At 41.3% G+C, this 57,671-nt stretch carries 63 protein-coding genes, 6 pseudogenes and 1 other annotated feature (1 of these 70 running past the window's edge); of the genes and pseudogenes, 65 read left to right on the plus strand and 4 right to left on the minus strand.

Annotated elements, in window-relative coordinates; genetic code table 11:
* Positions 1-263: 263 nt before the first annotated feature.
* The 29 genes and pseudogenes from PROCOU_RS08160 (at position 264) to tuf (ending at position 32,435) form a co-directional block, all read left to right on the plus strand.
* Entirely contained in the window at positions 264-1,337 is a 1,074-nt protein-coding gene (locus tag PROCOU_RS08160; RefSeq protein WP_036071348.1) for a PIN/TRAM domain-containing protein, read from the plus strand.
* A 25-nt stretch (positions 1,338-1,362) separates the two neighbouring features.
* Positions 1,363-2,058 (plus strand): 2-C-methyl-D-erythritol 4-phosphate cytidylyltransferase, encoded by a 696-nt coding sequence (gene ispD, locus PROCOU_RS08165; protein WP_036071351.1) that lies wholly within the window; start codon positions 1,363-1,365, stop codon positions 2,056-2,058.
* Positions 2,055-2,528, plus strand: coding sequence for a 2-C-methyl-D-erythritol 2,4-cyclodiphosphate synthase (gene ispF, locus PROCOU_RS08170; protein ID WP_036071354.1), 474 nt, complete (start codon positions 2,055-2,057; stop codon positions 2,526-2,528). Before ispD ends, ispF begins: the two co-directional genes overlap by 4 nt.
* Before the next feature lie 13 nt (positions 2,529-2,541).
* Complete coding sequence (gene gltX, locus PROCOU_RS08175) at positions 2,542-4,014, plus strand: glutamate--tRNA ligase (protein ID WP_036071357.1); 1,473 nt, start codon at positions 2,542-2,544, stop codon at positions 4,012-4,014.
* Positions 4,015-4,124: 110 nt separating this feature from the next.
* Positions 4,125-4,607: a GNAT family N-acetyltransferase gene (locus tag PROCOU_RS08180; protein WP_036071359.1), complete on the plus strand. Its 483-nt coding sequence runs from the start codon at positions 4,125-4,127 to the stop codon at positions 4,605-4,607.
* Positions 4,608-5,152: 545 nt separating this feature from the next.
* A pseudogene (gene cysE / locus PROCOU_RS08185) lies at positions 5,153-5,786 on the plus strand (serine O-acetyltransferase).
* Positions 5,783-7,201 carry a cysteine--tRNA ligase gene (gene cysS / locus PROCOU_RS08190; RefSeq protein ID WP_036071361.1) on the plus strand — a complete coding sequence of 473 codons (1,419 nt, stop codon included), beginning with the start codon at positions 5,783-5,785 and terminating at the stop codon, positions 7,199-7,201. Before cysE ends, cysS begins: the two are co-directional and overlap by 4 nt.
* A gap of 3 nt (positions 7,202-7,204) precedes the next feature.
* Positions 7,205-7,603 carry a Mini-ribonuclease 3 gene (locus PROCOU_RS08195; RefSeq protein ID WP_036071362.1) on the plus strand — a complete coding sequence of 133 codons (399 nt, stop codon included), beginning with the start codon at positions 7,205-7,207 and terminating at the stop codon, positions 7,601-7,603.
* A 15-nt stretch (positions 7,604-7,618) separates the two neighbouring features.
* Positions 7,619-8,368: a 23S rRNA (guanosine(2251)-2'-O)-methyltransferase RlmB gene (rlmB, locus tag PROCOU_RS08200; RefSeq protein WP_036071363.1), complete on the plus strand. Its 750-nt coding sequence runs from the start codon at positions 7,619-7,621 to the stop codon at positions 8,366-8,368.
* A 2-nt stretch (positions 8,369-8,370) separates the two neighbouring features.
* A complete protein-coding gene (locus PROCOU_RS08205; RefSeq protein WP_036071364.1) occupies positions 8,371-8,883 on the plus strand; it encodes an NYN domain-containing protein in 513 nt (170 codons plus the stop codon).
* A gap of 89 nt (positions 8,884-8,972) precedes the next feature.
* Positions 8,973-9,593 (plus strand): RNA polymerase factor sigma-70, encoded by a 621-nt coding sequence (locus tag PROCOU_RS08210; RefSeq protein WP_260444076.1) that lies wholly within the window; start codon positions 8,973-8,975, stop codon positions 9,591-9,593.
* Positions 9,594-9,911: 318 nt separating this feature from the next.
* Positions 9,912-10,061: a 50S ribosomal protein L33 gene (rpmG, locus tag PROCOU_RS17145; RefSeq protein WP_077912489.1), complete on the plus strand. Its 150-nt coding sequence runs from the start codon at positions 9,912-9,914 to the stop codon at positions 10,059-10,061.
* 20 nt (positions 10,062-10,081) lie between these two features.
* The gene (secE, locus tag PROCOU_RS08215; protein ID WP_036071365.1) at positions 10,082-10,261 is read left to right on the plus strand and encodes a preprotein translocase subunit SecE; all 180 of its coding nucleotides are present in this window, start codon (positions 10,082-10,084) and stop codon (positions 10,259-10,261) included.
* 152 nt (positions 10,262-10,413) lie between these two features.
* Complete coding sequence (gene nusG, locus PROCOU_RS08220; protein WP_036060216.1) at positions 10,414-10,947, plus strand: transcription termination/antitermination protein NusG; 534 nt, start codon at positions 10,414-10,416, stop codon at positions 10,945-10,947.
* A 177-nt stretch (positions 10,948-11,124) separates the two neighbouring features.
* On the plus strand, positions 11,125-11,613 hold the full coding sequence (locus tag PROCOU_RS08225; RefSeq protein ID WP_036071366.1) for an Imm63 family immunity protein: 489 nt from the start codon (positions 11,125-11,127) through the stop codon (positions 11,611-11,613).
* Between the two features lie 132 nt (positions 11,614-11,745).
* Entirely contained in the window at positions 11,746-12,171 is a 426-nt protein-coding gene (gene rplK / locus PROCOU_RS08230) for a 50S ribosomal protein L11 (protein ID WP_036071367.1), read from the plus strand.
* Positions 12,172-12,347: 176 nt separating this feature from the next.
* The gene (gene rplA / locus PROCOU_RS08235; protein WP_036071368.1) at positions 12,348-13,037 is read left to right on the plus strand and encodes a 50S ribosomal protein L1; all 690 of its coding nucleotides are present in this window, start codon (positions 12,348-12,350) and stop codon (positions 13,035-13,037) included.
* A 61-nt stretch (positions 13,038-13,098) separates the two neighbouring features.
* Positions 13,099-13,242 (plus strand) — a sequence feature (ribosomal protein L10 leader region).
* Between the two features lie 51 nt (positions 13,243-13,293).
* Positions 13,294-13,794 (plus strand): 50S ribosomal protein L10, encoded by a 501-nt coding sequence (gene rplJ, locus PROCOU_RS08240; RefSeq protein WP_036071369.1) that lies wholly within the window; start codon positions 13,294-13,296, stop codon positions 13,792-13,794.
* Between the two features lie 77 nt (positions 13,795-13,871).
* On the plus strand, positions 13,872-14,240 hold the full coding sequence (gene rplL / locus PROCOU_RS08245; RefSeq protein WP_036071370.1) for a 50S ribosomal protein L7/L12: 369 nt from the start codon (positions 13,872-13,874) through the stop codon (positions 14,238-14,240).
* A 313-nt stretch (positions 14,241-14,553) separates the two neighbouring features.
* Positions 14,554-15,163 (plus strand): annotated as a pseudogene (locus PROCOU_RS08250) (class I SAM-dependent methyltransferase).
* 266 nt (positions 15,164-15,429) lie between these two features.
* Positions 15,430-18,987 carry a DNA-directed RNA polymerase subunit beta gene (gene rpoB / locus PROCOU_RS08255; protein ID WP_036071371.1) on the plus strand — a complete coding sequence of 1,186 codons (3,558 nt, stop codon included), beginning with the start codon at positions 15,430-15,432 and terminating at the stop codon, positions 18,985-18,987.
* Between the two features lie 577 nt (positions 18,988-19,564).
* Positions 19,565-23,180, plus strand: a pseudogene (gene rpoC / locus PROCOU_RS18845) (DNA-directed RNA polymerase subunit beta').
* Between the two features lie 440 nt (positions 23,181-23,620).
* The gene (locus tag PROCOU_RS08265; protein ID WP_036071372.1) at positions 23,621-24,607 is read left to right on the plus strand and encodes an aromatic acid exporter family protein; all 987 of its coding nucleotides are present in this window, start codon (positions 23,621-23,623) and stop codon (positions 24,605-24,607) included.
* Positions 24,608-24,665: 58 nt separating this feature from the next.
* The gene (pbp4, locus tag PROCOU_RS08270) at positions 24,666-26,696 is read left to right on the plus strand and encodes a penicillin-binding protein PBP4(5) (protein WP_036071373.1); all 2,031 of its coding nucleotides are present in this window, start codon (positions 24,666-24,668) and stop codon (positions 26,694-26,696) included.
* 136 nt (positions 26,697-26,832) lie between these two features.
* On the plus strand, positions 26,833-27,612 hold the full coding sequence (locus PROCOU_RS08275; RefSeq protein WP_051994291.1) for a gamma-glutamyl-gamma-aminobutyrate hydrolase family protein: 780 nt from the start codon (positions 26,833-26,835) through the stop codon (positions 27,610-27,612).
* Between the two features lie 271 nt (positions 27,613-27,883).
* On the plus strand, positions 27,884-28,291 hold the full coding sequence (gene rpsL / locus PROCOU_RS08280; protein WP_036071374.1) for a 30S ribosomal protein S12: 408 nt from the start codon (positions 27,884-27,886) through the stop codon (positions 28,289-28,291).
* Positions 28,292-28,327: 36 nt separating this feature from the next.
* Entirely contained in the window at positions 28,328-28,798 is a 471-nt protein-coding gene (rpsG, locus tag PROCOU_RS08285; RefSeq protein WP_036065477.1) for a 30S ribosomal protein S7, read from the plus strand.
* 75 nt (positions 28,799-28,873) lie between these two features.
* Positions 28,874-30,964 (plus strand): elongation factor G, encoded by a 2,091-nt coding sequence (gene fusA / locus PROCOU_RS08290; protein ID WP_036071375.1) that lies wholly within the window; start codon positions 28,874-28,876, stop codon positions 30,962-30,964.
* A gap of 283 nt (positions 30,965-31,247) precedes the next feature.
* Positions 31,248-32,435 carry an elongation factor Tu gene (gene tuf / locus PROCOU_RS08295; RefSeq protein WP_036071376.1) on the plus strand — a complete coding sequence of 396 codons (1,188 nt, stop codon included), beginning with the start codon at positions 31,248-31,250 and terminating at the stop codon, positions 32,433-32,435.
* Positions 32,436-32,530: 95 nt separating this feature from the next.
* Here tuf and PROCOU_RS08300 read toward each other — a convergent pair whose 3' ends face one another.
* The 4 genes from PROCOU_RS08300 to PROCOU_RS08315 form a co-directional block, all read right to left on the minus strand.
* A complete protein-coding gene (locus PROCOU_RS08300) occupies positions 32,531-33,511 on the minus strand; it encodes a polyprenyl synthetase family protein (protein WP_036071377.1) in 981 nt (326 codons plus the stop codon).
* Positions 33,512-33,529: 18 nt separating this feature from the next.
* Entirely contained in the window at positions 33,530-34,066 is a 537-nt protein-coding gene (gene eetB / locus PROCOU_RS08305) for a flavinylation system FAD exporter subunit EetB (protein WP_036071378.1), read from the minus strand.
* Positions 34,067-34,095: 29 nt separating this feature from the next.
* Positions 34,096-34,533 carry a NusG domain II-containing protein gene (locus tag PROCOU_RS08310; RefSeq protein ID WP_036071379.1) on the minus strand — a complete coding sequence of 146 codons (438 nt, stop codon included), beginning with the start codon at positions 34,531-34,533 and terminating at the stop codon, positions 34,096-34,098.
* 112 nt (positions 34,534-34,645) lie between these two features.
* A complete protein-coding gene (locus PROCOU_RS08315; protein ID WP_036071380.1) occupies positions 34,646-36,529 on the minus strand; it encodes an FAD-dependent oxidoreductase in 1,884 nt (627 codons plus the stop codon).
* A 396-nt stretch (positions 36,530-36,925) separates the two neighbouring features.
* Here PROCOU_RS08315 and pplA point away from each other — a divergent pair, with 396 nt between their 5' ends.
* From pplA to aroD, 36 genes and pseudogenes are all read left to right on the plus strand, one after another.
* A complete protein-coding gene (pplA, locus tag PROCOU_RS08320) occupies positions 36,926-37,822 on the plus strand; it encodes an extracellular electron transfer flavoprotein PplA (protein ID WP_036071483.1) in 897 nt (298 codons plus the stop codon).
* A 159-nt stretch (positions 37,823-37,981) separates the two neighbouring features.
* Positions 37,982-39,059 (plus strand): annotated as a pseudogene (locus PROCOU_RS08325) (FAD:protein FMN transferase).
* 15 nt (positions 39,060-39,074) lie between these two features.
* Positions 39,075-40,034 carry a 1,4-dihydroxy-2-naphthoate polyprenyltransferase gene (menA, locus tag PROCOU_RS08330; protein WP_036071381.1) on the plus strand — a complete coding sequence of 320 codons (960 nt, stop codon included), beginning with the start codon at positions 39,075-39,077 and terminating at the stop codon, positions 40,032-40,034.
* Positions 40,035-40,054: 20 nt separating this feature from the next.
* Positions 40,055-40,856 (plus strand): annotated as a pseudogene (fmnA, locus tag PROCOU_RS08335) (FAD export ECF transporter transmembrane subunit FmnA).
* 299 nt (positions 40,857-41,155) lie between these two features.
* Positions 41,156-41,464 (plus strand): 30S ribosomal protein S10, encoded by a 309-nt coding sequence (gene rpsJ, locus PROCOU_RS08340; RefSeq protein ID WP_025729837.1) that lies wholly within the window; start codon positions 41,156-41,158, stop codon positions 41,462-41,464.
* Positions 41,465-41,497: 33 nt separating this feature from the next.
* Positions 41,498-42,127, plus strand: coding sequence for a 50S ribosomal protein L3 (gene rplC / locus PROCOU_RS08345; protein ID WP_036071382.1), 630 nt, complete (start codon positions 41,498-41,500; stop codon positions 42,125-42,127).
* A gap of 26 nt (positions 42,128-42,153) precedes the next feature.
* Positions 42,154-42,777, plus strand: a complete 624-nt coding sequence (gene rplD / locus PROCOU_RS08350) for a 50S ribosomal protein L4 (RefSeq protein ID WP_036071383.1) — start codon at positions 42,154-42,156, stop codon at positions 42,775-42,777.
* A pseudogene (gene rplW, locus PROCOU_RS08355) lies at positions 42,777-43,062 on the plus strand (50S ribosomal protein L23). The gene rplD and the pseudogene rplW overlap by 1 nt, the downstream one beginning before the upstream one ends.
* A gap of 36 nt (positions 43,063-43,098) precedes the next feature.
* Complete coding sequence (gene rplB, locus PROCOU_RS08360) at positions 43,099-43,932, plus strand: 50S ribosomal protein L2 (RefSeq protein WP_036060259.1); 834 nt, start codon at positions 43,099-43,101, stop codon at positions 43,930-43,932.
* Between the two features lie 90 nt (positions 43,933-44,022).
* Complete coding sequence (gene rpsS / locus PROCOU_RS08365; protein WP_036065502.1) at positions 44,023-44,301, plus strand: 30S ribosomal protein S19; 279 nt, start codon at positions 44,023-44,025, stop codon at positions 44,299-44,301.
* Between the two features lie 19 nt (positions 44,302-44,320).
* Positions 44,321-44,665, plus strand: a complete 345-nt coding sequence (gene rplV / locus PROCOU_RS08370) for a 50S ribosomal protein L22 (RefSeq protein ID WP_036071384.1) — start codon at positions 44,321-44,323, stop codon at positions 44,663-44,665.
* 3 nt (positions 44,666-44,668) lie between these two features.
* Positions 44,669-45,325, plus strand: a complete 657-nt coding sequence (gene rpsC / locus PROCOU_RS08375) for a 30S ribosomal protein S3 (protein WP_036071385.1) — start codon at positions 44,669-44,671, stop codon at positions 45,323-45,325.
* Between the two features lie 2 nt (positions 45,326-45,327).
* Positions 45,328-45,765 (plus strand): 50S ribosomal protein L16, encoded by a 438-nt coding sequence (gene rplP / locus PROCOU_RS08380; RefSeq protein WP_036071386.1) that lies wholly within the window; start codon positions 45,328-45,330, stop codon positions 45,763-45,765.
* Entirely contained in the window at positions 45,752-45,943 is a 192-nt protein-coding gene (rpmC, locus tag PROCOU_RS08385) for a 50S ribosomal protein L29 (protein WP_036060270.1), read from the plus strand. Before rplP ends, rpmC begins: the two co-directional genes overlap by 14 nt.
* 27 nt (positions 45,944-45,970) lie before the next feature.
* Positions 45,971-46,234 carry a 30S ribosomal protein S17 gene (gene rpsQ / locus PROCOU_RS08390; RefSeq protein WP_036071387.1) on the plus strand — a complete coding sequence of 88 codons (264 nt, stop codon included), beginning with the start codon at positions 45,971-45,973 and terminating at the stop codon, positions 46,232-46,234.
* Positions 46,235-46,311: 77 nt separating this feature from the next.
* Positions 46,312-46,680, plus strand: a complete 369-nt coding sequence (gene rplN / locus PROCOU_RS08395) for a 50S ribosomal protein L14 (RefSeq protein ID WP_036071388.1) — start codon at positions 46,312-46,314, stop codon at positions 46,678-46,680.
* Between the two features lie 38 nt (positions 46,681-46,718).
* A complete protein-coding gene (gene rplX, locus PROCOU_RS08400) occupies positions 46,719-47,039 on the plus strand; it encodes a 50S ribosomal protein L24 (protein ID WP_036071389.1) in 321 nt (106 codons plus the stop codon).
* A gap of 28 nt (positions 47,040-47,067) precedes the next feature.
* On the plus strand, positions 47,068-47,607 hold the full coding sequence (gene rplE, locus PROCOU_RS08405; protein WP_036065509.1) for a 50S ribosomal protein L5: 540 nt from the start codon (positions 47,068-47,070) through the stop codon (positions 47,605-47,607).
* A gap of 39 nt (positions 47,608-47,646) precedes the next feature.
* Complete coding sequence (locus tag PROCOU_RS17160) at positions 47,647-47,832, plus strand: type Z 30S ribosomal protein S14 (RefSeq protein ID WP_077912491.1); 186 nt, start codon at positions 47,647-47,649, stop codon at positions 47,830-47,832.
* Positions 47,833-47,864: 32 nt separating this feature from the next.
* Positions 47,865-48,263 (plus strand): 30S ribosomal protein S8, encoded by a 399-nt coding sequence (gene rpsH, locus PROCOU_RS08410; protein ID WP_036065514.1) that lies wholly within the window; start codon positions 47,865-47,867, stop codon positions 48,261-48,263.
* A 29-nt stretch (positions 48,264-48,292) separates the two neighbouring features.
* Positions 48,293-48,829 (plus strand): 50S ribosomal protein L6, encoded by a 537-nt coding sequence (gene rplF / locus PROCOU_RS08415; RefSeq protein WP_036071390.1) that lies wholly within the window; start codon positions 48,293-48,295, stop codon positions 48,827-48,829.
* A 33-nt stretch (positions 48,830-48,862) separates the two neighbouring features.
* Positions 48,863-49,222: a 50S ribosomal protein L18 gene (rplR, locus tag PROCOU_RS08420; protein ID WP_036071391.1), complete on the plus strand. Its 360-nt coding sequence runs from the start codon at positions 48,863-48,865 to the stop codon at positions 49,220-49,222.
* A gap of 21 nt (positions 49,223-49,243) precedes the next feature.
* The gene (gene rpsE / locus PROCOU_RS08425; protein ID WP_036071392.1) at positions 49,244-49,747 is read left to right on the plus strand and encodes a 30S ribosomal protein S5; all 504 of its coding nucleotides are present in this window, start codon (positions 49,244-49,246) and stop codon (positions 49,745-49,747) included.
* A gap of 16 nt (positions 49,748-49,763) precedes the next feature.
* Positions 49,764-49,943, plus strand: coding sequence for a 50S ribosomal protein L30 (gene rpmD / locus PROCOU_RS08430; protein ID WP_003720933.1), 180 nt, complete (start codon positions 49,764-49,766; stop codon positions 49,941-49,943).
* Positions 49,944-49,995: 52 nt separating this feature from the next.
* Entirely contained in the window at positions 49,996-50,436 is a 441-nt protein-coding gene (rplO, locus tag PROCOU_RS08435; RefSeq protein ID WP_036071394.1) for a 50S ribosomal protein L15, read from the plus strand.
* The gene (gene secY, locus PROCOU_RS08440) at positions 50,436-51,737 is read left to right on the plus strand and encodes a preprotein translocase subunit SecY (RefSeq protein ID WP_036071395.1); all 1,302 of its coding nucleotides are present in this window, start codon (positions 50,436-50,438) and stop codon (positions 51,735-51,737) included. Before rplO ends, secY begins: the two co-directional genes overlap by 1 nt.
* A 67-nt stretch (positions 51,738-51,804) precedes the next feature.
* On the plus strand, positions 51,805-52,452 hold the full coding sequence (locus PROCOU_RS08445; protein ID WP_036071396.1) for an adenylate kinase: 648 nt from the start codon (positions 51,805-51,807) through the stop codon (positions 52,450-52,452).
* Positions 52,453-52,834: 382 nt separating this feature from the next.
* Positions 52,835-53,053: a translation initiation factor IF-1 gene (infA, locus tag PROCOU_RS08450; RefSeq protein WP_036060296.1), complete on the plus strand. Its 219-nt coding sequence runs from the start codon at positions 52,835-52,837 to the stop codon at positions 53,051-53,053.
* Positions 53,054-53,154: 101 nt separating this feature from the next.
* Positions 53,155-53,268 carry a 50S ribosomal protein L36 gene (gene rpmJ, locus PROCOU_RS08455; RefSeq protein ID WP_003156543.1) on the plus strand — a complete coding sequence of 38 codons (114 nt, stop codon included), beginning with the start codon at positions 53,155-53,157 and terminating at the stop codon, positions 53,266-53,268.
* An 18-nt stretch (positions 53,269-53,286) separates the two neighbouring features.
* A complete protein-coding gene (gene rpsM / locus PROCOU_RS08460; RefSeq protein ID WP_036071398.1) occupies positions 53,287-53,652 on the plus strand; it encodes a 30S ribosomal protein S13 in 366 nt (121 codons plus the stop codon).
* A gap of 31 nt (positions 53,653-53,683) precedes the next feature.
* On the plus strand, positions 53,684-54,073 hold the full coding sequence (gene rpsK, locus PROCOU_RS08465; protein ID WP_036071400.1) for a 30S ribosomal protein S11: 390 nt from the start codon (positions 53,684-53,686) through the stop codon (positions 54,071-54,073).
* Between the two features lie 94 nt (positions 54,074-54,167).
* Positions 54,168-55,112, plus strand: coding sequence for a DNA-directed RNA polymerase subunit alpha (locus tag PROCOU_RS08470; protein WP_036071402.1), 945 nt, complete (start codon positions 54,168-54,170; stop codon positions 55,110-55,112).
* 27 nt (positions 55,113-55,139) lie between these two features.
* A complete protein-coding gene (gene rplQ, locus PROCOU_RS08475) occupies positions 55,140-55,547 on the plus strand; it encodes a 50S ribosomal protein L17 (RefSeq protein ID WP_036065525.1) in 408 nt (135 codons plus the stop codon).
* A gap of 266 nt (positions 55,548-55,813) precedes the next feature.
* Positions 55,814-56,491, plus strand: a complete 678-nt coding sequence (locus PROCOU_RS08480; protein ID WP_243832129.1) for a VIT1/CCC1 transporter family protein — start codon at positions 55,814-55,816, stop codon at positions 56,489-56,491.
* 115 nt (positions 56,492-56,606) lie between these two features.
* Complete coding sequence (locus PROCOU_RS08485) at positions 56,607-57,482, plus strand: shikimate dehydrogenase (protein WP_133620830.1); 876 nt, start codon at positions 56,607-56,609, stop codon at positions 57,480-57,482.
* Between the two features lie 18 nt (positions 57,483-57,500).
* A protein-coding gene (aroD, locus tag PROCOU_RS08490) for a type I 3-dehydroquinate dehydratase (RefSeq protein ID WP_036071406.1) crosses the window boundary here: on the plus strand, positions 57,501-57,671 show its beginning. The gene runs 591 nt beyond the window's last position; only the first 171 of its 762 coding nucleotides appear in the window; the start codon lies at positions 57,501-57,503; its stop codon lies beyond the right edge, outside the window.

Below are 57,671 nucleotides of genomic sequence, written 5' to 3' on the forward strand. Positions count from 1 at the left end.
TACATGGTCGCTTTGCTCGCATGTATATTGGGACTGTAGCTCATTTTATTCGAACAGTCGGGGAGGATTACATGGTCGCTTTGCTCGCATGTATATTGGGACTGTAACTCATTTTATTCGAACAGTCCCAACAATACAAGGGCTTGAGAGCTGATTTATCTGGGTTATGTCCCAAACTCCGTTTTAATTGCGGTATAGGCTTTTTATAGTGTAGAATGAAGAAGTGTAGACATATCTAAAAAGTAGAGAAGGGAGGAGAAATAATGCTGAGATGGGTAATTAGAATTTGTTTTATGATTATTGGCGGTACGATTGGCGTGATTAGATTGCCAGGACTTTGGGAAGCTGTTGGTGTTGATCATATATTTGTCATTAATAATCCTTATACAGACGCTTTGGTTGGTGCACTTATATTTTATCTTATTACTTTTTGGGCGGTGAAGTATGTTGTTGCTGCTCTGAACTGGTTGGAAAATGGGCTTACGAGCACTTCTAACACAGTGATTATTTATGGCGGTCTGGGGCTTATGATTGGTTTAGTGCTTGCTTTTTTTGCAGGAAATGCATTAACACAGACAAAAATTCCAATTTTGAATTCAGTTGTGCCGATTATTTTGACTTTGGTGCTTGGTTATTTGGGCTTCCGGGTTGGGATTAGTAGACGTGCAGAATGGGGTAATTTATTTGCGAACCGTGGCGTTAAGAAGAAGACTCCTGAGGAAGTGAAGGAGGAGGCTACAGCGGCGCGTGAGTATAAAATTCTGGATACGAGCGTCATTATTGATGGCCGGATTGCGGATATTTTGGCGACGGGATTCCTTGATGGTACGATTGTGATTCCTTTATTTGTATTGGCAGAGTTGCAACATATTGCAGATTCGTCGGATACGCTCAAGCGAACGCGTGGTCGGCGTGGTTTGGATATTTTGAACCGACTACAAAAAGAGGAATCAATCAAGGTCGAGATGTACGAAGGTGATTTTGAGGAGATTTCAGAAGTAGATAGTAAACTTGTGAAACTAGCAAAAGTGATGCAAGGAAAAGTTGTGACAAATGATTATAACTTGAATAAGGTTTGTGAGTTTCAGAATGTCGCGGTTTTGAATATTAATGACTTGGCAAATGCGGTGAAGCCTGTCGTGTTGCCAGGTGAGAATATGACAGTTCTTGTCGTGAAAGATGGTAAGGAGCACAATCAAGGTGTGGCTTATTTAGACGATGGGACGATGATTGTTGTCGAGGATGGTCGCAAGTTTATTAATGAGACGATTCAAGTAGAGGTAACGAGCGTATTACAAACTTCTGCTGGTCGGATGATTTTTGCGAAACCGGCTTAATTTATACTTATAGGAGTAATGCTTGATGAAATATGAATTGATTCTTTTGGCCGCGGGTCAGGGAAAACGGATGGAATTGGGACGGAATAAAATGTGGCTGGAGCTCTCAGGTAATGTTTTATTTTTGCATACGATTCGGACGTTTTTAGAGGATGATGCTTGTTGTCGGATTGTGGTTGTAGTCAAGGAAGATGAGCTGGACTACGTGCGAGCAATGGTTGATGCGCTTCATGTGCAAAAGGAAATTTTGATTGTGATGGGAGGCTCGGAGCGACAGTATAGTGTGGCAAAAGGGCTAGCAGAATGTGGTCAACTCGCAGACGTTGTGTTGGTACATGACGGGGCGCGACCTTTTGTAGATCAGTCAATGATTAACCGGTTGTTATCGGGCGTTGCTGCGCATGGCGCAACGATTTGCGGGATGCCTGTGAAGGATACGATGAAGCGGGTGCGTGATGGGATGATAGAGGAGACAATTGATCGCTCGGTGTTATGGCAAGTGCAGACGCCACAAGCTTTCCGAACAGAGATTTTGAAGCAAGCGCATGAAATTGCAGCAGCCGCAGAATTTTTAGGAACGGATGAGGCGAGTTTAGTGGAAAGGCTTGGCATGACGGTTCATATGGTTGAGGGCAGTTATAATAATATAAAGGTGACAACGCCAGAGGATATTGCTTTTGCGGAAGCGATTTTGCAGGAGAAATGGAGGAATCGGGTATGATTCGAGTGGGGCAAGGATATGACGTGCACCAGTTAGTGGCAGGAAGAAAATTGATTATTGGCGGGATTGAAATTCCGTATGAGTTGGGTTTACTTGGACATAGTGATGCGGATGTGCTACTACATACGGTGACCGATGCGGTGATTGGAGCTGTTGGCAAGCGCGATATTGGTCATTTTTTCCCTGATACGGATATGACTTATAAGGATGCCGATTCAGCGGAGTTGTTAGCGAAGGTTTGGACGGAAATCGAGGCGGATGGTTATAAGTTGGGCAATATTGATTGTACGATTATAGCGGAGAAACCGAAAATGGCGCCTTATGTGGATGCGATGAAAATCCGGATTGCAGAGTTGCTACACGCGACACCGGAGCAGGTGAACGTGAAGGCGACAACATCTGAAAAATTAGGATTTACAGGTCGTGGCGAAGGAATTGCAAGCCTTGCTGTTGTACTTTTAGAAAAATAAAGGAGTGGAAAATATGGATAAAGCTAAAAAAGTTCGTGTTCGTTATGCGCCAAGTCCAACTGGGCATTTGCATATTGGCAATGCGCGTACGGCATTATTTAATTATTTGTTTGCAAGACATAATGGTGGGGATTTTGTAATTCGTATTGAAGATACGGATTTAAAAAGAAACATCGAGAACGGTGAGTTAAGTCAGTTAGAGAATTTAGCTTGGCTTGGTATGGATTGGGATGAAGGTGTAGATAAGAGTGGTGAGTATGGGCCTTATCGGCAAAGTGAGCGTCAAGATTTGTACAATCCACTAATTGAACAAATTTTAGCAGAAGGTAAGGCATATAAGTGTTATTGTACTGCTGAGGAGTTGGAAGCAGAGCGTGAGGAGCAAAAAGCGAATAGCATGATGCCGCGTTATAGTGGGAAATGCCGTCATTTGACTGCGGAACAACGTGCGGAAAAAGAAGCGCAAGGCTTAGAGCCAAGTATTCGTTACGCAGTACAGCCAGGCAAGACGTATACGTTCAATGACATGGTAAAAGGTGATGTGTCGTTTGAATCGGATGGTATTGGTGATTTTGTTATCGTGAAAAAAGATGGTATTCCGACGTATAATTTTGCTGTGGCAATTGATGATCATTTAATGGATATGACACATGTGCTACGTGGCGATGATCATATTTCGAATACACCGAAGCAGTTAATGATTTATGAAGCGTTTGGCTGGGAGCCACCAGTATTTGGTCATATGACGCTAATTGTGAATGAAAGTAAACGTAAGTTGAGTAAGCGTGATGAGTCGATTATTCAATTTATCGAGCAATATAAAGACTTGGGTTATTTGCCGGACGCGCTGTTTAACTTTGTGGCGATGCTTGGTTGGTCACCAGAGGGCGAAGAGGAGATTTTCACGAAAGACGAGTTTATCAAAATTTTTGATCCAAAGCGGTTGTCGAAATCGCCGGCGTTGTTTGATACGAATAAATTGACGTGGGTGAACAATCAGTATGTGAAGAAATTGGATCTGGATCAAGTTGTGAATTTGAGTTTGCCGCATTTGGTGAAGGCGGGTGTTGTTTCGGCGACTGCTGACGCGGATGAGTTGGCTTGGGTTCGTAAACTTGTGGCACTTTATCATGAGCAAATGAGTTATGGTGCGGAAATTGTGGAACTTTCAGCGATGTTCTTCACGGATGATGTAACATTTGATGCAGAAGAGAAGGAAGTTTTGGCGGGAGAACAGGTTCCTGAGGTTCTGGCTGCGTTTAAAGAAGAGATGGCAACGATTGAGCCGTTTGTTGCGGATGAAGTGAAGGCCGCGATTAAACGTGTGCAAAAAGCTACGGGCGCGAAAGGAAAAGGTTTGTTTATGCCGATTCGAATCGCGGTTACTGGTGAAATGCATGGTCCGGAATTACCACAGTCAATTGAGGTTTTAGGACGCAAAAAAGTGATAAACCGTTTGGAAAATCGCTTGAATGAAGCAAAATAATATTTTGAGGAGACTTATCCATTTTTATGGGTAGGTCTTTTTTTGAAGATTAGTTTGCTAAAAATAGTGTATAATCAGATTGTTAGAAATCAGCTTTGGGGGTATGGCAAATGTCAGAGAGAACGATAGAGTTTAGGTATGCAGTAGAGCAAGATGTGCCACTTATTTTAGCATTTATTCGAGAATTAGCAGATTATGAAAAGATGCTAGATCAAGTTGTGGCGACAGAAGATACACTTTTGGAATGGCTTTTTGTGAAGGAGAAGGCGGAAGTTATCATCGGAGAATATAATGGTGAAGCAGTTGGATTTGCTTTGTATTTCCATAATTTTTCGACATTTCTTGGACGTGCTGGGATTTACTTGGAGGATTTGTATGTTCAGCCAACTGTTCGTGGGAAGGGATTTGGAAAGGCGTTTTTGAAGCGGTTAGCAGAGATTGCGGTTGAGCGTGGGTGTGGTCGCTTAGAATGGTGGTGCTTGGACTGGAATCAGCAAAGTATTGATTTTTATTTGGCGATGGGTGCAGAGCCAATGGAGGATTGGACGGTATATCGGATTGCGGGGGATACACTGGTAGATTTAGCACGGTGATTCTCTTTGTTTAAAGTAATTTTTGGTGACGGTATATGTGCTTCTGTGGTACAATGGATTTCAATAAGTTAAAATGTTGATGAGAAGAAGTAGGAAATATGGCGGCTTAATAGAGAGAGCTACGATGGCTGGAAGTGGCTTAGCGCGCGTATTCTGAAATGCATCTCGGAATCTTTGCGGGAAAATTGAAGTATCGCAAAGCGGTGACTGACCGTTATTCAATTGAGATAGGTTTAGTAAATAAATTCTTAATGTGAGACATGAATGGCGTGCCGAACTTCTTTAAACGGGAGGGAGCACAAAACGGTGTTTTAACGCGAATCGAGCGAAAGCGTTTGAAGTTCACCGACTTTGTGGAAGCCGGAAGCGGAGCATACTTGGGTATGTGAGCACTGGAAGTCTGCAAAGTTGGTGAAATGCGAACGCTTGTCGCCGATTACTAAGAATGGACCGCTAAACCTGAATCAGAGTGGAACCACGCAAGGCGTCTCTGTAGAGGGGTCTTTTTTTGCGTTTTAATTCGGGGTAGATAAGGAGGGATTACGATGGCTAGTCGCATGAAAGAGGATATGAAATCGGTGCTGGACAATGATCCGGCGGCGCGCGGGTATGTGGATGCGTTTTTGAATTATCCAGGTTTGCACGCGATTTGGTGGCATAGGTTTGCGAACTTTTTTTTATAGGCGCGGGATGGTAGTGTTTTCAAAGTGGCTGTCGCAGGTTGCACGCTTTTTGACAAATGTGGAGATTCACCCAGGGGCAACGATTGGAAGGCGGCTATTTATCGATCATGGGGCTGGGATTGTAATCGGTGAAACGGCGGAGATTGGTGATGATGTTGTACTTTTCCATGGGGTTACACTGGGTGGTACGGGGAAACATAAGGGGAAACGCCATCCTACGGTGAAAAATGGAGTATTAATTTCGGCGGGTGCTAAGATTCTTGGTCCGATTACGATTTGCGAGAACGCTAAAGTGGGAGCTGGTGCGGTGGTTATCAAGGATGTACCGCTTGGTGCGACGGTTGTCGGAGTTCCGGCTAAAGTGGTGAGACTAAATGGACGCGTGACACAACATACAGAGCCTCAAGTCGCAGAATTGAAGCGCAGGCTTTCTGAAATAGAAGTAGCATTTGAGGAATTGAAAAATAATACACAAAAAGGAGAAGATGAACAATGACTTTGCAAATTTTTAATACATTGTCTCGTGAGAAGGAGGCGTTTGTACCACTAGAAGATGGTAAGGTCAAGATGTATGTTTGTGGGCCGACTGTTTATAATTATATTCATATTGGGAATGCGCGACCGATTATTGTGTTCGATACAGTGCGCCGTTATTTGACGTATCGCGGTTTTGATGTAAATTTTGTGTCAAATTTTACGGATGTAGATGATAAATTAATTCGTGCGGCACATGAGTTAGAACTTACGGTGCCAGAGGTTGCAGAGCGTTTTATCGGAGCTTATTTTGAGGATGTACATCAGCTGAATGTGCGTGATGCGAATGTGCATCCACGTGTGACGAAAGACATGGATGATATTATTGCTTTTATTGATGCGTTGATTGAGAAGGGATATGCGTATGAATCGGCGGGTGATGTGTATTTTCGGACGAAGCAATTTAAAGAATACGGTAAATTGTCGCAACAACCATTAGATGAGTTACAACACGGTGCTCGTGTGGAGGCCAATGATCGTAAGGATGATCAGCTTGATTTTACGTTGTGGAAGGCAGCTAAACCTGGTGAGATTTCATGGAAAAGCCCTTGGGGGGATGGGCGTCCGGGATGGCATATTGAATGCTCGGCGATGGCTCGGAAATATCTCGGGGACACGATTGATATTCATGCAGGCGGACAAGATTTGATTTTCCCACATCATGAGGATGAGATTGCGCAGTCGGAGGCGTTGACGGGGAAAACGTTCGCCAAATACTGGATGCATAATGGCTACATGAATATTGATGGGGAAAAAATGTCGAAGTCGCTGGGGAATTTTATTACTTTACATGAGGTTTTGGAAAAGCATAATGCAAACGTGGTGCGATTTTTCATGCTGTCTGTGCATTATCGCCGACCAATTTCTTATAGTGAGGCATTGCTTGCAGATGCAGAAAATGGTTTGGATCGTTTACGGACGGCGCATCAAAATGTGGACCATCGGATTCAGGTGGCGGATGAGGATTATTCTGGAACGCCAGAAGAGGATGATTGGTTGGAGCAGTTGACGGAGTTGAAGCACCAATTTGAAGATGAGATGGATGATGATTTTAATACGGCAAATGCGATTTCGGTCTTTTTCGAATTGGCGAAACGGGCTAATATTTATTTGACGAATGAGCGTATTTCGATTACGGTTTTGCGTGAGTTCTTAGGGATGATGACGTTATTTGCAAATGTGCTTGGATTCAAGCTGAATGTTGATGCAGTGGAGCATGGATTGAGTGATACGGAGATTGAGGATTTGATTGAAGAGAGGATTCAGGCGCGGAATGAGCGCGATTTCGCTAGATCGGATGAGATTCGTGATATGTTGAAAGAAAAACAGATTATTTTGGAAGATACGGCTCAAGGTACACGCTGGAAAAGGGGTTAATGAATGGCGATTGTGAAGGATTATAAACAATTGAATGGATTGGCGCTGGCTTATATGGGTGATTCAATATATGAGCGGCATATTCGTGAATTATTGCTAGCGGAAGGAAAAACCAAGCCAAATCATTTGCATAAAACAGCGACGCAATACGTTTCGGCGAAGGCTCAGGCTTATATTTTACAGACGATGTATGCAACTGGATTTTTGACGGAGGAAGAAGATCGAATTGCAAAACGTGGGCGTAATGCGAAGTCGAATAGTGTGCCGAAAAACACGGATTTGCAGACGTACAATTTGTCATCGGCTTTTGAAGCGGTGATTGGGTATTTATATTTAGGCGGCGAATCGGAGCGCTTAGACGAGTGGTTGGGTTTGGCAACAGAAATTATAAAGGCGAAATAAGGAGGCAATAGCAAAATGGAGCAAGATCAAGAGTGGATTGCTGGGCGGAATCCGGTAAGTGAAGTTTTAAAATCAGAGCGTGATATCCATAAAATTCTCATTGCGGAAGGCTCGCAAAAGGGAAGCATGCAACAGATTATTGGCGCGGCAAAGGAGCGCAAAATTCAAGTACAAATCGTGCCAAAGTCGAAAATCGATAAATTAGTAAACGGTTCGCATCAAGGTGTGGCGGCACAAGTGGCGGCTTATCAGTATGCAGAATTAGATGATCTTTTTGCCAAGGCGGAAAAAAGAGGAGAGATGCCATTTTTCATGATTTTGGATGAATTGGAGGACCCGCATAACTTGGGATCGATTATGCGGACAGCGGATGCTGTTGGCGCACACGGGATTATTATTCCTAAACGCCGATCAGTTGGTTTGACTCAAACGGTTGCAAAGGCTTCAACGGGAGCAATTGAGCATATTCCAGTGGTGCGTGTGACGAATATTAGCCGTGCAATGGAAGATTTGCAAAAACGAGGCTTGTGGATTTTTGGTACGGATGCAGGTGGAAGTAGTGATTACCGGACGATGGATGCGAATATGCCACTGGCTCTTGTGATTGGTAGCGAGGGCTTTGGAATGAGTCGTCTTGTTCGAGAAAAATGTGATTTTCTTGTACATTTGCCGATGCGTGGTGAGGTGACCTCGTTGAATGCTTCTGTTGCCGCGAGTGTTTTGATGTATGAGATATATCGCAAGCGTCTACCGCTCGGTGAGTAAAGATGAATCGGGTTATGCTGGTGGATGGTTACAATGTTATTGGAGCATGGCCTGAACTAGCGCGCTTGAAAGCTGGAGATTTAGAGTCAGCACGCAATCAACTAGTGGAGTGGATGGCGGAATACCAGAGTTACACTGGCTACCGAGTGATTGTCGTGTTTGACGCTCAATACGTTCGTGCTAGAGAGCGTAAATATAAGAAAAACAAAGTGGAGATTGTGTTTACAAAAGAAGATGAAACAGCGGACGAATATATTGAACAAAAAGCAATCGAATATAAGAATGTTAAAACGCAAGTCATGGTTGCGACGAGTGATTATACGGAACAGTGGGCGATTTTTGGTCAAGGGGCATTGCGGGTTTCGGCACGTGAATTAGTTTTTGAAATTAAGGAAATGGCACATCAAATCAGCCGTAAAGTAAAGAAAATACAGGAAAATCAGCCTAAAACTGGCTTAAATATTGATTTTGAAACAATTCAGGCCTTGGAAAAGTTACGAAGAGGACGAAAATAGTCATTGACGAGTGCTGGAAAACCCTTGTATAATGAGGTTTACAAAAGGAAATACGGAGCGCGATAAAAGGAGGCTTTCTGAAGGTTCCATTGAAAACAAATGACAGTAAACAAGCAGAGATGAGAATGTTGCAGCTCGCGAGATCAGGCGATACATTGGCCATGGAGCATTTTTTCAAGGCATATCAGTCTATCATTTTTTGGAAAGCCACACAGTATTTCTTGCAAGGTGCGGAGCGCGATGATTTGATTCAAGAAGGCATGATTGGGTTGTTCAAAGCGATTCGAGATTACAAGGAAGACAGAGAGGCATCGTTTCGGTCGTTTGCTGAGATTTGTATCAATCGGCAAATATTATCGGCTGTCAAGCGTTCAATGCGTCAGAAGAATTATGCGCTGAATAGTTCGGTTTCAATAGACACACCGGTAGAAGATGGTGATGAGATTGACTGGACGTTACTCGACGTGATTTCAGAAAAAGAAGCGATGACCCCCGAAGATTTTCTTATTCAAAATGAAAAATTAGCAGGTGTCGCGCAGAAATTAAAAGAAGTGACAAGTGATTTTGAGCGTGAAGTCCTATATCAATATTTAGAAGGAAAAAGTTATCAAGAAATGGCGACATATTTTAATAAAAAAGAAAAAGCGATTGACAATGCGATTCAGCGGGTAAAGAAAAAGATGATGAAACAAGTCGATGAATCGTTGTGAATGAGATGAACCTCAATACAAGTGAGAACAGCGTGAGCATTTGCTCCATACTTAGCTTGTCGATGCTGAACGAGTGTATTCCACTTTTCTAGTTGTCTAGTTCCATACTCTAGCCTCTCGGAAATTTCGTGGCCTCCACAAAAGTCAAGAGAGGACTTTTCCTGCGCCCCCTAACAAATTTTGTCGAAGCTAACGGGCTCGCTCCACTTTTCTATCTTGACGTAAAAGACCATCTAATGGTATATTATTATAGATGTAAAGTGTTGAATGGAGAGTTTGACGCTAAAAGCATAGAAATAAGCGGAGTTGATTGTGATTATGAAGAAGAAGACATCACTTGCCTGTTCAGAGTGTGGATCACGAAACTATTCCATTGGTGTCGGCGGCACAGCGCGAACAGAACGGTTAGAAGTGAAGAAATTTTGCAGGCACTGTAATAAGCATACACTTCATCGCGAAACAAAATAGTGGATTTGGAGGGGTATAACATGTCAGCAGTTTCAAGGTTTTTCCGTAATGTAAAGTCTGAAATGAGCAAGGTTACTTGGCCAACTGGAAAAGAGCTAAGAACATATACAATTACCGTAATTATTGCTGTAGCTTGTATGGCTGTGTTCTTTATGGTTGTGGACTTTTTAATCGAGATGCTTATTCAGTTTATGTTATAATACTAGGCTTTTTTTACAAAGAATGTTATAATGCAATTATTGAGATAGAACCCGGGATGCTCTTCGGGTTTTTTATTTTGGGTTGTTTTTGAACCTGAAATTAAATATCAAAAGGAGGATGACCCCAATTTGGTGGCGGTCAAATGAGACTAATGGAAAAAAGTTGGTATGTTGTACACACCTATTCTGGCTATGAAAATAAAGTCAAAGCAAACCTTGAAAAACGTGTGGAATCAATGGGTATGTCGGATAAAATTTTCCGTGTCATGGTTCCCGAAGAAGAAGAAACAGAAGTGAAAAATGGTAAAACAAAGACGTTGAAGCGTAAAGTGTTCCCAGGTTACGTACTTGTTGAGATTATTATGACCGATGATTCGTGGTATGTCGTCCGTAATACACCTGGTGTAACGGGCTTCGTTGGTTCAGCTGGTGCAGGTTCGAAACCTACCGCGCTACTACCAGAAGAAGCTGATCGCATTCTGAAGAGCATGGGCATGAATGAACGCCGTCAAGAAGCGGATTTCGAGCTTGGTGAGACAGTGATGGTCAAAGAAGGGCCGTTTGCTGAGTTCTCTGGTAAAGTAGAAGAAATCGACAACGACAAGGCAAAAGCGAAAGTTATGGTAAACATGTTTGGTCGCGAAACACCAGTTGAAGTGGATTTCGATCAAATCGAAAGACTGTAAGACGCATGAGTTTTGGTCTAACTGCAGCCATCGTCTCAGCCTTAATAGTAGTCATAGGAGTTATTGCGATGTTTATCTGTGGCTCGATAATATGGCGCGCACTAAAAAAATAAGAGAGACTTGGATGCATGTGTGTCCAGGTCTTTCTTTATTCTAAAAAAGGAGGTATTTTTTAGAATGGCGGCAAATGAAGAATATGCCAAGTCGATTTATCTGCAACTAAAAAGTATGGCATCGCTTTATGACATTGATTTTCATCTCTATTTCAAAAACTCTGGCGGATTTGGTGAGCTCTGCATGGATTGGAATGAGGAGGATGGATATCTTTTATACGGTGATGAACGTGGCGAAATGGTCAGCTTATTCACAACAAAGGATTTCAATATTTTCAAATATGAAGTTTTTCTCCACTTAGCTTTTCGAATGGGGCTAGAGTATGAGCTGAAACATCGCGACCTTACTTACATTCGCAAAAGTGAAGATGATCTATACGGCGATACAAGAAAACGTGCTTTTGAAGAGACGATTAGACTTTTAAGGGCGATAGACGATGATTGGGCCAAAAGTGCAGCCACTCATTACACCGAATATCTCAACATGTGGCGAACTAAGAAAAATGTTCGATATGATTTTGACACGGCAACCTTTACTGTGGATAAATTTTAAAGCATAAAAAAATCTTGCAATAGGGCGAGCTTAATGTTATTCTATATGAGGTACAATTTGTGCTGTTTTAACGTGGGAGGGGAAATGATTAACCCCATTAAACCACATCACGGACTTAAGGAGGTGTGTCTCGTGGCTAAAAAAGTAATCAAAGAGGTAAAATTGCAAATTCCAGCAGGTAAAGCTAATCCAGCTCCACCAGTTGGTCCAGCACTAGGTCAAGCGGGTGTAAACATTATGGGATTCTGTAAGGAGTTCAATGCGCGCACAAGCGATCAAGCTGGTCTAATTATTCCTGTTGTGATTTCTGTGTATGAAGATCGTTCTTTCACATTCATCACTAAAACTCCGCCAGCAGCAGTCTTGCTTAAAAAAGCAGCTAAAGTTGAAAAAGGATCAGGTGAACCAAACCGTAATAAAGTTGCGGTTGTGAAACGTGCTCAAGTACAAGAAATCGCTGAATTAAAAATGCCGGATCTAAACGCAGCAAATGTTGAATCTGCAATGCGTATGGTTGAAGGTACTGCGCGCAGCATGGGTATTACAATCGAAGACTAATACCAATCATGTATTACGCGTATCAGGAATAAGAAAAAGAACAACTGAACGAAGCGGATCAAACCGTTTATCATATTAGAATAATACGTTCATCTTTTCTTATTTCAAATCAGGTCTTGCATCTGATTTACGTGGGAGGAAATTCCGATATAACCACAGAATAGGAGGAAAAAAGAATGGCTAAGAAAGGTAAAAAGTATCAAGATGCTGTCAAGCTAATCGATACTGACAAAGCTTATTCCGTTGAAGAAGCTGTCGAACTTGCTCAAAAAGCAGACTTCGCTAAATTCGATGCAACTGTTGAAGTAGCATTTCGTTTAGGCGTTGACCCTAAAAAAGCAGATCAACAAATCCGCGGCGCTGTTGTACTTCCGAATGGAACAGGTAAAACACAACGCGTATTAGTATTTGCAAAAGGCGAAAAAGCAAAAGAAGCTGAGGCTGCTGGCGCTGATTACGTTGGAGAAGGCGATTACGTAACTAAAATTAACCAAGGTTGGTTTGAATTTGACGTTATCGTAGCAACACCTGATATGATGGGTGAAGTTGGTAAATTAGGCCGTGTCTTAGGACCAAAAGGTTTAATGCCAAACCCTAAAACAGGAACAGTAACAATGGACGTAACAAAAGCAGTGAACGAAATCAAAGCTGGTAAAGTAGAATACCGCGTTGACAAGTCTGGTAATGTCCACACTGCGATTGGTAAAGTATCATTTGATGCTGCTAAGCTTGTTGAGAACTTCCGCACAATTAACGATGTTCTTCAAAAAGCAAAACCTGCTGCGGCTAAGGGAGTATATGTAAAAAACGTAACCGTTACAACTACATTTGGTCCTGGTGTTAAAGTAGATCCATCTTCATTCTAAGTTTTTCTTAGGATTGAACTTGACGGCGTGATTCTATTTTGGTAGAATAGCAAAGTCGAAACAAAACAGAATATCCTAACCGTAGACAGCAGGCGCGTCTTGTACGCTTAATTTTGCCCGCCGAGGATTTTGAAAGTTAGATTCATTGTGAACTTAACTTGTGAACCCCTCACGTCTACGGTGTGAGGGGTTTCTTATATGCTTTAAGGTCGTTTTTACGGCTTTAGAACAATCACGATGGAGGTGGAAAACAAAGATGAGTAAAATTTTAGAATTGAAACAAGGTGCTGTTAATGAAATCACTACGAAATTCAAAGACAGTGCTTCTACAGTAATCGTTGACTATCGCGGTTTAACAGTTGCTGAAATCACCGAATTACGTAAACAATTACGTGAAGCTGGTATTGATTTTAAAGTATACAAGAACTCGTTAATGCGTCGTGCTGCTGAGGCTGCGGGCTTAGAAGGCTTAAACGAAGTATTGACAGGTCCTAGCGCGATCGCTTTCAGTAATGAAGACGTTGTTGCTCCTGCTAAAATCATTCATGAATTTGCAGAGAAACATGAAGCACTAGAAATTAAAGCTGGTATCATCGAAGGTAAAGTATCTTCAGTTGAAGATGTTAAAGCACTTGCTTCTTTACCATCACGCGAAGGCTTACTATCTATGCTGCTTAGCGTACTTCAAGCTCCAGTTCGTAACTTGGCACTTGCAACAAAAGCTGTTGCAACCCAAAAAGAAGAACAAGGTGCTTAATTTTCAAACCGGTGACTCTTCACCAACAACCAAATCGGCATAGACCGAAAATTATATTATAATGGAGGAATTTCAAAATGGCTTTAAACATTGAAGAAATCATTGCTTCCGTAAAAGAAGCAACTGTATTAGAATTAAACGATTTAGTAAAAGCAATCGAAGAAGAATTTGGCGTAACTGCTGCTGCTCCTGTAGCTGCTGGTGCTGCTGCTGGTGGCGCTGCTGCCGCTGAACAAACTGAGTTTACAGTAGAACTAGCTTCTGCTGGAGATCAAAAAATCAAAGTTATCAAAGTGGTTCGTGAAATCACAGGTCTTGGCTTGAAAGAAGCTAAAGAAGTTGTAGATAACGCTCCAAAACCACTTAAAGAAGGCGTTTCTAAAGAAGAAGCAGACGAAATCGTTGCTAAACTTGAAGAAGTTGGCGCTAACGTAGCTGTTAAATAAGAAAAGTTGAACGTGCCCGTCAGCCTCGAAAGAATTTGTTAGAGACCGCAGATAAATTCCTCTTTTGAATTTTTCGGAGGTCGCGAAAATTCCGAGAGGCTGGCACGTGAAACTAGACAGATTGAAAAGTGAAATACGCTCGTTCAGCCTCGACAGAAATTGTTAGAGGGCGCAGTAAAAGTCTTCTTTGATTTTTGCGGAGGCCACGAAATTTCCGAGAGGCTAGCGTATGCAACTGGACACGAAGAGCACTGATTTAGCCTTACGCTGACTTGGTGCTCTTCGTTTTTATACATAGAAAGGTGGCGAAAACATGAGCAATAAACATTATTATACGAAAAACAGTGATTTAGATCATAACCGTAAAACATGGAATTTTGAACTGCGCGGCAACTCGATAAAATTCATTAGCGATACCGGTGTTTTTTCAAAGACAACGGTTGATTTTGGATCAAGGCTTCTAATTGAGAGTTTTGAAGCGAGTGATTCGGCTGGAAAAATGCTCGATGTTGGCTGTGGATACGGTCCAATTGCCCTTGCTTTTGCCAAGAGTTATCCCGAAGCGCAAGTCGATATGGTTGATGTGAACGACCGAGCTTTGGAACTATCTGTGGAGAATGCAGCGAATAATGGTTTGACGAATATTCGTGTTTTTGAAAGTTCCGTGTACGATGGTGTGAGGGATTCAGACTATACGGATATTATTAGTAATCCCCCGATTCGTGCAGGTAAAAAAAATTGTACATGAGATTTTGACAGGGAGTTTTGAGCGACTGAAAACGGGAGGGAGCTTGTGGATTGTCATTCAGAAAAAACAGGGTGCTCCTTCCGCTGCTGCAAAAATGGAAGAGGTTTTTGGGAATGTGGAAGTAGTTGCGAAGGATAAGGGGTATTTTATTTATCGGAGTATGAAAGAAGTATAAGCAAAGCGGAGTCCTAATCATTGACGCCGTCTTTTCACTATGATATTATAGTAAGATGCCAAAAGAATCGATATCATCATATTTATTGGTGCGTACGCGAGGAATTGCAGTTTTAGCCTGTTTGGTTCACATAGCAAGAAAATAGTGGTTTTCTTTGAGGAGCCCACTTTCTTTTTGTCTTTTTTAGGTATTTTTGCCAAGTTCCATTGTACTATTTTTGCTGCAATGTGCTTAATAAATTTAGTTTATTTGAGAGGGTGAATGAGTTGTCAGGTCAACTAGTTCAGTACGGAAGACATCGCCAACGTAGAAGTTTCGCTCGTATTAGTGAAGTGTTGGAGTTGCCAAACTTAATCGAGATTCAATCGAAGTCCTACCAGTGGTTTTTGGATGAGGGATTACGTGAAATGTTCCGCGATATTTCTCCAATTGAGGATTTTGCTGGGAATTTGTCACTAGAATTTATCGACTACAATTTGGGAGATCCGAAATATTCAGTAGAAGAGTCGAAAAACCGTGATGCGAATTATGCAGCACCATTGCGTGTAAAGTTACGTCTTATCAATAAAGAGACGGGCGAAGTGAAAGACCAGGAAGTATTTATGGGTGATTTCCCGCTTATGACCGAGATGGGTACATTTGTTATTAATGGTGCCGAGCGTGTTATTGTATCGCAATTAGTACGTTCTCCGGGTGTTTATTTTAACGGGAAACTCGATAAAAACGGTAAAAAAGGTTTTGGTTCTACTGTTATCCCTAACCGCGGGGCGTGGCTTGAGTATGAAACAGACGCGAAAGATGTTGTTCATGTGAGAATCGACCGGACGCGTAAATTACCAGTTACTGTTCTTTTACGTGCGCTAGGATTCGGCTCCGATAGCGAAATTTTGGAATTAATCGGGGAGAATGATTACTTACGCAACACACTTGAGAAAGATAATACCGATAATGCGGACAAAGCATTGCTTGAAATTTACGAGCGCTTACGTCCTGGTGAACCACCAACAGTTGAAAATGCGAAGAGCTTGCTCGTATCCCGCTTTTTTGATCCGAAACGTTATGATTTAGCGAATGTTGGTCGTTACAAAATCAACAAAAAGGTGCATTTGAAGAATCGACTATTTAACCAAACGCTTGCTGAAACGTTAGTTGATCCAGAAACTGGTGAAATTATCGCGTCTAAAGGTGAAATTTTAGATCGTCGTAAATTAGATTCTATTATTGATAATCTTGAAAATGGCGTTGGGTTCCGTACACTTCGTCCCACTGATGGTGTGATGGAAGATAGCGTTGTTGTTCAATCTATCAAAATTTATGCACCGAACAGTGAAGAAGAAAAAATTATCAATGTGATTGGTAATGCCTACATCGATGAGAGTGTAAAACACATTACGCCAGCCGATATTATTTCTTCTATCAGTTATTTCTTCAACTTACTTCACGGAGTAGGGGACACAGATGATATTGACCATCTTGGTAACCGTCGTTTGCGTTCAGTTGGGGAACTTTTACAAAATCAGTTCCGTATTGGTTTATCACGTATGGAGCGTGTTGTTCGTGAGCGTATGTCGATTCAAGACATGAGTACGGTAACGCCGCAACAATTAATTAATATTCGTCCAGTAGTGGCATCTATTAAAGAATTCTTTGGTAGCTCGCAGTTATCACAATTCATGGACCAAACGAATCCACTGGCCGAATTGACGCATAAACGTCGTCTTTCAGCGCTTGGCCCCGGTGGTTTGACGCGTGAACGTGCTGGTTATGAAGTACGTGACGTGCATTATTCTCACTATGGGCGTATGTGCCCGATTGAAACGCCTGAGGGCCCGAACATTGGACTGATTAACTCCTTGTCATCATTTGCAAAAGTGAACAAGTTTGGCTTTATTGAAACACCATATCGCCGTGTTGATCCAGAAACGAACCGCGTAACAGATACGATTGACTATCTGACTGCAGACGAAGAGGATAACTATGTAGTGGCGCAAGCGAACTCCAAATTGGATGAGCTTGGTACTTTTACAGAAGAAGAAGTTATGGCACGTTTCCGTTCTGCCAATTTAGCTGTTGAAAAAGAACGTATCGATTACATGGATGTATCGCCAAAACAAGTAGTTTCGGTTGCGACGGCATGTATTCCGTTCCTTGAAAATGATGACTCCAACCGTGCGCTAATGGGAGCCAACATGCAACGTCAAGCCGTACCGCTTCTTAATCCGGAAGCGCCAATCATCGGAACAGGTATGGAACACGTTTCTGCCCGCGATTCTGGTGCTGCTGTCGTTTGTAAACATGATGGTCTTGTAGAACACGTAGAAGCTAGAGAAATCTGGGTTCGCCGTATTTCCGAAGTGGATGGCAAAGAAGTTAGCGGTGGCATTGATAAATATACACTGCGCAAATTTGTTCGCTCGAATCATGGTACGTGTTACAACCAATCTCCAAATGTTGCAGAAGGAGATCGCGTAACAAAAGGCGAAATTCTTGGTAACGGACCTTCGATGGACTCTGGGGAACTTGCTCTTGGTCGTAATGTTCTTGTAGCATTCATGACTTGGGATGGTTACAACTATGAGGATGCGATCATTATGAGTGAACGTCTTGTAAAAGATGATGTTTACACGTCGATTCATATTGAAGAATTTGAATCAGAAGCGCGTGATACAAAACTCGGACCTGAGGAAATGACACGCGACATTCCAAACGTTGGGGAAGATGCATTGCGTGATCTTGATGAACGTGGTGTTATCCGTGTCGGAGCAGAAGTAAAAGACGGCGACTTGCTCGTTGGTAAAGTAACGCCAAAAGGGGTTACAGAATTAACAGCAGAAGAACGTCTACTACATGCTATATTCGGTGAAAAAGCGCGTGAAGTTCGCGATACATCATTGCGCGTACCACATGGCGGTGACGGTATTGTCCTTGACGTGAAAATCTTTACACGTGAAGCAGGCGATGAGTTACCACCAGGTGTAAACCAACTCGTTCGCGTTTATATCGTTCAAAAGCGTAAAATTCATGAAGGCGATAAAATGGCCGGACGTCATGGTAATAAAGGGGTTATCTCTCGTATTTTACCAGAAGAAGATATGCCATTTATGCCAGATGGAACGCCAGTAGATATCATGCTTAACCCGCTAGGGGTACCATCACGGATGAATATTGGACAAGTACTTGAGCTTCATTTAGGTATGGCTGCTCGTTACCTCGGCATTCATATCGCGACACCAGTATTTGATGGAGCGAATGATGAAGATGTATGGAGTACAGTTGCCGAATCCGGTATGGCACCAGATGCGAAAACAACACTTTATGATGGACGTACAGGTGAACCATTCGATAATCGTATTTCTGTCGGTATTATGTACATGATTAAACTTGCCCACATGGTTGATGATAAATTACATGCTCGTTCAACAGGACCTTACTCACTAGTAACACAACAACCACTAGGCGGTAAAGCACAGTTCGGTGGACAACGTTTCGGAGAGATGGAAGTTTGGGCGCTAGAAGCATATGGTGCCGCTTATACACTTCAAGAAATCCTAACGATTAAATCTGATGACGTGGTTGGACGTGTGAAAACATATGAAGCCATTGTTAAAGGAGAAAGCATTCCAGAACCAGGCGTACCAGAATCCTTCAAGGTATTAATTAAAGAGCTTCAAAGTCTAGGGATGGACGTAAAAATCCTTTCCGCTGACAAAGAAGAAATCGAATTACGCGACCTAGAAGACGAAGAGTTCGGCGCTCAAAACGACGCTTTCAACATCGTATCTGAACCAGCAAAACCAGCAGGAATCATAGATTCGAATCAATAATAAGATGCTGAAAGAGCCCGTTAGCTCCGAAAAAAACTGGAGCGGCCGCAGTAAAAAGCCGTACTTGCTTTTTAAGGAGGGCGTGAAGTTTTCGAGGAGCTGGCTAAGAAGAAGGCAGTTTCATTGCATTCAACTGCATATTGAGGTTCTAAAAAAGCACATAACGCTTTTCAAGAACCACAACAAAGCTGGATTATAATAAGATGCTGAAAAAGTCCGTTAGGCGGGGTATGGAACAAATGCTCACGCTGTTCGCACTTGTATTGAGGTTCTAAAGCAGCAAAATACGCTACTTAAGAACCTCAACAACAATGCAAGATGCTAAAAATAGAACATGAATAACAAAAATGTTAGTTGGATAGAGAGCGCCGAACCAATTTTTTTGAATGGGTAAGACGCACATTCTGCTTTAGGCAAATTGAGCGAAAGCGGTTGTATTCAGTGATTGTTGTGGAAGCCGGAAGCGGAGCATGCTTACGTATGTGAGAACCGGAAGTCCGCAAGAATCACTGAATGCGAGCGCTTGTCGCCAATTTATATGGAATAGGCTATCCGCTAGAATTTAGGAGGTAGACCAGTGTTAGATGTGAAAAATTTTGAGTATATGAAAATAGGTCTTGCGTCTCCAGATAAAATTCGTTCATGGTCACACGGAGAAGTTAAAAAACCAGAAACAATCAACTATCGTACGCTGAAACCTGAGCGCGATGGGTTGTTCTGTGAAAGAATCTTCGGACCAATGAAAGACTGGGAATGTTCTTGTGGGAAATACAAACGTGTTCGCTATAAAGGCGTTGTTTGTGACCGTTGTGGCGTTGAAGTTACGAAGTCCAAAGTTCGTCGTGAGCGTATGGGACACATCGAACTAGCTGCACCTGTAACACATATTTGGTATTTTAAAGGTATTCCGAGCCGTATGGGACTTGCGCTTGACATGTCACCGCGAGCATTGGAAGAAGTTATCTACTTTGCTTCCTATGTTGTAACAGAACCAGGCGATACACCGCTTGAAAAGAAACAATTGCTTTCTGAAAAAGAGTATCGCGTTTACCGTGAGAAATATAGCCAATCATTCCAAGCAGGAATGGGTGCAGAAGCAATCAAAAAACTTCTTGCAGACATTCAGCTTGAAAAGGAAGTTGATGGCTTGAAAGAAGAATTGAAATCGGCACAAGGGCAACGTAGAACTCGCGCAATCCGCCGTTTAGAAGTTCTAGAAGCGTTTCGCCATTCTGGTAATGATCCAAGTTGGATGGTTCTTGACGTGCTTCCAGTTATCCCTCCAGAAATCCGCCCAATGGTTCAACTTGAAGGTGGACGTTTTGCGACAAGTGATTTGAATGACCTTTATCGTCGCGTAATTAACCGGAATAATCGTCTGAAACGTTTACTTGATTTAGGTGCGCCTAACATCATCGTGCAAAATGAAAAACGGATGCTCCAAGAAGCAGTAGATGCTTTGATTGATAATGGTCGTCGCGGTCGTCCTGTAACAGGGCCAGGTAATCGTCCCTTGAAATCACTATCTCACATGCTTAAAGGGAAGCAAGGTCGTTTCCGTCAAAACTTGTTAGGTAAACGTGTCGATTATTCTGGTCGTTCCGTTATCGTCGTAGGTCCGAACCTTAAAATGTATCAATGTGGGCTTCCAAAAGAGATGGCTCTCGAACTATTCAAGCCTTTCGTTATGAAAGAATTGGTTGGTCGTGGTCTTGCTCATAACATTAAGAGTGCAAAACGCAAAATCGAACGTTCTTCTCCTGAAATTTGGGATGTATTAGAAGAAGTTATTCGTGAGCATCCTGTGCTACTTAACCGTGCCCCTACTTTGCATAGACTAGGTATCCAAGCTTTCGAACCCACACTTGTTGAAGGACGTGCAATTCGTCTGCATCCACTAGTATGTACAGCTTATAACGCCGATTTTGATGGTGACCAAATGGCTGTCCATGTTCCACTATCTGCGGAAGCACAAGCAGAAGCGCGTATTCTAATGCTTGCTGCTCAAAACATTTTGAATCCGAAAGATGGTAAACCAGTTGTAACACCTTCTCAAGATATGGTACTAGGTAACTACTACTTAACGCTTGAACGTGAAGGTACAGTTGGTGAAGGTACAGTATTCACAGATATTAATGAAGCGCAATTAGCATACCAAAACGGTTATGTTCATTTGCACTCACGTATTGCGGTTGTTGCGGGCTCGATTGACAACGAAAGATTTACTGACGAACAGCGTAAGCAATTACTAATCACAACAGTTGGTAAGCTGATTTTTAATACAATTTTGCCGACTACATTCCCATATATTAACGAACCTACAAATTATAATCTAGAAGTTGAAACACCTAAGAAATATTTTGTAGATACAGGCGTTGATGTGAAAAAACATATTCAAGAACAAGAAATTGTCGACCCATTCAAGAAAAAAAATCTTAGGAAACATCATCGCGGAAGTATTCAAAAAGTTCCATATCACAGAAACATCTCGCATGCTTGACCGCATGAAAGATTTAGGTTTCAAAATCTCTACAAAGGCTGGTATGACAGTTGGTATCGCCGACATTTTGACGCTTGAAGAAAAGCATGACATTCTTGATGAAGCGCATGATAAAGTAGAGAAAATAACGAAAACATTCCGTCGTGGTCTGATTACAGATGACGAAAGATATGAACGTGTTATCGGTGTTTGGAATGAAGCGAAAGATGTTATTCAAGGAAAACTAATCTTGAGTTTGGATCGCTTAAATCCAATTTTCATGATGCAAGATTCCGGAGCTCGTGGTAATATTTCCAACTTTACACAGCTTGCGGGAATGCGTGGTCTGATGGCTGATCCATCTGGACGTATCGTAGAACTTCCAATCACATCGAATTTCCGTGAAGGTTTGACAGTCTTGGAATACTTTATCTCGACGCATGGTGCGCGTAAAGGACTTACTGATACAGCCCTTAAAACAGCCGATTCAGGGTATCTTACTCGTCGTCTCGTTGATGTGGCGCAAGATGTTATCATTCGTGAATACGATTGTGGCACTGACCGTGGTCTTGAAATCCAAGCTATCCGTGAAGGTACAGAAATCATCGAAGCATTGGAAGAACGTTTGGAAGGTCGCTATGCTCGTAAATCAATTAGACATCCAGAAACTGGCGAAGTTATCGTTGCTGAAAATGATTTGATAACAGAAGAGAAATCGCGCCGTGTGGTAGAAGCTGGAATTGAGCAAGTAACAATCCGTTCCGCGTTCACATGTAATACAAAACACGGAGTATGTAAAAAATGTTACGGTAAGAACTTGGCAACAGGAACAGAAGTCGAAGTTGGGGAAGCAGTTGGTATTATCGCTGCACAATCTATCGGGGAACCAGGTACACAGCTTACTATGCGTACGTTCCATACAGGTGGGGTAGCCGGAGATGATATCACGCAAGGTCTTCCACGTATCCAAGAGATTTTTGAGGCACGTAATCCTAAAGGTCAAGCGATTATTACCGAAGTTGAAGGTGAAGTTGTTTCTATTGAAGAGGCACGCGATCGTCAACAAGAAATCGTGATACAAGGTAAAGATGAGGACCGTCGCAGCTACAGTATTCCTTATACTGCGCGCCTTCGTGTCAAAGTTGGAGACATTGTTGATCGTGGAGAAGCGTTGACAGAAGGTTCAATCGATCCGAAAGCGTTGATTCGTGTTCGTGACGTTCTCTCCGTACAAGAATACCTACTTGCTGAGGTACAAAAAGTTTACCGGATGCAAGGGGTTGAAATCGGCGATAAACACGTTGAGGTTATGGTTCGTCAAATGCTACGTAAAATCCGCGTGATGGATACTGGTGATACAAACATCTTACCAGGTACATTAATGGATGTGCATACATTTACTGAGTCAAACCGTGACGCATTACTTGCCGGTAAACAACCAGCGACTGGACGCCCAGTATTGCTAGGTATTACAAAAGCATCCCTTGAAACAGACTCCTTCTTGTCTGCTGCATCATTCCAAGAAACGACACGAGTTCTTACAGATGCAGCAATCAAAGGTAAAACCGATGAACTACTCGGCTTAAAAGAAAATGTTATCCTAGGTAAACTGATTCCAGCCGGTACAGGTATTCACCACTACCGCAAACTGAAATCATCCGTACTAGGAAAAGAACAAGAAGTTGCCGAACTAGAAGAATCGAAACACTTATAAACAAGATGCTGAGCGCGCCCGTTCAGACCTGAAAGGGCTTGGAGCCTCCGGAATAAAAATCCTTTTTTGATTTTTGTGTAGTGAGGTGAAAGTACCGAAGGACTGGCGCGAGAAGCTCGATAAAACAAGATGCTGAGCATGCCCGTCAGGCCTGAAAAAGTTTGGAGCCGCCGAAGTAAAAGTCCTCTTTTGACTTTTTCGTAGGGGGCGAAAACTTCGAAGGACTGGCCTGCGAAGCTCGATATAGAATACCAAGAGACACCTGCGATTTATCCATTATTTCGCAGGTGTCTTTTTACTCTATTCTCCCATTTTAAAGTATCAATAAGACTATTGGAAATTTGTCAAGCTCCACTATGTTTGACTTCGCTATACTCAGCTTTTTAATTTCTACTACATAGTGTAAAATAAAAAAACGATAGGAAGAAGAGGTGAAAACGTTGAAAATTGGACTACGCACAGTAAAAACAGCTGTTGGCGCAACGCTTGCGATTCTTATCGCCGAGTGGTGGGGCCTTGAGTATGCAGTTTCAGCAGGCTTAATCACAGTTCTAAGCATTCAAAACACAAAAAAAGGATCGATACAACTCGCGCTACAACGGGTCTACTCAACGATTATCGCCCTAACAATATCTGCGATTTTCTTCATGCTGCTAGGTTTCAACGCGATTGCATTCGGCTTTTACTTACTCGTTTTCATCTCAATAGCAGCACGTCTTAAAGTAACAGATGGCATTGTTGTAAGTTCGGTACTTGTGACGCATATCTTAGTTGAGCAATCGCTCTCGCTATTCTGGTTTACAAATGAGATGCTACTCATGGCGATCGGTGCAGGAATTGGCATATTGTTGAACTTATACATGCCTAAAATGGACAGCGAAATGAAGCAACAACGACAAAAAATTGAGTCCGTAATGCGTCAAATTTTCTTTTGTTTTGCACAGGATTTGAAACGAGAACCACTTTATTTGGATGAAAAAAAGCTGATTAAGCAGTTGGCGCAGTATTTAACAGAAGCTAATGAACAGTCACGTCGCCATTTGGATAATCAGCTATTTGCGGATTCGCGATATTATATTAAATATATCGATATGCGGACAGTACAATTGCGCGTGATGAGGCAGATGAGTCAGTCGGTACGTGAAATTAGTATTTTGACGGAGCATGCAGAAAAAATGGCTAGCTTGGTTGAGAAAACCGCACTATCACTCTCAGAGCAGAATCCAGCGGAGGATCTGGTCGCAGATGTGAATCAGATACTTACTGATTTTCGTGAAAGTGAGTTACCAAAGACGAGAGAAGAGTTTGAAGGGCGAGCACTGTTGTTCCAATTTCTCAATGACTTGCGCTATTTATTAGAGTTGAAACGCGATTTTACGAAACAGTTTAGAGAAGAGAAAGAATTTTTAAAGATTAGTGCCGATTGAGCAATCCTTTGCTATAATAAAGAAGCAGTCAAAACAAGCTACAAATGGAGGGAACAAGGTGCGTAGACAAAAAAAGAGTAATAAGAAAGTAGTCTGGATAAGTCTCATCGTTGTTTTAGTGCTTGCTATTGGAGGGGCCGCGACTTACTATTTCATGAATAGCAGTGCGAAGAATGAGAAAATGGCAAACGAAGCTGCGGAGAATTTTACAACAAATATAAAAAAGCAGAATTTCGCAAAACTCTCGGATGATGTGACGAAGGAATCATTGAAAACGAGTGGTTTTACGGCGCAGGAAATGGAAGCGAAATATAAAACAGTTTACACAGGTATCGACGCGCGCGACATCAAGGTTTCTGACCTGAAAGTGGAGCATGACGATGCAAAAAATAATTATAAATTGACGTATAGTTTGGAAATGACGACGACGCTGGGCGAGATGGCGAAGCAGAAATATAGTGCTACGATTTCAAGTGAGGATGATAATTGGAAAATAGAATGGCAACCGAATTTAATTTTTCCAGGAATGGTGAAATCGGATAAAGTACGCTTGACGACAGATGAGGCTAAGCGTGGTCAGATTCAAGACGTGAATGGTAAAGGGCTCGCGATTAACAAAAATGTCAGCGAGGTCGGAATTGTTCCCAATGATCTTGGCGAAGGTGATGCCAAAGCAAAAAATTTGGAAGCGATTAGTAAAAAATTCGATATTCCTGTTGCTGATTTAGAAAAGAAGCTATCACAAAGCTGGGTACATCCGGATACGTTTGTGCCAATCAAGGTCCTAACAACAGGATCTCCTGTACAAATGACTGGTGTGAGCTACGCCACGATTGAATCGCGTTATTATCCGCTAAGCCAAGCAGCTGCACACTTGATTGGCTATGTTGGTGAAGTGAGCGCCGAAGATATCGAGAAGAATAAATTACTAAACGCTGGCGATATAATCGGAAAAGCTGGCTTGGAGCGTTATTATGACAAGGCTTTGCGTGGCGTTAATGGTGGGCGCATCTTGATTGTAAATGATGAAACAAAAGAGGAGACTGTTCTGCAACAAAATGAGAAAAAAGATGGCGACACGATTAAATTGACAATCGATAGCCAGATTCAGCAAAATGCTTTTAACGCGCTAAAAGGTGAGGTTGGTTCGGCGACAGTAATCAATCCTACAAATGGTAATCTCGCGGCGCTTGTGAGCTCTCCATCCTATGATACGAATCAGATGGTAGCAGGAATTTCAAGTGCAGACTACAAAAAATACACTGACGATAAAAAACTGCCATTCCTAGCTCGTTATGCTACACGCTATGCACCGGGGTCAACTTTTAAAACAATTACAGCAGCGGTAGGGCTTGAAAATGGAACGACAAAACCCGACAAAGTACGCGAAATTTCTGGTTTACAGTGGCAAAAAGACAAATCGTGGGGTAAATATTTCGTGACGCGCGTCCATGATGTCCCAAAAGTGAACATGGTTGATGCACTAGTGAATTCCGATAATATTTATTTTGCACAAGAAGGATTGGCAATGGGCGAAGCTAAATTCCAAGACGGCTTGAAAAAATTCGATTTTGGTGAAGAATTTGATTTACCATTTAACATGGAGCCAGCACAAATTTCCAACGATGGGATTAAATCGGATATTTTGCTTGCTGATACGGCTTATGGTCAAGGCGAATTATTGATGTCACCTATCCAACAAGCAGTAGCGTACACACCATTCGCTAATAATGGGAAGATGGTCTATCCGAAATTGAACACAGCAGAAGAGGCGAAAGCGGCAAAAGAACCGATGAGTGCAGAAACAGCGAACACTGTCAAAGTAGCTCTCGTACAAGCTGTTTCCAAACCAGAAGGAACAGCTCATAAACTCCAAATCGCGGGGCACAATATTGCCGCAAAAACCGGAACTGCCGAATTAAAACAAAAACAAGGCGAAAGTGGTCTTGAAAATGGATTCTTATTAGCATTTGATAGTGATCAGCCAAATTACCTCATGTTAGCTATGATTGAGGATGTGAACGGTCGTGGTGGTAGTGGGCTTGTAATTGATAAGATGAAGCCTGTTATTGAATCGTTTTATAAGTAAATGGGAAAGCTTGAGAGGTCTGTATGACTTTTCAGGCTTTTTTGTGTAATCACTTTACTTTCTGTTTGAAGCAAGGTATAATGGAAAAAATTAATTCCGAGTAAAAAGATGTGAATTTGAAAAGGGGGCAAAGTTGATGACTGCAATCATTGGCATTTCGGCGGCACAGTTAACGGTTCAAGTTTCAAATACGATTTCACGCAATGGTACTTATGTTGGTGGAGATTATGTATCGGTTGTGGCAGATAATGGTGCCGCACCGCTAGTCATTCCCGTCACAGATAAACGTTTTGTGAAGACTTTTGTAGACCAACTGGATGGACTTATTCTGTCTGGTGGACAAGACATCTCCCCCAAATTTTATGGTGCAGAGCCAGAGGCAGAACTTGGTGTTACATGCGAGAAACGAGACTCTTTCGAACTGGCCCTCCTTAAAGAAACTTTAGCGCAAAAGAAACCAATACTCGCGATTTGTCGAGGTGCTCAATTACTAAATGTTGCGCTTGGGGGAACATTGTATCAAGACACAAGCTGTATTGAAAATGCAAATTTACCACATATGCAACAAGAACAAGCTACTCAAGTAACGCATACTGTCAAATTTGAAAAGTTATCCCGACTTCATAGTATTTTCGGAAATTCAACACATGTAAATTCATTCCATCACCAGGCTATAGAAAATCTCGGAACCGGCTTGAAAATAACTGCAATCGCACCGGATGGAGTTGTAGAAGCTATCGAAAAACAAGGAGTTCCATTTGTTGTAGGTGTCCAATGGCATCCAGAACTAATCGCGAATGAGGAGGCATCCATGAACCGGCTTTTTCAGGAATTCGTAAGAAACGCTGAACTTGGCTCGTTAAAACAGTTATACAATCTACCATTTAACTTTAAAAAAAGTGTTCTAGCTCGCTGATGGTATTAAATAAATAATCACGAAAGATGCTTGAAGGCGTTGATGTAATCGACTGTTTCTAAGTATCTTTTTTTGTGGAAGAAATGTGGTCGAAATCCTTGACAATTCCCTACTAAGAATGGTACTATATCCAAGGTGCCTCTTCCTTCGTGACGAGGTATAGAAAATAGAAGCTGTTGTTAGGAATTCCCTATCAGCAATTTTATTTTAAAGAAAAAATGAACCACCTGGATGTGTGGCTCTAGAAATATCGGAAGGAGGAAACCAAAAAATGCCTACAATTAATCAATTAGTTCGCAAACCGCGTCAATCTAAATCTCAGAAATCTGATTCTCCAGCACTTAACAAAGGCCTAAATACTTTCAGAAGATCATTAACAGACGTATCATCTCCACAGAAACGTGGTGTATGTACTCGTGTTGGTACAATGACTCCGAAGAAACCTAACTCGGCTCTTCGTAAGTACGCTCGTGTACGTTTGACTAACGGACTTGAAGTAACTGCTTATATCCCAGGTATCGGACACAACTTACAAGAACATAGTGTTGTACTTATTCGTGGTGGACGTGTTAAAGATTTACCAGGGGTACGTTATCATATCGTACGTGGTGCTCTAGATACAGCTGGTGTTGAAAATAGAGGACAAAGCCGTTCTAAATACGGAACGAAAAAAACCTAAAAAATAAACTAAACTTATATGAAAGGAGGATATCCAATGCCTCGTAAAGGTCCTGTTGCTAAACGTGACGTATTGCCAGATCCGATGTATAATTCGAAATTGGTAACACGTCTAATCAATAAACTTATGATTGATGGTAAGCGTGGAAAAGCGCAAACTATCATTTATTCTGCTTTTGATATCATCGCGCAAGAAAGTGGAAAAGATCCTATGGAAGTATTTGACGAAGCAATCAAAAACATCATGCCAGTTCTTGAAGTAAAAGCTCGCCGTGTTGGTGGTGCTAACTATCAAGTTCCGATTGAAGTTCGTGCTGATCGTCGTACAACACTAGGTCTACGTTGGTTAGTTAACTATTCACGTCTTCGTGGAGAGAAAACTATGGTAGAACGTCTTGCACACGAGATTCTTGATGCATCTAACAATGCTGGAGCTTCCGTTAAGAAACGTGAAGATACACATAAAATGGCAGATGCGAACAGAGCATTCGCTCACTATCGCTGGTAAGATTCGTCTTATTCGCGCGACTAGGTCAACACTTGTTGCCTAACTAAATCGTTAATAATGGAAGGAGAAATACCCATGGCTAGAGAGTTCTCCTTAGAAAAGACGCGTAATATTGGTATTATGGCTCATATTGATGCTGGTAAAACCACTACTACAGAGCGTATCCTTTTCTATACAGGGCGTATTCATAAAATTGGTGAAACACATGAAGGTGCATCCCAAATGGACTGGATGGAACAAGAACAAGAACGTGGTATTACGATCACATCCGCTGCGACAACTGCGCAATGGAAAGGTCACCGCGTAAACATTATCGATACTCCAGGACACGTAGATTTCACGGTTGAAGTTGAACGTTCCCTTCGTGTATTAGATGGTGCTGTTGCCGTTCTAGATGCACAATCAGGTGTTGAGCCACAAACCGAAACAGTTTGGCGCCAAGCAACTACTTACGGGGTTCCTCGTGTAGTATTTGTCAACAAAATGGATAAAATCGGTGCTGACTTCTTGTATTCTGTAGGTACATTACATGACCGTCTGGATGCAAACGCACACCCAATCCAATTACCAATCGGTGCGGAAGATACTTTTGAAGGTATTATTGACTTAGTTGAGATGAACGCTTTGTATTATCTTGATGATGTAGGAAATGATCCTGAAATTCGTGAAATCCCAGCTGACTTAAAAGAGCTTGCTGACGAATACCGCGGCAAACTTATCGAAGCTGTCGCTGATTTAGATGAAGAATTAATGATGAAATATCTTGAAGGTGAAGAGCCTACAAAAGAAGAATTGAAAGCTGCAATCCGTAAAGGAACGTTGTCTGTAGATTTCTATCCTGTTGTATGTGGTACAGCATTCAAAAACAAAGGTGTTCAGCCAATGCTTGATGCAGTACTAGATTACCTTCCAGCGCCAACAGATGTTGCTGCTATTAAAGGTGTTTTACCAGATTCAGAAGAAGAAGCAGAGCGTCACCCAAGTGATGACGAGCCGTTCTCTTCTCTAGCGTTTAAAGTTATGACTGACCCTTATGTTGGTCGTCTTACTTTCTTCCGCGTTTACTCAGGTACTTTGAACTCAGGTTCTTACGTTCAAAACTCATCTAAAGGTAAGCGTGAACGTGTTGGGCGTATCCTTCAAATGCACGCAAATCACCGTGAAGAGATTTCAATCGTATATTGTGGTGATATCGCTGCTGCTGTTGGTTTGAAAGACACGACTACTGGGGATACACTATGTGATGAAAAGAATCAAATTATCTTAGAATCCATGGAATTCCCAGAACCAGTTATCTCGGTTGCTATTGAGCCTAAGTCAAAAGCCGATCAAGATAAAATGGGTCAAGCTCTTGCAAAACTTGCAGAAGAAGATCCAACATTCCGTACAGAGACTGACCAAGAAACTGGTCAAACAATTATCTCTGGTATGGGTGAGCTTCACTTAGATATCCTTGTAGACCGTATGAAGCGTGAATTCAAGGTAGAAGCTAACGTGGGTGATCCACAAGTTTCTTACCGTGAAACATTCCGTACAACTGCCGAAGTCGAAGGTAAATTTGTTCGTCAATCCGGTGGTCGTGGACAATATGGTCACGTTTGGATCGAATTTGGTCCTAACGAAGAAGGAAAAGGCTTTGAGTTCGAGAACGCTATCGTTGGTGGTGTTGTTCCACGTGAATACATCCCGGCAGTACAAGCAGGTCTTGAAGGCGCACTAGGAAATGGTGTACTTGCAGGATACCCGCTAATCGATATTAAAGCGAAATTATATGACGGGTCTTACCATGATGTCGATTCCAATGAAATGGCCTTTAAAGTGGCCGCTTCTATGGCTCTTCGTAACGCGGCTAAGAAATGTAATCCTGTCATCTTGGAACCTATGATGCAAGTTGAAGTAATTGTTCCTGAGGATTACCTTGGAGACATTATGGGTAACATTACATCTCGTCGTGGACGTGTAGATGGTATGGAGGCGCGCGGTAACGCTCAAGTTGTTCGTGCATTCGTTCCACTTGCAAACATGTTTGGTTATGCTACGTACCTACGTTCAAGTACGCAAGGTCGCGGAGTTTATACGATGCAGTTTGATCACTATGAAGAAGTTCCAAAATCTGTTGGTGAAGAAATTATTAAAGCCAATGGCGGAAACAACAAAGAAGACTAATCAGTGTGCCGACGAACGCTCATTTTCGTCGTTAATCCCTGCGTTACGGTGCTCATGTACAGTCGTACATTCCGCTCCGGTACTCGGTATTGCCTAGAATCTAAGCATTCGTCGGCACACTGAGGTTCGGAGATGCAGTCTTGTTAGGCGGGAAGAGAATGGTTCGAAATGCTATTGATTGCAAACTTTTGTTGTATCCTGTATAACTATAGTAACGAGATTCGCGCGGCATAGTCCGCGTGTTATCAATAATTTTTTTAAACATTAAGGAGGAAATTATAAAATGGCTAAAGAAAAATTTGACCGCTCAAAACCCCATGTTAACGTTGGTACTATCGGACACGTCGATCATGGTAAAACTACTTTAACAGCTGCAATCACTACTGTATTATCTAAAAAAGGTTTTGCAGAAGCTTCTGCATATGACCAAATCGATGGTGCTCCAGAAGAAAGAGAACGTGGAATCACAATCTCTACTGCACACGTTGAGTACGAAACTGATACTCGTCACTATGCACACGTAGATTGCCCAGGACATGCCGATTATGTTAAAAACATGATCACTGGTGCTGCGCAAATGGACGGTGGAATCTTAGTAGTATCTGCTGCTGATGGCCCAATGCCACAAACTCGTGAGCACATCTTACTTTCACGTCAAGTAGGTGTTCCTTACCTTGTTGTCTTCATGAACAAATGTGACATGGTTGATGACGAAGAATTGCTAGAATTAGTTGAAATGGAAATCCGTGATTTATTAACTGAATACGAATTCCCAGGCGACGACATTCCTGTAATCAAAGGTTCTGCTCTTAAAGCTCTTCAAGGTGAGCCTGAGTGGGAAGAAAAAGTTAACGAACTTATGGACGCTGTGGATAGCTATATCCCAACTCCAACTCGTGACACTGACAAACCATTCATGATGCCAGTTGAGGATGTATTCTCAATCACAGGTCGTGGAACTGTTGCTACAGGTCGTGTTGAGCGTGGCCAAGTTAAAGTTGGTGACGAAGTTGAAGTTATCGGTTTAGTTGAAGAAACTAAAAAAATCGTTGTAACTGGAGTAGAAATGTTCCGTAAGTTACTTGATTATGCTGAAGCTGGCGACAACATCGGTGCACTTTTACGTGGTGTTGCTCGTGAAGAAATCCAACGTGGCCAAGTATTAGCTAAGCCAGGTTCGATTACTCCTCATACAGTTTTCAAAGCTGAAACTTATGTTTTGTCAAAAGAAGAGGGTGGACGTCACACTCCATTCTTCAATAACTACCGTCCACAATTCTATTTCCGTACTACTGACGTAACAGGTGTTGTTACACTTCCAGAAGGTACTGAAATGGTTATGCCTGGCGATAACGTTGAAATTTCAGTAGAACTAATTGCACCAGTTGCGATTGAAGAAGGTACTAAATTCTCTATCCGTGAGGGTGGACGTACTGTAGGCGCTGGAGTAGTAGCGACTATCTCTAAATAATTTCAAATGAAAATCCGATTCCTCATTTTGGGGAGTCGGATTTTTTTCTTTGTCGATTTATTCTAGAAAAAAAGAAACACATAGTCTGTACGGGACTAAATGTTCCTTTTTAAAATGGAGGATGTTAGGTCATACATTTGATCACGATAAGCACCAACTGGTAGTTTTGTGATTTCACGCAATGCCTTTTTAGTATATTTATCAGCTAGCATGAAAGCCTGTTCCACGCCTTTGTATTTTTCTATGAGGTCAAGAAGGTTTTCAAGGTCAGCATCAGACATATCGAGTTGCTTTTCTAGTAGTGGTTGAAATTCAGGTTGGTGTTTTTGCATGGCATAAATGAGTGGGAGAGTGTAAACGCCTTGTTTGACATCGTTTAGGACTGGCTTTCCAAGACCGTCATTGGAGCTCGTGTAGTCAAGCACATCATCGATGATTTGGAAGGCCATCCCGAGATAGTGCCCAATATTCCAAGCGTTGCGGGTCTGCAAACGAGTTGCCTTACTCTGTGATGCTCCTGAAAAAGTGCTTAAAGCAAAGAGTTGGGCGGTTTTTCCTGATATACGCGACAAATATTGGCGAACAGTCACATTAATATCGTAGCGCATCCGCATTTGATCTAACTCTCCCATTAGGATTTTTTCGATGTTCTTGCTGTTAAATTCGATGTTCTCAACAGAGCTAGCATGACTCGATAAGATTTTGAAGCAGATACAAAACAAATAATCACCGGTGTAAACGGCATAGTTACGACCGTATTTTGAGTGAATCGTTGGAATGCCGCGTCTTGTCGGAGCGTCATCCACGACATCGTCATGAATTAGCGTTGCCATATGTAATACTTCTAGGGCTCCGGCAACAGCGATTGCGCGATCTCGATTCCATTCTGGCCCAATCTGTGCCGCGAGCATAGCATAAGCGGGGCGCAATAATTTACCACCAGCATGAATCAAGTCTTTCACATTCTTCTCGACTTGCTTATCTTTGATTTGAATACTTTTTTCGATAGTCGTGAGTACGTCCTTCAAATCTGTTTGAAGATTTGGATAGGCATCCCACATCGGGTGAAGTTGCATAATTCATCCTCTTTTCGCTTAGTTTTGAATAGGTTCCTTAGTTTTATTAAAGGCGCGTAGCGTTTGTACATTTTTAATTAAATAATTGGCTGCAATTCCAACTGCAATTCCTGATAATATCCCGATAAACGAAAGGACAGGTAGATACAACATAACACTCCAGCTACCAGCAATCCAGCTTGCAATCACGAGTTGACCAACGTTATGAAGAATCCCTCCAGTTGTGCTGACGCCGATAATACTAACACGTTTAGGCCCTAGTTTTTTCACCAACCACATACCGCCAAAGCTTAAAATAGCTCCAGCTGCGCTATACATAAATGTCGAAATCGTTCCTCCGAGCAGTGTTGCGAGCACAAGCCTGATACAGACAATCATAAAAGCATCTTTTGTGGATAGCGTGTACAAGGAAATACACGTAATAATATTTGCTAAACCAAGCTTTGCACCAGGCGCAAAAGCGAATGGAAATGGTATCGCGCGTTCAAGCAAGCTAATGACAACAGCCTGAGCTGCAAGTAAAGCAATATAAACAAGGCGCTTATTTTTAGTCATGTACACACCTCCTTTTTTTCGAAATAATCTTATGAAGGAATAACAATCCCATCATCCGGCTCTGTTTCACCAGTGGATGATTGAACTTCGATCACGACCTTATGCGGCAAACAAACAATTGTCTGGCCAAGCTTTCCAATTGCGCCGACTCGGACGCAAACCTGATCATTACAATTCGCAGCACTAATCCGGATCCGCTCGTCCTTCACTTCAATCTCGTTATAATCTCCATCATCTGCGAGCACTTTAAACGTATCCACACCTTTATGACCAGTCAAATCCACACGCTTATACTCCTTACCATCAACTTTAATCACAGCAACTAGTTTCGACTCCGAACCAGCAGGTGAGGTAGGTTCTTGTGATTTTGCATAAGTAAAAATAGCTAGAGGCAAAAAAGAAAGCAGGGTCAAAAGTACAACAATAATGACATCCCAACGCTTGACCATATGTAAGTATTCCTTCACGTTCTTTTCCCCCTCTAACTAGCTTTATGTTCATTGTAATACACTCTGGCAAAAATATATAGCGAAAGGCAGTTTTTTTTGCTGCCTTTCGCTATGTTTAAATCTTATACAGTTACTTATCGCGATAAATGGAACTTTCCTTACCGTACCACCAACGTCCGAGATGTTTTTGGAACCAAGGCATAGCCCAATAATCTAAACCGAATGTACGTCCAGCACCATTTAGTAAAGCGATTGAAGCCGGTAATGCCCAGAATTTATCCCACCCAAGCATGGCACAAAGTGTGAACATTACTAGGAATCCAGCGCTTCCGATACTAGCTAACCAAGTAAATAGACCAACAACAAGCGCAAGACCAATGGCAAGCTCTATGAACGGAACGACTTTTTGCATGAAGAGAGCAACGTCGAGGTTTGGCATGATAAGTTTCATGATCCATTCAAACCAACCAGGCATATGACTGAAAATCGGTGTTGTTACGTTTGTTGCGGCGGCCCCGGCTGCATCACCGGCTGCCTGAGATGCACCAGATGTGGCGTCTGTTTGTAACCATTCAAATGGCATTTTTGAAGTTGTAGCAGTTAGCCATGAATCAGGTCCAAGTCCTTGGAATAATGGCTTCAGGTTCGTTAGGCTAATTTTATCCCACGTTGTCTCACCGTAAATCTTAGATAATGCCTCATCAACCCAGAACCAACCAAGATAAATACGAAGTGGCAATGTCCAAAGTACGTTACCATAACGAGAAGTCCAACCTCGGAAAATATTCCGATTATCTCTAATATGGAAAAATTCATGTGAAACGTATTGTGCCATATAATAGCCACTGCGGATTCCGAAGAAGTAATAAAGGTTGACCATGTGCTTCATGAAAATCGCGAACCAACCATGTAAGCGCAATCCACCCAGGTTAGCGACACCATATTTGGAGCCAATCGAAACCATGACACCGTGATATTTTCCTTTATAAGCTTCTTTTTCTGTTCCGCTGATTTCCGCGATAATGCTTTTTGCAGCGGTCATACCAGTTTGCTCAGCAGCTTCTACGATTTGAGGCGTTGGCTTGCCTTCTTCCTCTTCGTAATAAGCCAAGTCACCGATAACGTATGTGTTTTCGAATTTCTCAGCTTCCATGTATTCATTCACTTTCAAACGACCAGCACGCGCAGTTTCCATCCCATAATCTTTCGTATCAGAATTTGCACGAACACCAGCAGTCCAAATCAATGTGTGCGTTGGAATTTCATCGCCGGATTTCAATACAATGCTTTCCGCCTTAACTTCAACGATTGCGGCATCTTTCATAATCTTGATGCCTTTTTTCAGCATGAAGTCTTCCGCTTTTTGGGCATCTTTCCGGTCTAGCATGTTCAGAATCGTTGGTGCCGCTTCGACAACAATCAATTCAATTTCAGAAACATCAACCTTGTTATCTTTTGCAAGACGTGTTTTCCAGTCAAGCAATTCCCCGACCATCTCGATTCCAGTAAAACCCGAACCACAAATGGCAAAAGTTAGCATGGCTTTGCGTTTTGCTACGTTTTGCTCTTCGGAAGCATCATGCACGACCGTCTCGATATGTTCGCGCAATTTAACCGCGTTTTCCCAAGACCAAAGCGTGAAGCCATGTTCACTAACACCAGGTGTCCCGAAATCATTAGGTTCGCCCCCCATACCAAGAACAAGGTAATCAAACGGGTAGCTGCCATGTTCTGTCGTCACTGTTTTTGTTTCGTGATCAACGTGCGTTACGTTATCTGTCACTAATTTCACTTTCGTACGGTTAAACAAATGGCGTAAATCGTACTGTATCGCTGTTGGTTCAACACGTCCTCCAGCTACTTCATGTAATTCAGTCATCATCGTGTGATATGAATGTCTATCAATTAACGTGATGGTAACTGATTCGTCTCTCTTGTACTTTTTCGCTAATTTCTTAGCTGCATGTACACCTGCATATCCCGCCCCTATTAATACAATATTCTTTTCAGGCATATGCTTTCTCAACTCCTTGTAAGTATATTCACAAAAATTATAAGTCCTACGTCTAAAACTCTTAACTAGTAATAACATCACTCAGTTTAACAGATAGTAGAAATGCTGTCTAGGGTCTTTACCCTCAAAAATTAGGAAACAAACGCGATATTATAGGTGAAAACCTTCACAGGGCAACAAACACCATTTGAGTGGTAAAAATTTTAAAGAAGTATTACAAATTATGAAAGAGTGGACTTTCTGAAAATTCTTGGTTTTTAAATCATGCATACTGTGTGTAGACAAATTGAGACAATAATGTTATATTTAAGTGGAATTGAGGTGAGCTTGTGTTTTCGTGCACTTTCCATTGTTCATGTCATCACAAGTAATATTTTAAAAGGTGGGAGCAAATTTATGAAGAAGAAAAAGTTGGTAATGGCCCTGACGGCAGTAATGGCTTCAAGCATGTTATTGGTAGCATGTGGTAATGATAATAGCAATGATAATAAGTCTAGTGACAGCAAACAGTCAGATACAACAAAAACAGCAGGTAAAACAGATGGCACAATGACAGACGGTACTTATAAATTGCAAGAGAAGAACTTCGATGATAAAGGTTGGAAAGGATTTATGACAATTACCGTTAAAGATAATGCAATCACAAAATCTGATTATAACTATGAAAATAAAGATGGTAAGCTAAAAACAGATGATGCTGATTACGAGAAAAATATGAAAGCTAAAGTTGGTACAGGTCCACAAGAATACATCCCAGCATTGAACGATTCTTTAGTTGCCAAACAATCAGCGGCAGACGTTGAAGTAGTAACGGGCGCAACTCATTCATCTGATTCTTTCATCAATTACTCTAACCAATTGATTCAAGCAGCGCAACGTGCAGATACAGCGACAATTGAAATCAACAATGGTGCTACACTACAAGACGGTAAATACTCATTAGAAGAACAAAATTACGCGCATAACTACCGTTTGGTGTTCAATATGGAAGTAAAAGATGGTAAGATTACATCATCTGACTACAACTATGTAGACAAAGACGGTAAGAAGAAAACAGATGATGCTGACTATGAGAAAAACATGAAATCAAAAGCTGGTGTAGGTCCACAAGAATATATTCCAGCACTTAACAAGGCTCTTGTTGACAAGCAAAACCCAGCTGATGTTGCAGTAGTTACAGGTGCAACAGAATCTTCTAACTCATTCAGAATCTATGCGGCACAACTTTACAACGCAGCACAATCTGGTAATACAGATATGATTAAAGTGTATAACAAAGTAGAAGCTGAATAAGCAAATAGCAATAAAAATGAAGGGCTTCAGGGCGAAATCTCTGGAGTCTTTTTGTCCGCATAACACACGGTTTTCTTGACAACACTACCAATCACCGATACGCTAAAATAGCGATAAACAGATTATATTTATTCCAAAAACGGAAAGGTGCCATTTATAATGAAGAAATTGTATATGTTAATAGCGCTCGTACTTTTAATGGCTATTGTGACTGCTTGTGGCAATAATGATACGAAGAAAAGCGAAGCATCCAAAGATGAGAGCTCAGAATTAGTTTCTCAGCCATACACAAAAACAGATTTTCTTATGGGAACAATCAACGTAGTAAAGATTTATGATAAGGGAAAAGAGGATGTTCTTCTCAAAGCCTTTGACCGAATTAAAGAGCTTGACAAGCAAATTACAACGAGCGATAGTGCTAAAACATCAGAAGTAGATAAAGTGAATTTGGCTGCTGGGAAAAATCCAGTGAAGGTGAACGATGATGTTTACTATCTTATTAAGGAAGGTTTGAAATACAGTGCAAGCTCAAGTGGTAGCTTTGATATCACGATTGGTCCACTGACTTCTCTGTGGCATATCGGTTTTGATGATGCTAGAAAGCCAAGCCAAGCAGAAATTGACGCGGCTTTACCATTAATTGACTATACAAAAGTAAAGTTAGATGACGCTAAAAAAAACCGTATACTTAGAAGAAAAAGGCATGGAGATAGACTTAGGTGCGATCGCCAAAGGCTATATCGCGGATGAAGTGGCTAAAGTCTTAGATGAGAATAAAGTAACGACAGCTATTATTGATCTTGGAGGAAACATTATTGTCAAAGGGGACAGTCCTAAAGGCGGTGATTGGGTTGTAGGTATTCAAGATCCATTCGAGTCTCGCGGCACAGTCATTGGTACTATTCCGGAAGCAAATAAATCGATTGTTACATCTGGGATTTATGAGCGTTACTTGGAAGTAGACGGCGTAAAATATCATCATTTATTGGATCCGAAAACTGGCTATCCTTTCGATAATGACATTGCAGGCGTATCGATTATTTCTGAAAAATCGATTGACGGTGACGGCTTATCAACAGCAACGTTCTCAAAAGGTGTTCAAGGCGGCCTTGATTTTATCGAAACATACAAGGGTGTTGAAGCAATTTTTGTAAGTAAAGAGAAGAAGGTCTATATCACATCCGGTTTGAAAGGGAAGTTTAAGTTAACGGATAAAAACTTCCAACTGGCTAATTAAAAAGGAGTGTAGGGCGTGTCGATACCAGCTTTTTTGAAATTGGTAGAAATTCAGACGAAAATCGCGAGTGTTTTTCCATTTGTTATAGGAACTTTATTCGCGGTATATCAATATAGCTTATTCAATTGGAAAAATACACTGATTTTCTTTAGTTCAATGCTAATTTTTGATTTAACAACAACGGCGATTAATAATTATATGGACTATCGAAAAGCAACGAATAATCATGATTACGACTATCGCACGATGAGCAATGTTATCGGACAGGAGAGAATATCAGAGAAGACGGTAATTAGCACGATTTTTGCGATGTTTTTCATAGCGAGTGGGCTAGGAGTTTGGCTTGTTATCGAAACTGATTTGCTCGTTTTACTAGTCGGTTTTATCTGTTTTTGTATTGGTATTTTATACACATTTGGTCCAGTTCCGTTGTCACGTATGCCATTAGGTGAAATCTTTTCGGGGGTGACAATGGGGTTTGGCATTGTCTTTCTGGCGATTTATGTGAACGCATATGATGATGGCATTGCGAATTTAATTTGGTCAGGAGAATGGATTACAGTGAAGGTGAATCTGGTTGAAATCATCCGAATTGCTATTGTATCCTTACCATGTATTTTCACGATTGCAAACATCATGCTAGCTAACAATATTTGTGATTTGGACGAAGATATCCGCAATCATCGCTATACGCTACCATACTATATTAGTAAAAAATATGCGGTAATCCTTTTTAACGCCTTATATTACGCTTCGTTTATAGCTATTGTAATTTCCGTAATCATCGGTTACCTAAGTCCGATTATGCTCATAACACTCCTCGCGATTATTCCAGTATTTAAAAACTTAAAGAAATTCAACATCGAGCAAGTCAAAGCGAGAACATTCGTTATTTCCATCAAAAATTTTGTTATCACAAACAGTGCAATTATCTTTTGTCTAGTTGCAAGTTTAATCTTTAAATACAATATATAATGAGAAAAGAGGGATTTCCAATGCTTGATAAATTAATATTTGGGCGCTTCATACCTGGGGAATCCCTTATTCATCATCTAGATGCAAGAACAAAATTAATAGCAGGTTTTTATTTCATTGGTATTCTATTTTTAGCGAATAACTGGCAAACTTATGCTTTGCTAACGCTATTCACATTTTTGGTTATCCTAATGACAGGTATCTCTTATCGCTTCTTCATAAAAGGAGTCAAGCCTTTAATCTGGCTCATTCTATTCACTGTTTTACTACAAATGCTATTTACAAGCGGCGGAACCATTTACTTTAATTGGGGACCATTTGCAATCTCCTCGTTTGGCATAGTTAATGGAATATACGTGTTTATTAGATTTGTACTGATTATCTTCATCTCGACGGTAATCACACTGACGACAACGCCTATGGATTTGACAGGTGCGATTGCCTACATACTACGGCCGTTCAAAATTTTTTAAAATGCCTGTTCAAGATATAGCACTGATGATTTCCGTAGCATTGCGATTTATCCCTACATTAATGGAAGAAACCGATAAAATTATGAAAGCCCAGCGCGCTCGAGGTGTAGATTTTGGCGAGGGAAATTTATTCGAACAAATGAAAGTGGTTGTGCCAATATTTATCCCACTGTTCGTTAGTTCTTTCAACCGGGCTGAGGAACTAGCAAATGCAATGGAAGCAAGAGGCTATCAAGGTGATAAAGAAAGAACTAGATTTCGTATCTTGCAATGGCACTTGGGCGATTTAATAGCCGCTCTCGCATTAGTCGCTCTAACTATGGCATTAATTACATTAAGAATCTCCTGAAAGGTCACGAATCAGCTCGTTGATTTGTGGCTTTTTCGTATCTAAAAGCTTGAAAGTAGCAATAAAAAAAGTTTTTTCACAAAATCGTTGAAATTACTAGGGCAGACGTGTATAATAGATAAAGTGCAAATGAACAGGCATTGTTCTGTCTATTTCGTGCAATACCCCCAGTAGTTGGGGCTGTAGATGTGATGAAGTGAGAGGTTGCTGACACACCCGGCCGCTTTGCCATGGCGAGTGTTCAGGAGATTTTCACGGAGAATGTCTATTTTAAAAGTAGGCGAGAAGGAGGGAAAATAATGGCAAAACAAAAAATTCGTATTCGTTTAAAAGCGTATGATCACCGTATTTTGGATCAATCGGCTGAGAAAATTGTAGAAACTGCGAAACGTTCTGGTGCTTCTGTATCTGGTCCGATTCCATTGCCAACAGAGAAATCTGTCTACACAATCTTACGTGCGGTTCATAAATACAAAGATTCACGTGAGCAATTCGAAATGCGTACACACAAACGTTTAATCGATATCGTTAATCCAACACCACAAACTGTTGATAGCCTTATGCGTTTAGACTTACCAAGCGGTGTGGACATCGAAATCAAACTATAATATTAGAATCTAAAATAACAGGAGGTGTGACTCATGACCAAAGGAATCTTAGGTAGAAAAGTAGGGATGACACAAGTTTTCACTGAAAACGGCGAACTTATTCCAGTAACAGTAATCGAAGCGGGTGCTAACGTAGTACTTCAAAAGAAAACTGTTGATACGGACGGATATGAAGCAATTCAAATCGGTTTCGAGGATAAGCGCGAAAAGTTGTCAAACAAACCCGAAAAAGGTCATGTAGAAAAAGCCAATACTACTCCTAAGCGCTTCATTCGCGAATTACGCGATGTAAACTTAGACGAGTATGAGATTGGTGCAGAAATTAAAGTAGACGTATTCGCAGAAGGTGACATCGTCGACGCGACAGGCGTATCGAAAGGTAAAGGATTCCAAGGTGTTATCAAACGCCACGGACAATCTCGTGGACCAATGGCCCACGGATCGCGTTACCATCGTCGCCCAGGTTCAATGGGTCCTGTAGCACCTAACCGCGTATTCAAAAATAAATTACTTCCAGGTCGTATGGGTGGAGATCAAATCACTATCCAAAACCTAGAAATCGTCAAAGTAGACGTAGAAAAGAATGTTCTTTTAGTTAAAGGAAATGTTCCAGGAGCTAAAAAAGCGCTTATTCAAATCAAATCAGCAATCAAATCAAGATAATTTAATTGGAAAGGAGGACTAACAAAATGCCCAACGTAGCTTTATTGAAACAAGATGGAACAAAAGCTGGCGAAATTACACTTAACGATACTATTTTCGGTATTGAACCAAATGAAAAAGTGGTTGTTGATGTAATTTTGAGTCAACGAGCTTCCTTACGTCAAGGAACTCATAAAGTAAAAGGCCGCTCAGAAGTACGAGGCGGTGGACGTAAACCATGGCGTCAAAAAGGTACTGGTCGTGCCCGTCAAGGTTCGATTCGTTCCCCACAATGGCGTGGAGGCGGTATCGTATTCGGTCCAACACCACGTAGCTATGCTTACAAATTACCTAAGAAAGTTCGTCGTTTAGCGATCAAATCGATCCTTTCTTCTAAAGTAAAAGAAGAAAGCCTAGTAGTATTAGAAGGTTTAACTTTCTCTGCTCCTAAGACTAAAGAGTTCACGGCTTTCCTTAAGAATATCTCTGTAGATACAAAAGCATTGGTAGTAGTAGCCGATGAAAGTGAAAATGTAGAACTATCTGCACGTAACTTACAAGGCATTAAAGTTATTCCAGCTCAAAGTATCTCAGTACTAGATGTTGCTAAACATGATAAGCTAATTATCACGAAAGCAGCTCTTGAACAAGTAGAGGAGGTGCTTGCATAATGGATGCACGCGACATCATTAAGCGCCCAATTATCACTGAGCAATCAACAAGTGTTTTAGACGACAAGAAATACACATTTGAAGTTGATACACGCGCTACTAAAACGCACGTAAAAAAAAGCTATCGAAGAAATTTTCGAAGTTAAAGTTGCGAAAGTAAACGTAATGAACTACAAAGGTAAAATGAAACGCATGGGTCGTTACGCTGGCTATACAAACAAGCGTCGTAAAGCTATTGTGACACTTACTGGCGATAGCAAAGAAATCCAATTTTTCGAAGTTTAATACTTCTATGAATTGAACTAATAAGGAGGGAATACAATGGCGATTAAAAAGTATAAACCTACCACAAACGGCCGTCGTCACATGACGAGTTCAGATTTTGCTGAGATTACTACAAGTACTCCAGAAAAAGCTTTACTACGTCCTCTGAAAAAGAAGGCTGGTCGTAATAACCAAGGTAAGTTAACTGTTCGTCATCACGGTGGAGGACACAAACGTCAATACCGCGTGATCGATTTTAAACGTAATAAAGATGGTATTCCAGGACGCGTTGCTACGATCGAATATGATCCTAACCGTTCTGCTAACATCGCATTAATTCACTACGTTGATGGAGAAAAACGCTACATCATCGCAGCGAAAGGCTTAGAAGTAGGCCAAACAATTTATTCAGGTTCAGAGGCGGATATCAAAGTTGGTAACGCACTAGAACTTAAAGATATTCCAGTGGGTACTGTTATCCACAATATCGAAATGAAGCCTGGTAAAGGTGGACAATTAGTACGTTCAGCTGGAACAAGTGCTCAAGTACTTGGTAAAGAAGGCAAATACGTATTAATCCGTCTTAACTCTGGTGAGGTTCGTATGATTCTTTCTACTTGTCGTGCTACTATCGGCCAAGTTGGTAACGAACAACACGAACTTATCAACATTGGTAAAGCAGGTCGTTCACGTTGGATGGGTAAACGCCCAACAGTTCGTGGATCTGTCATGAACCCGAATGATCACCCTCACGGTGGTGGTGAAGGTAAAGCACCAATCGGACGTAAATCACCAATGTCTCCTTGGGGCAAACCAACACTTGGTTACAAAACTCGTAAGAAAAACAATAACTCCGATAAATTTATCGTACGTCGTCGTAAGAAAAAATAATTGGATTTGTACTTTAAACGATTTTATAGGTAGCAGGAACGGGCAAGCACTAGCTTTCCGATTCCTGACTATGCGAAGGGAGGTTCCAACATGGGCCGTAGCTTGAAAAAAGGACCTTTTGTAGATGATCATTTGATGAAGAAGGTTGAGGCAGCTGATGCAAGCGAAAAGAAACAAGTTATCAAAACTTGGTCTCGTCGTTCAACAATTTTCCCAGTATTCGTTGGTCAAACGATTGCTGTATATGATGGTCGCAAACACGTTCCAGTCTATATCCAAGAAGATATGGTAGGACACAAATTAGGTGAATTCGCACCAACTCGTACGTACCGTGGTCATGCGGGCGACGATAAAAAAACAAGACGTTAATTGAGAGGAGGATATCCTAATGACAACTGCAAAAGCCGTTGCAAAAACTGTTCGTATTGCTCCTCGTAAAGTTAGATTAGTAATTGATCTAATCCGTGGTAAGCAAGTCGGTGAAGCCGTTGCTATTCTAAAACTTACTCCAAAAGCTGCTTCTCCAGTTATCGAGAAAGTTTTAAAATCAGCAGTCGCAAACGCTGAGCACAATTATGATTTAGATGTAAATAACCTAGTAATTTCTGAGGCATTCGTTGACGAAGGCCCAACATTGAAACGTTTCCGTCCACGTGCAATGGGACGCGCAAGCGCAATTAATAAACGTACAAGCCACATTACAGTCGTGGTATCTGAAGTCGAGGAGGGATAATTCGTGGGCCAAAAAATACATCCAATTGGTATGCGTGTCGGTATCATTCGTGATTGGGATTCAAAATGGTATGCTGGTAAAGAATACGCGAACTTCTTACATGAAGATATACGTATCCGTGATTATATCGCGAAAAACTTATCAGATGCTTCTGTATCTCGCATCGAAATCGAACGCGCTGCAAGCCGTGTAAACATCACAATCCACACTGCTAAACCAGGTATGGTTATCGGTAAAGGTGGATCTGAGGTTGAATCTTTACGTAAAAACCTAAATGAACTTACAGGTAAACGAGTTCATATCAATATTGTAGAAATTAAGAGAGCAGATCTTGATGCTAAATTAGTAGCAGAAGGAATCGCTCGTCAATTAGAAAGTCGTGTATCGTTCCGACGTGCACAAAAACAAGCAATCCAACGTACAATGCGTGCGGGTGCTCGTGGAATCAAAACTCAAGTTTCCGGCCGTCTAGGTGGAGCGGATATCGCTCGTGCGGAACATTACAGTGAAGGAACAGTTCCTCTTCATACATTGCGTGCTGATATCGATTACGCATGGGAAGAAGCTGACACAACTTATGGTAAATTAGGCGTTAAAGTCTGGATTTATCGCGGTGAAGTCCTTCCTACGAAGAAAACAAATGTGGAAGGAGGAAAATAATAATGTTAGTTCCAAAACGTGTTAAATACCGTCGTGAGTTCCGTGGTAACATGCGTGGACGCGCAAAAGGCGGAACAGAAGTAGCATTTGGTGAGTATGGTCTTCAAGCAGTTGATGCTTCATGGATCACTAACCGTCAAATCGAAGCTGCCCGTATTGCAATGACTCGTTACATGAAACGTGGCGGTAAAGTTTGGATTAAAATTTTCCCTCATAAATCTTACACATCTAAGCCAATCGGTGTTCGGATGGGTAAAGGTAAAGGTGCTCCGGAAGGTTGGGTAAGCCCAGTTAAACGTGGCAAAATCATGTTCGAAATCGCAGGTGTATCTGAAGAAGTAGCGCGTGAAGCATTACGTCTTGCAGCACATAAACTACCTGTTAAAACAAAAATCGTGAAACGCGAAGAAATTGGTGGTGAAGCAAATGAAAGCAACTGATATCCGTGAATTGTCAACTACTGAAATTCAAGATAAAGAGAAATCTCTAAAAGAAGAGCTTTTCAACCTGCGCTTTCAATTAGCTACTGGCCAATTGGAAAACACTGCACGCATCCGTGAAGTGCGCAAAGCGATTGCTCGCATGAAAACAATCGTTCGTGAAAGAGAACTTGCTTAAAATTAATTCAGGAGGAGGTTTTAATACATGTCTGAACGTAACCAACGTAAAGTATATACAGGACGTGTTGTATCCGACAAAATGGATAAAACAGTTACTGTCGTTGTTGAAACGTATAAGAAACACAAGCTTTATGGTAAGCGAGTGAAGTATTCTAAAAAATTCAAAGCACATGATGAAAACAATGTAGCTAAAACAGGCGATTTAGTGCGTATTGCTGAAACTCGTCCATTATCGGCGACTAAACGTTTCCGCTTGCTAGATGTTGTTGAGAAAGCTGTCATCGTTTAAATCGTGAGCTATAGCAATAAAAGTTTTACTAGGAAAAATAAATTTCCTGATTGTATGTCTGGAAGGAGGGTATCCTAATGATTCAACAAGAAAGTCGTTTGAAAGTCGCTGATAACTCTGGTGCTCGTGAAGTATTAACAATTAAAGTACTAGGCGGATCAGGACGCAAAACTGCCAACATTGGTGACGTTATCGTGTGTACTGTTAAACAAGCAACACCAGGTGGCGTTGTCAAAAAAGGTGAAGTAGTTAGAGCGGTAATCGTTCGTACTAAGAGTGGAGCACGTCGTCAAGATGGTTCTTACATCAAATTTGATGAAAATGCATGTGTTATAATCCGTGACGATAAAAGTCCTCGTGGAACACGTATTTTTGGACCTGTTGCACGCGAACTTCGTGATAGCAACTTTATGAAGATCGTTTCTTTAGCTCCAGAAGTTCTTTAAAATACAGTAGTTTCAATCTCAAGGAGGTGCTAGACCCAATGCATGTCAAAAAAGGTGATAAAGTTCAAGTTATTACTGGTAAAGATAAAGGTAAATCCGGCAAAATCATCGCTGCTTTTCCTAAGAAAGACCGCGTGATTGTTGAAGGACTTAACATGGTTAAAAAACATACAAAACCATCAAACGTTAACCCGCAAGGTGGAATTTTAAATGTTGAAGCACCGATTCACGTATCTAACGTAATGCTTATCGATCCTAAGACTGGTGAACCAACTCGTGTGAACCGTGAAATCAAGGATGGTAAGAAAGTACGCGTAGCTAAAAAATCCGGTGAAATTATAAAAGACGCAACTAAATAAAAGTATTTGAGGAAGGAGGGAATATTACATGAATCGCCTTAAAGATAGATATCTTAAGGAAATTGTTCCTGCTTTAATGAGCAAATTCAATTATGACTCCGTAATGGAGGTACCAAAAATCGATAAAATCGTAATCAACACTGGTGTTGGTGATGCAACAGCAAATGCGAAAGTTTTGGATAGTGCAGTGGAAGAGTTAGCTCTAATCACTGGTCAAAAACCTGTAATCACAAAAGCGAAAAATTCAATCGCTGGTTTCCGTCTTCGTGAAGGAATGCCAATCGGTGCGAAAGTAACGCTACGTGGAGACCGCATGTATGATTTCTTAGACAAATTAATTACTGTTTCCCTACCACGTGTTCGTGACTTCCGTGGGGTTTCTAAAAAAGCCTTCGATGGTCGCGGTAACTACACGCTAGGTGTTAGAGAGCAATTAATTTTCCCTGAAATTGATTACGATAAAGTAAGCAAAGTTCGCGGAATGGACGTAGTAATCGTTACTACTGCAAAATCTGACGAAGAATCCAAAGAATTACTGACACATGTTGGAATGCCGTTTCAAAAGTAATCCAAATAGTAATCAATAAATTAGTAGGGAGGCGCAAACGTGGCTAAAAAATCAATGATCGCGAAGCAAAAACGCACACCGAAACATCCTGTTCAAGCTTACACTCGTTGTGAACGTTGTGGTCGTCCACATTCCGTTATTCGCAAATTTAGACTATGCCGTATCTGCTTCCGTGAACTTGCCTATAAAGGACAAATTCCCGGCGTCAGAAAAGCAAGCTGGTAAAAACCCAATAATGGGAAGGAGGTAAATTTTTCATGGTGATGACAGATCCTATCGCAGATTTTCTAACTCGTATTCGTAATGCCAATATGGTACGTCACGATAAATTAGAAGTTCCTGCTTCAAAAATTAAAAAAGAAGTCGCTGAAATCCTTAAAAGAGAAGGTTTCGTACGTGACGTTGAGTATATTCAAGACGACAAACAAGGTACAATCCGTGTTTTCCTTAAATATGGTGCAGCAAACGAGCGTGTAATTACTGGGCTTAAACGTATCAGTAAACCAGGTCTTCGTGTTTACGCTAAAGCTGATGAGGTGCCAAAAGTACTTAACGGTTTAGGTATTGCAATTGTATCTACTTCTCAAGGTTTGTTAACTGACAAAGAAGCTCGCGCTAAACAAGTGGGCGGAGAAGTATTAGCATACGTTTGGTAAGAATAGAAAATCACAAGGAGGTGCAATAAATGTCCCGTATAGGTAAAAAGACAATTGTTATTCCAGCTGGTGTTACTGTAACATTGGATGGTTCAACAGCAACTGTTAAGGGTCCTAAAGGTGAGCTTGTAAAAACTTTTAACCCTGATATCTCAATCAATATCGAAGGTAGCGAGATTAATGTGACTCGTCCTTCTGACAATAAAACACACCGTGCTCTTCATGGTACAACACGTGCTATCTTAAATAACATGGTTGTCGGCGTATCTGAAGGTTACGAAAAAACTCTTGAGCTTATTGGTGTCGGTTACCGTGCTGCAAAACAAGGTACTACACTTGTTTTAAACGTTGGTTACTCTCATCCAGTAGAATTCGAAGCTCGTCCAGGCGTTGAAGTGGAAGTACCAGCAAACACGAAAGTTATCGTTCGCGGTATTAACAAAGAACACGTTGGCGAATTGGCTGCAAATATCCGTTCCGTACGTCCGCCAGAGCCTTATAAAGGTAAAGGTATCCGTTACGAAGGCGAATTTGTACGTCGTAAAGAAGGTAAGACTGGTAAATAATGCCGCGTAAAGCGAAGAGAAGAGGTGAGTCGTGTGATTACCAAAATCGACAAAAATAAAGTGCGTAAAAAAAGACATGGTCGTGTTCGTTCTAAGATTTCTGGAACTGCAGCTCGTCCACGCTTGAACGTATTCCGTTCAAACAAAAACATTTATGCTCAACTTATCGATGATGTTAACGGTGTAACAATCGCTAGCGCATCTAACGTAGATAAAGATTTCCCTAAAGCGGAGTCCAAAGTTGACGCTGCTACAAAAGTAGGCGAAATCGTTGCAAAACGCGCTGCAGAAAAAGGTGTTAAAGCTGTTGTATTTGATCGCGGAGGTTACTTATACCACGGTCGTGTGCAAGCTTTGGCTGAAGCTGCTCGTGAAAATGGATTGGAATTTTAATAAGAAGGAGGGACAACTTACATGCCTCAACAAATCGATGGAAACAAATTAGAATTAGAAGAACGCGTAGTTACTATCAACCGTGTTGCGAAAGTAGTTAAGGGTGGTCGTCGTTTCCGTTTTTCAGCGCTCGTAGTCGTTGGAGATAAAAACGGTCATGTTGGATTCGGTACTGGTAAAGCGCAAGAAGTTCCAGATGCTATCCGTAAAGCAATTGACGATGCTAAGAAGAATATGATCTTCGTACCAACTGTTGACACTACAATCCCACACACAACAATCGGTCATTTTGGTGGCGGAGAAATTCTCCTAAAACCTGCAAGTGCCGGTTCTGGTGTAACTGCTGGTGGCCCAGTTCGTGCCGTCCTTGAGCTTGCCGGTGTTGCTGATGTGTCTAGTAAATCACTAGGTTCTAACACACCAATCAACATGGTTCGCGCTACATTTGATGGTATTAAACAACTTAAAAAAGCTGAAGATGTTGCGAAATTACGTGGCAAAACAGTTGAAGAATTACTAGGATAAGGAGGGAATAAACGTTATGGCGAAATTAGAAATTACTCTAAAACGTAGCTTAATCGGACGCCCTCAACCACAACGCAAAACAGTTCAAGCTCTTGGCTTGGGAAAAACTAATTCTGTTGTTGTAAAAGAAGATAATCCTGCAATTCGTGGGATGATCACTAAAGTTAGCCATTTAGTGGACGTTAAAGAAGTTTAAGCTATTGCTACAAATTTTAAATAAAATCAGAAATTAGGAGGAGGTGCTTGACATGAAACTTCACGAACTTAAACCTGCAGAAGGTTCTCGTAAAGAGCGTAATCGTGTTGGTCGTGGTATGAGTTCTGGTAACGGTAAAACATCAGGACGCGGTCACAAAGGTCAAAAAGCACGTTCAGGTGGCGGTGTACGCCTAGGTTTCGAAGGTGGACAACTACCATTGTTCCGTCGTATTCCAAAACGTGGTTTTACAAATATTAACCGTAAAGAATACGCTGTTGTGAACATTGATGTTTTAAATCGCTTTGAAGATGGTACAGAAGTAACACCTGAATTATTAATTGAAACAGGTATCGTCCGTAATGCAAAATCTGGAATTAAGATTTTGTCTAACGGCGCAATCGAGAAAAAACTTACGGTGAAAGCTAACAAATTCTCATCAGCTGCTAAAGAGGCTATCGAGGCTGCTGGTGGACAAACTGAGGTGATCTAATGTTTTCGACGTTGATCAATTTTTTCAGAGTGGCAGATATTCGTAAGAAAATCATGTTTACATTAGCTATGCTTGTTATTTTCCGTATCGGAACATTTATTCCGGTACCGGGAGTAGACGCAGCTACAATTCAAAAATCGATGGAAACTGGTATTCTAGGATTCTTAAATACTTTCAACGGTGGTGCGCTGAAGAACTTTTCAATCTTCGCGATGGGTGTTATGCCTTACATTACCGCATCGATTATCGTGCAACTATTACAAATGGATGTTGTACCCAAGCTTACTGAGTGGGCAAAACAAGGCGAGATGGGACGTAAGAAATCTAATCAATTGACACGTTATTTAACGATTGGGCTGGGGCTTGTCGAAGCATTCGGTATGGCTTTTGGTTTCAATAGACTGGCGGGTTCAGGGTTTATTATCGATCCTTCTATTCCTCAGTACTTGGCAATTGCAGTTGTTCTTACTACTGGTACAATGTTCTTGATGTGGTTAGGTGAACAAATTACTGTGAGCGGTGTTGGTAATGGTATTTCCATTATTATCTTTGCAGGTATCGTGGCTCGTATTCCTGATGGTATACGTTCTCTCTATGCATCGCAAATTCAAGATGCTGGTGATCAGTTGTTCGTGCGCGTTTTAATTCTTGTCGCAATTGCAGTTGCAGTTTTAGCGATTATTGTTCTCGTTATATACTTCCAACAAGCGTTGCGTAAGATTCCAATTCAATACTCAAAACGTGTCGCTGGTGCAAAAACTGGTGGGGCGCAAGCAACGCATTTACCGCTTAAACTTAACTCTGCTGGGGTTATACCGGTAATCTTTGCAAGTGCTTTTATCATTACGCCGCAAACTATTTTGAGCTTTGCCTTCGTTGATTCAACCAGCCAAGTTGTGAAAGTCTTAAAACAAATTTTTGACTATACACAACCAATTGGTATGTGTCTATATGTTGCCTTAATTATCGCATTTACTTACTTCTATGCGTTTATCCAAGTGAATCCTGAGAAAGTTGCGGATAACTTGAAAAAGCAAGGCGGCTATATTCCGAGTAAACGTCCTGGTCGTGAAACACAAGCGTATCTTACGAGTGTGCTTTACCGCCTAACTTTTGTTGGTGCAATCTTCCTTTCTGTAGTAGCAATAATGCCTACAATTGGAGCATCTGTATTTGATTTACCGCAATCTGTTGCCATTGGTGGTACTAGCTTGCTAATCGTTATCGGGGTAGCCCTTGATACAACAAAACAATTAGAAGGACAACTTGTGAAACGAAATTACCGAGGATTTATCAAATAAACACGTGGGTCGGCTGGGGGTCAAACCTCATGCCCCGACGTGTTACTAAACAAAAGGGGCGATACAGTTGAAACTAGTGTTAATGGGACTGCCCGGTGCCGGTAAGGGTACGCAAGCTGAAAAAATTGTTGCTAAATACAATATTCCTCACATTTCAACTGGGGATATGTTCCGTGCAGCAATAAAAAATGGCACAGAATTAGGTCTAAAAGCTAAATCCTTCATGGATAGCGGTAATTTAGTACCTGACGATGTGACAAACGGTATCGTTCGTGAGCGCCTAGCTGAAGATGATGCTAAGAATGGTTTTTTGCTTGATGGATTTCCACGTACCGTTGAGCAAGCCGAGGAATTAGAGAGTATTCTTTCAGACCTTGGGACAAAGCTAAATGCTGTTGTTAACATTCAAGTAGATAAAAGCAGTCTGATGAAACGTCTTACTGGTCGGTGGATTTGTTCAACTTGTGGTAAAACGTATCATGAAGTTTTTAATCCTCCGAAACAAGCGGGTATTTGTGACCTTGATGGTGCAACACTTTATCAGCGCGAGGATGACAAAGCAGAAACTGTAGAAAATCGCTTAAATGTTAACATCAAACAAACGCAACCATTGTTAGATTTTTACGGTGAAAAAGGAACTTTGTTTACGGTTAATGGAGAGCAAGATATTGATGTCGTGTTCGAAGACGTAGATAAGATTCTGACTTCATTTTAAGAAATCATCGCTTATTTTACAGTCGGTACCTATGTAGTGCAAAATGTTTTGTTTTGTAGTATAATGGGTAATTGGCAGTGCAGTGAGTTACAGCTATGCGAAACATGATGAACGAGAGATTGTCTGAGGATCATCTGGATAAATAGGAATGCTACTGGAAATAGTGATATGAAGGCGTTCGAACTCGAGCCAGATGCACTTGTACTTCCATTTTTGCGGGACCGTACTTTTACCGATTGTCTGAAGATGTATAAAATTAATTCCTTGTCGTGGGGAACGATTTTGGTATGTCTAGCGTTTTTTCATGTAATAGAATTTTACGCGAAAAGAAATGGCAGACCTGTAAATGGTCCAGTTAAAAAGAGTAAGGAGGTAGCAACTTATGGCAAAAGAAGATGTAATCGAAGTGGAAGGTACAGTGGAAGACACATTGCCTAACGCGATGTTCAAAGTTGTACTAGAAAATGGTCATACTGTTTTAGCTACAGTTTCTGGCAAAATCCGTATGCACTATATTCGTATTTTACCAGGTGATAAAGTAACGGTGGAACTTTCCCCGTATGACTTGACACGTGGCAGAATCACTTACCGTTTTAAATAATAATTTGTCGGAAATGAAATTATATACCGGTCTGGTTCGCCAGCTAGTTTTCAATCGGTTTATAGAGACATTTTCTCTAGTAAACAAGGAGGTATATCTACATGAAAGTAAGACCATCAGTAAAGCCAATCTGTGAGAAATGTAAAGTTATTCGCAGAAAAGGTAAAGTAATGGTAATTTGTGAAAATCCGAAACATAAACAAAAACAAGGATAAGAGGAGGTGCTTTTATAAATGGCACGTATTGCAGGTGTTGATGTTCCGCGCGAAAAGCGTATCGTAATATCTTTGACTTACATCTATGGTATCGGTAACCAAACGGCTAAGGATGTATTAAAAGAAGCAGGTGTTTCTGAAAATACTCGTACTCGTGATTTGACTGAGGATGAACTTGGTAAAATCCGTGAACTAGTTGACAAAATTAAGGTTGAGGGTGATCTTCGTCGTGAAGTGAACTTGAATATCAAGCGTTTGATTGAAATCGGTTCTTATCGTGGCATGCGTCATCGTCGTGGTCTACCAGTTCGTGGACAAAACACGAAGAACAACGCACGTACTCGTAAAGGCCCATTAAAAACGGTCGCAGGTAAGAAGAAATAATTAATTAGTAAGTAAAGGAGGTAGTTTGTGAATGGCTCGTAAAACTAATACTCGTAAACGTCGTGTGAAAAAGAATATCGAAGCTGGTATTGCACACATTCGTTCTACATTCAATAATACAATCGTAACGATTACTGACATGCATGGTAACGCAGTAGCATGGTCAAGTGCAGGAGCTTTAGGATTCAAAGGAGCTCGTAAATCGACACCTTTCGCAGCGCAATTAGCGGCAGAAACGTGTGCAAAAGCTGCACAAGAGCATGGTTTAAAAACTTTGGAAGTAACAGTTAAAGGACCAGGTTCAGGACGTGAAGCAGCAATTCGTGCGCTTCAAGCGGCAGGTCTTGATGTAACTGCTATTAAAGATGTGACTCCAGTTCCTCATAACGGATGTCGTCCTCCAAAACGTCGTCGTGTCTAAGTAGTCGTATTTTGTTTGCAACTTTGAACTATTGTCACGAGATTCTTCATAAGGATCTTAGCCAAAGAGACGTTTTGAAGGAGGGTAAATTTGAATGATCGAAATTGAAAAACCGAAAATCGAGACGATTGAGATCAGCGATGATGCCAAGTATGGAAAGTTTGTTGTAGAGCCACTAGAGCGTGGATATGGTACAACTTTGGGTAACTCCTTACGTCGTATTCTGTTATCTTCTCTTCCTGGTGCTGCAGTGACATCTATCCAAATCGATGGAGCGTTACATGAGTTTTCTGTAATCGAAGGTGTAGTAGAAGATGTAACAAGCATGATTTTAAATATCAAGAAACTTGCACTTAAAGTGTATGCCGAAGATGACAAAACTTTGGAAATTGATATGCAAGGCCCAGGCGTTGTAACTGCCGGCGATATTAACTATGATAGCGATGTTGAAATTCTGAATCCAGATCTTCACATTTGTACGCTTAGTGATAACGCAAAATTCCATGTTCGCCTGAATGCGGCACGTGGTCGTGGTTATACACCTGCGGATCAAAATAAACGTGAAAATATGCCAATCGGTGTGTTACCAGTAGACTCGATTTTTAGCCCGGTTATCCGTGTTAACTATCAAGTGGAAACAACACGTGTTGGACAATCCACGAATTATGATAAGCTTACTTTTGATGTTTTAACTGATGGAAGTATTAGCCCTGAAGAAGCTGTTTCCTTGGGAGCAAAAATTCTTACAGAGCATTTAAATATTTTTGTTGACTTAACAGATGAAGCCCAAAAAGCAGAAATCATGATTGAAAAAGAAGAAAGCCATAAAGAGAAAGTGCTTGAGATGACAATTGAAGAATTGGACTTATCTGTTCGTTCTTACAACTGTTTGAAACGCGCTGGAATCAATACAGTACAGGAATTAGCTGACAAATCTGAGGATGATATGATGAAAGTTCGTAACTTGGGTCGTAAATCTTTAGAAGAAGTAAAAGTGAAACTGTCTGATCTTGGCTTAGGTTTACGAAACGAAAATTAATTTTTACTTTGTGAAGGAGGGAATTCCATGGGTTACAGAAAATTAGGTCGTACTAAATCGCAACGTAAAGCATTGCTACGTGATCTAGCGACTGATTTAATCGTTTTCGAACGTATCGAAACAACAGAAGCGAAAGCAAAAGAGATTCGTTCAATCGTTGAAAAATTGATTACTTCTGGTAAAAAAGGAGACTTGCACTCTCGTCGTCAAGCAGCTGCTTTTGTACGCCACGAAGTTGTTAACGTGGTACAAAAAGAAGTGAAAGATAAAGATGGTAACACTGTGACAAAAAATCGTCCAGTTTACGCTTTGCAAAAATTATTTGATGATGTTGCTCCACGTTACGCGGAACGTCAAGGCGGATATACTCGCATCTTGAAAAAAGGTCCTCGTCGCGGTGATGGCGCACCAATGGTTATCATTGAATTAGTATAATTCATGTGTTAAAGCAAGTGGAGTGTTACGATAAGCGGCTCGCTGTCTTGTCTAGCTCTGTGTGTCTTCTCTCTCACAATTGGTGTAGGGAGAAGCGCAGGCTTTTTTTTTGTTGTGAATGGGGGGCAACCCTTATTCATGATTTTACATATGTCAAAAAAGACTTATCGATTTTTATCGATGAGTCTTTTTTTGTACGCTGTTAACTATCTTGTTTAAAGCTATGTAGTTAGATATAATGATGTATAAGATAAGGAGGTGCGCATTTGAAAAATTCAACAATGAGTCAGAAATTAAATATTCTTCGTGCAGGTGTTTTAGGCGCGAATGATGGAATAGTATCAGTAGCTGGTATTGTTATTGGTGTTGCTGGGGCAACGACGGAAGTTAGGACCATTTTTATTGCAGGGATTGCAGGTCTTGTGGCGGGTGCTTTATCGATGGCGGGCGGAGAATATGTTTCAGTTAGCACGCAAAAAGATACCGAAAAGGCTGTTATTAATAAGGAAAAAGCAGAATTGGCAAATGATTATGATGGTGAACTTGAGGAACTCGCGGATATTTATATTGAAAAAGGGCTATCCAAAGACTTAGCAAAGCAGGTTGCGACTCAATTGATGGAAAAGGATGCTCTGGCTGCGCATTCGGAAGCTGAGCTTGGCCTTCAGTTGAATGACTATGCGAATCCTTGGCAGGCAGCCTTATCATCTTTATTTTCTTTTGCCGTAGGAGCAGTTTTACCATTACTTACGATATTACTTCTACCTACAGATGCTCGAATTGCATGGACTTTTATCGCGGTTTTGATCGCACTTGCACTGACGGGCTACATTAGTGCTTATTTAGGGGAGGCACCAAAGCGAAATGCAGTTTTGCGAAACATGCTAGTTGGGATGTTGACGATGCTTGTGACATACGGAGTTGGTGCCTTTGTTGGGGTGTAAGCGAAAAAAATAGTGGAAAAGGGGACTCCATTTCTGGTATGATTGTGGAGTTGGATGAATTTACTGACTTTGCTGACAAAGGGATATTTGGGTTAGTGATACATAATAAGGAAGGATGTTTTGGAAAATGACAGAGCGAATTTCGGGAAAGACGCAGTTGATTGGATTACTAGGCACGCCGATTTCTCATAGTTTATCTCCTAAAATGCACAATGAAGCGTTTACTAGATTGGGGTTAGATTATGTTTATTTGGCGTTTGATGTTGGAACAGAGCAATTAGAGGATGTTCTAAAGGGGTATCGGGCGATGGGGATTCGCGGTTGTAATGTGACGATGCCAAATAAAGTGTTGGTGCGTGATTACTTAGATGCTCTGTCTCCTGCTGCGAAATTGGCTGGTGCAGTGAACACGATTGTAAATGAGGATGGAATTTTGACTGGGCATATTACGGATGGAACAGGGTATATGCGTGCTCTTATGGAAGAGGGCATTGATATTATTGGCGACAAAATAACGATTGCAGGTGCGGGTGGTGCTGCAACAGCGATTTGTATTCAGGCGGCGCTTGATGGAGTGAAAGAGATTTCGATTTTTAATCGTCAGGATGCGTTTTATGAGCGTGCGAAACAGCTAGTGCTTGATATTAACGCAAAAACGGCTTGTAAGGCACAATTATTTGATTTGGCTGATTTGGAATCGCTGCGAGGTGAAATCGCGAGTAGTGTTATATTTATCAATGCGACTTCGGTTGGTATGGAACCACTTGTTGGTCAAAGTGTTGTACCGGATACATCATATTTTCGACCAGGTTTGATTGTGTCGGATGTGGTTTATGTTCCAGCGAAAACGCAATTGTTAGAAATGGCGGAAGGCGTTGGATGCAAAACGGTGAATGGGCTTGGCATGATGTTATGGCAAGGTGCGAAGGCGTTTGAAATTTGGACTGGAGAAGAGATGCCAGTGGATGATATTAAAGCATTGATATTTTAAAGTGAAGGGTGATCAGGTATGAAGCGTGTTATTGTGAGGGATATTGTCATCGGGGAAGGCATGCCGAGTATTTGTGTGCCAATGGTCAGCAAAACGGCGGCGCAATTATTAGAGGAAGCACAAATGTTAGTAGGAATTGACTTAGACATTGTGGAATGGCGGGTGGATTTTTATGAGGATGTGGAAGAT

The sequence above is a fragment of the Listeria rocourtiae FSL F6-920 genome, from assembly GCF_000525975.1.
Taxonomy (GTDB): Bacteria; Bacillota; Bacilli; order Lactobacillales; family Listeriaceae; genus Listeria_A; species Listeria_A rocourtiae.

Coding starts and splice junctions, on each gene's coding strand:
- PROCOU_RS08160 (WP_036071348.1), top strand. CDS start 264: ATGCTGAGATGGGTAATTAGAATTTGTTTTATGATTATTGGCGGTACG.
- ispD (WP_036071351.1), top strand. CDS start 1,363: ATGAAATATGAATTGATTCTTTTGGCCGCGGGTCAGGGAAAACGGATG.
- ispF (WP_036071354.1), top strand. CDS start 2,055: ATGATTCGAGTGGGGCAAGGATATGACGTGCACCAGTTAGTGGCAGGA.
- gltX (WP_036071357.1), top strand. CDS start 2,542: ATGGATAAAGCTAAAAAAGTTCGTGTTCGTTATGCGCCAAGTCCAACT.
- PROCOU_RS08180 (WP_036071359.1), top strand. CDS start 4,125: ATGTCAGAGAGAACGATAGAGTTTAGGTATGCAGTAGAGCAAGATGTG.
- cysS (WP_036071361.1), top strand. CDS start 5,783: ATGACTTTGCAAATTTTTAATACATTGTCTCGTGAGAAGGAGGCGTTT.
- PROCOU_RS08195 (WP_036071362.1), top strand. CDS start 7,205: ATGGCGATTGTGAAGGATTATAAACAATTGAATGGATTGGCGCTGGCT.
- rlmB (WP_036071363.1), top strand. CDS start 7,619: ATGGAGCAAGATCAAGAGTGGATTGCTGGGCGGAATCCGGTAAGTGAA.
- PROCOU_RS08205 (WP_036071364.1), top strand. CDS start 8,371: ATGAATCGGGTTATGCTGGTGGATGGTTACAATGTTATTGGAGCATGG.
- rpmG (WP_077912489.1), top strand. CDS start 9,912: ATGAAGAAGAAGACATCACTTGCCTGTTCAGAGTGTGGATCACGAAAC.
- secE (WP_036071365.1), top strand. CDS start 10,082: ATGTCAGCAGTTTCAAGGTTTTTCCGTAATGTAAAGTCTGAAATGAGC.
- nusG (WP_036060216.1), top strand. CDS start 10,414: ATGGAAAAAAGTTGGTATGTTGTACACACCTATTCTGGCTATGAAAAT.
- PROCOU_RS08225 (WP_036071366.1), top strand. CDS start 11,125: ATGGCGGCAAATGAAGAATATGCCAAGTCGATTTATCTGCAACTAAAA.
- rplA (WP_036071368.1), top strand. CDS start 12,348: ATGGCTAAGAAAGGTAAAAAGTATCAAGATGCTGTCAAGCTAATCGAT.
- rplJ (WP_036071369.1), top strand. CDS start 13,294: ATGAGTAAAATTTTAGAATTGAAACAAGGTGCTGTTAATGAAATCACT.
- rplL (WP_036071370.1), top strand. CDS start 13,872: ATGGCTTTAAACATTGAAGAAATCATTGCTTCCGTAAAAGAAGCAACT.
- PROCOU_RS08275 (WP_051994291.1), top strand. CDS start 26,833: ATGACTGCAATCATTGGCATTTCGGCGGCACAGTTAACGGTTCAAGTT.
- rpsL (WP_036071374.1), top strand. CDS start 27,884: ATGCCTACAATTAATCAATTAGTTCGCAAACCGCGTCAATCTAAATCT.
- rpsG (WP_036065477.1), top strand. CDS start 28,328: ATGCCTCGTAAAGGTCCTGTTGCTAAACGTGACGTATTGCCAGATCCG.
- fusA (WP_036071375.1), top strand. CDS start 28,874: ATGGCTAGAGAGTTCTCCTTAGAAAAGACGCGTAATATTGGTATTATG.
- tuf (WP_036071376.1), top strand. CDS start 31,248: ATGGCTAAAGAAAAATTTGACCGCTCAAAACCCCATGTTAACGTTGGT.
- PROCOU_RS08300 (WP_036071377.1), bottom strand. CDS start 33,511: ATGCAACTTCACCCGATGTGGGATGCCTATCCAAATCTTCAAACAGAT.
- eetB (WP_036071378.1), bottom strand. CDS start 34,066: ATGACTAAAAATAAGCGCCTTGTTTATATTGCTTTACTTGCAGCTCAG.
- PROCOU_RS08315 (WP_036071380.1), bottom strand. CDS start 36,529: ATGCCTGAAAAGAATATTGTATTAATAGGGGCGGGATATGCAGGTGTA.
- pplA (WP_036071483.1), top strand. CDS start 36,926: ATGAAGAAGAAAAAGTTGGTAATGGCCCTGACGGCAGTAATGGCTTCA.
- rpsJ (WP_025729837.1), top strand. CDS start 41,156: ATGGCAAAACAAAAAATTCGTATTCGTTTAAAAGCGTATGATCACCGT.
- rplC (WP_036071382.1), top strand. CDS start 41,498: ATGACCAAAGGAATCTTAGGTAGAAAAGTAGGGATGACACAAGTTTTC.
- rplD (WP_036071383.1), top strand. CDS start 42,154: ATGCCCAACGTAGCTTTATTGAAACAAGATGGAACAAAAGCTGGCGAA.
- rplB (WP_036060259.1), top strand. CDS start 43,099: ATGGCGATTAAAAAGTATAAACCTACCACAAACGGCCGTCGTCACATG.
- rpsS (WP_036065502.1), top strand. CDS start 44,023: ATGGGCCGTAGCTTGAAAAAAGGACCTTTTGTAGATGATCATTTGATG.
- rplV (WP_036071384.1), top strand. CDS start 44,321: ATGACAACTGCAAAAGCCGTTGCAAAAACTGTTCGTATTGCTCCTCGT.
- rplP (WP_036071386.1), top strand. CDS start 45,328: ATGTTAGTTCCAAAACGTGTTAAATACCGTCGTGAGTTCCGTGGTAAC.
- rpmC (WP_036060270.1), top strand. CDS start 45,752: ATGAAAGCAACTGATATCCGTGAATTGTCAACTACTGAAATTCAAGAT.
- rpsQ (WP_036071387.1), top strand. CDS start 45,971: ATGTCTGAACGTAACCAACGTAAAGTATATACAGGACGTGTTGTATCC.
- rplN (WP_036071388.1), top strand. CDS start 46,312: ATGATTCAACAAGAAAGTCGTTTGAAAGTCGCTGATAACTCTGGTGCT.
- rplX (WP_036071389.1), top strand. CDS start 46,719: ATGCATGTCAAAAAAGGTGATAAAGTTCAAGTTATTACTGGTAAAGAT.
- rplE (WP_036065509.1), top strand. CDS start 47,068: ATGAATCGCCTTAAAGATAGATATCTTAAGGAAATTGTTCCTGCTTTA.
- rpsH (WP_036065514.1), top strand. CDS start 47,865: ATGGTGATGACAGATCCTATCGCAGATTTTCTAACTCGTATTCGTAAT.
- rplF (WP_036071390.1), top strand. CDS start 48,293: ATGTCCCGTATAGGTAAAAAGACAATTGTTATTCCAGCTGGTGTTACT.
- rpsE (WP_036071392.1), top strand. CDS start 49,244: ATGCCTCAACAAATCGATGGAAACAAATTAGAATTAGAAGAACGCGTA.
- rpmD (WP_003720933.1), top strand. CDS start 49,764: ATGGCGAAATTAGAAATTACTCTAAAACGTAGCTTAATCGGACGCCCT.
- rplO (WP_036071394.1), top strand. CDS start 49,996: ATGAAACTTCACGAACTTAAACCTGCAGAAGGTTCTCGTAAAGAGCGT.
- secY (WP_036071395.1), top strand. CDS start 50,436: ATGTTTTCGACGTTGATCAATTTTTTCAGAGTGGCAGATATTCGTAAG.
- infA (WP_036060296.1), top strand. CDS start 52,835: ATGGCAAAAGAAGATGTAATCGAAGTGGAAGGTACAGTGGAAGACACA.
- rpmJ (WP_003156543.1), top strand. CDS start 53,155: ATGAAAGTAAGACCATCAGTAAAGCCAATCTGTGAGAAATGTAAAGTT.
- rpsM (WP_036071398.1), top strand. CDS start 53,287: ATGGCACGTATTGCAGGTGTTGATGTTCCGCGCGAAAAGCGTATCGTA.
- rpsK (WP_036071400.1), top strand. CDS start 53,684: ATGGCTCGTAAAACTAATACTCGTAAACGTCGTGTGAAAAAGAATATC.
- PROCOU_RS08470 (WP_036071402.1), top strand. CDS start 54,168: ATGATCGAAATTGAAAAACCGAAAATCGAGACGATTGAGATCAGCGAT.
- rplQ (WP_036065525.1), top strand. CDS start 55,140: ATGGGTTACAGAAAATTAGGTCGTACTAAATCGCAACGTAAAGCATTG.
- PROCOU_RS08485 (WP_133620830.1), top strand. CDS start 56,607: ATGTTTTGGAAAATGACAGAGCGAATTTCGGGAAAGACGCAGTTGATT.